This window comes from Acidovorax sp. Leaf191 (genome assembly GCF_001424425.1).
In the GTDB taxonomy this organism is placed as follows: Bacteria; Pseudomonadota; Gammaproteobacteria; order Burkholderiales; family Burkholderiaceae_C; genus Acidovorax.
On the sequence record NZ_LMPT01000005.1, the window covers coordinates 115,343 to 171,006 of the forward strand.

Annotated in this window: 53 protein-coding genes (2 of these 53 running past the window's edge); 22 read left to right on the forward strand and 31 right to left on the reverse strand. The window is 67.6% G+C overall.

Annotation, left to right across the window (positions count from 1 at the left end):
* Positions 1-4, reverse strand: partial view of a hypothetical protein gene (locus tag ASG27_RS06130; protein WP_156371470.1) — the 5' end (the start) only. Its footprint begins 2,498 nt before the window's first position; 4 of the gene's 2,502 nt are visible here — the first part of the coding sequence; the start codon lies at positions 2-4; its stop codon lies off the left edge, out of view.
* Positions 5-75: 71 nt separating this feature from the next.
* Here ASG27_RS06130 and ASG27_RS26530 point away from each other — a divergent pair, with 71 nt between their 5' ends.
* Positions 76-432 (forward strand): hypothetical protein, encoded by a 357-nt coding sequence (locus tag ASG27_RS26530; protein WP_156371471.1) that lies wholly within the window; start codon positions 76-78, stop codon positions 430-432.
* Here ASG27_RS26530 and ASG27_RS26535 read toward each other — a convergent pair.
* From ASG27_RS26535 to ASG27_RS06145, 3 genes are all read right to left on the reverse strand, one after another.
* A complete protein-coding gene (locus tag ASG27_RS26535) occupies positions 393-1,277 on the reverse strand; it encodes a rhodanese-like domain-containing protein (RefSeq protein WP_156370520.1) in 885 nt (294 codons plus the stop codon). The two genes, ASG27_RS26530 and ASG27_RS26535, sit on opposite strands and share 40 nt — an antisense overlap.
* Positions 1,274-5,794, reverse strand: a complete 4,521-nt coding sequence (locus ASG27_RS06140) for a choice-of-anchor U domain-containing protein (RefSeq protein ID WP_162240430.1) — start codon at positions 5,792-5,794, stop codon at positions 1,274-1,276. The genes ASG27_RS26535 and ASG27_RS06140 overlap by 4 nt, the downstream gene beginning before the upstream one ends.
* Positions 5,795-6,411: 617 nt before the next feature.
* Positions 6,412-7,359: an EamA family transporter gene (locus ASG27_RS06145; RefSeq protein ID WP_056409879.1), complete on the reverse strand. Its 948-nt coding sequence runs from the start codon at positions 7,357-7,359 to the stop codon at positions 6,412-6,414.
* Positions 7,360-7,429: 70 nt separating this feature from the next.
* Between ASG27_RS06145 and ASG27_RS06150 the strand changes: the two genes are divergently transcribed.
* The 3 genes from ASG27_RS06150 to arsC all read left to right on the forward strand — a co-directional run bounded on the left by ASG27_RS06150 (position 7,430) and on the right by arsC (position 9,225).
* Entirely contained in the window at positions 7,430-7,921 is a 492-nt protein-coding gene (locus ASG27_RS06150) for an Lrp/AsnC family transcriptional regulator (RefSeq protein WP_235503837.1), read from the forward strand.
* 160 nt (positions 7,922-8,081) lie between these two features.
* On the forward strand, positions 8,082-8,699 hold the full coding sequence (locus tag ASG27_RS06155; RefSeq protein WP_235503838.1) for a DUF1045 domain-containing protein: 618 nt from the start codon (positions 8,082-8,084) through the stop codon (positions 8,697-8,699).
* Between the two features lie 103 nt (positions 8,700-8,802).
* Positions 8,803-9,225, forward strand: a complete 423-nt coding sequence (gene arsC / locus ASG27_RS06160; protein ID WP_056411496.1) for an arsenate reductase (glutaredoxin) — start codon at positions 8,803-8,805, stop codon at positions 9,223-9,225.
* Between the two features lie 79 nt (positions 9,226-9,304).
* Here the strand turns inward: arsC and ASG27_RS06165 are convergent, their stop codons facing one another.
* On the reverse strand, positions 9,305-9,661 hold the full coding sequence (locus ASG27_RS06165; RefSeq protein WP_156370522.1) for a hypothetical protein: 357 nt from the start codon (positions 9,659-9,661) through the stop codon (positions 9,305-9,307).
* 70 nt (positions 9,662-9,731) lie between these two features.
* Positions 9,732-10,379 carry a DNA-3-methyladenine glycosylase I gene (locus tag ASG27_RS06170; RefSeq protein ID WP_056409885.1) on the reverse strand — a complete coding sequence of 216 codons (648 nt, stop codon included), beginning with the start codon at positions 10,377-10,379 and terminating at the stop codon, positions 9,732-9,734.
* A gap of 150 nt (positions 10,380-10,529) precedes the next feature.
* Between ASG27_RS06170 and ASG27_RS06175 the strand changes: the two genes are divergently transcribed.
* Genes ASG27_RS06175 through ASG27_RS06185 form a run of 3 tightly spaced genes read left to right on the forward strand, consistent with a single transcriptional unit; the run spans position 10,530 to position 12,861 of the window.
* Positions 10,530-11,687 (forward strand): aminopeptidase, encoded by a 1,158-nt coding sequence (locus ASG27_RS06175; RefSeq protein WP_056409887.1) that lies wholly within the window; start codon positions 10,530-10,532, stop codon positions 11,685-11,687.
* Entirely contained in the window at positions 11,680-12,117 is a 438-nt protein-coding gene (locus ASG27_RS06180) for a polyhydroxyalkanoic acid system family protein (RefSeq protein ID WP_056409890.1), read from the forward strand. The genes ASG27_RS06175 and ASG27_RS06180 overlap by 8 nt, the downstream gene beginning before the upstream one ends.
* A gap of 15 nt (positions 12,118-12,132) precedes the next feature.
* Positions 12,133-12,861, forward strand: a complete 729-nt coding sequence (locus tag ASG27_RS06185; protein ID WP_056409894.1) for a nitroreductase — start codon at positions 12,133-12,135, stop codon at positions 12,859-12,861.
* Between the two features lie 12 nt (positions 12,862-12,873).
* Here the strand turns inward: ASG27_RS06185 and ASG27_RS06190 are convergent, their stop codons facing one another.
* Both ASG27_RS06190 and ASG27_RS06195 read right to left on the reverse strand, forming a co-directional pair.
* A complete protein-coding gene (locus ASG27_RS06190) occupies positions 12,874-13,971 on the reverse strand; it encodes an ornithine cyclodeaminase (protein WP_056409897.1) in 1,098 nt (365 codons plus the stop codon).
* 148 nt (positions 13,972-14,119) lie between these two features.
* Positions 14,120-14,860: an IclR family transcriptional regulator gene (locus ASG27_RS06195; RefSeq protein ID WP_056165157.1), complete on the reverse strand. Its 741-nt coding sequence runs from the start codon at positions 14,858-14,860 to the stop codon at positions 14,120-14,122.
* Positions 14,861-15,021: 161 nt separating this feature from the next.
* On the opposite strand from ASG27_RS06195, the gene ASG27_RS06200 reads away from it, so the two are divergent.
* Both ASG27_RS06200 and ASG27_RS06205 read left to right on the forward strand, forming a co-directional pair.
* Entirely contained in the window at positions 15,022-15,954 is a 933-nt protein-coding gene (locus ASG27_RS06200; protein WP_056409905.1) for a hydroxymethylglutaryl-CoA lyase, read from the forward strand.
* Entirely contained in the window at positions 15,947-17,176 is a 1,230-nt protein-coding gene (locus tag ASG27_RS06205; protein ID WP_056409907.1) for a CaiB/BaiF CoA transferase family protein, read from the forward strand. Before ASG27_RS06200 ends, ASG27_RS06205 begins: the two co-directional genes overlap by 8 nt.
* A gap of 279 nt (positions 17,177-17,455) precedes the next feature.
* Here ASG27_RS06205 and ASG27_RS06210 read toward each other — a convergent pair whose 3' ends face one another.
* Complete coding sequence (locus ASG27_RS06210; RefSeq protein WP_056409910.1) at positions 17,456-17,710, reverse strand: acyl-CoA-binding protein; 255 nt, start codon at positions 17,708-17,710, stop codon at positions 17,456-17,458.
* A 150-nt stretch (positions 17,711-17,860) separates the two neighbouring features.
* Here ASG27_RS06210 and ASG27_RS06215 point away from each other — a divergent pair, with 150 nt between their 5' ends.
* Together ASG27_RS06215 and ASG27_RS06220 are read left to right on the forward strand one after the other, a co-directional pair.
* Entirely contained in the window at positions 17,861-19,498 is a 1,638-nt protein-coding gene (locus ASG27_RS06215; RefSeq protein ID WP_056409913.1) for a wax ester/triacylglycerol synthase family O-acyltransferase, read from the forward strand.
* A 14-nt stretch (positions 19,499-19,512) separates the two neighbouring features.
* Positions 19,513-20,079: a DUF922 domain-containing Zn-dependent protease gene (locus ASG27_RS06220; protein ID WP_056411498.1), complete on the forward strand. Its 567-nt coding sequence runs from the start codon at positions 19,513-19,515 to the stop codon at positions 20,077-20,079.
* A gap of 36 nt (positions 20,080-20,115) precedes the next feature.
* On the opposite strand, the gene ASG27_RS06225 is transcribed toward ASG27_RS06220, so the two are convergent.
* On the reverse strand, positions 20,116-21,075 hold the full coding sequence (locus ASG27_RS06225) for a LysR family transcriptional regulator (protein WP_056409916.1): 960 nt from the start codon (positions 21,073-21,075) through the stop codon (positions 20,116-20,118).
* A 116-nt stretch (positions 21,076-21,191) separates the two neighbouring features.
* Between ASG27_RS06225 and ASG27_RS06230 the strand changes: the two genes are divergently transcribed.
* The 4 genes from ASG27_RS06230 to ASG27_RS06245 all read left to right on the forward strand — a co-directional run bounded on the left by ASG27_RS06230 (position 21,192) and on the right by ASG27_RS06245 (position 25,098).
* A complete protein-coding gene (locus tag ASG27_RS06230; RefSeq protein ID WP_056409918.1) occupies positions 21,192-22,139 on the forward strand; it encodes a dihydrodipicolinate synthase family protein in 948 nt (315 codons plus the stop codon).
* Positions 22,140-22,216: 77 nt separating this feature from the next.
* Positions 22,217-23,191, forward strand: a complete 975-nt coding sequence (locus tag ASG27_RS06235; RefSeq protein ID WP_056409921.1) for a Bug family tripartite tricarboxylate transporter substrate binding protein — start codon at positions 22,217-22,219, stop codon at positions 23,189-23,191.
* A complete protein-coding gene (locus tag ASG27_RS06240) occupies positions 23,181-23,879 on the forward strand; it encodes an SDR family NAD(P)-dependent oxidoreductase (RefSeq protein ID WP_056409924.1) in 699 nt (232 codons plus the stop codon). The genes ASG27_RS06235 and ASG27_RS06240 overlap by 11 nt, the downstream gene beginning before the upstream one ends.
* A 52-nt stretch (positions 23,880-23,931) precedes the next feature.
* Positions 23,932-25,098 (forward strand): mandelate racemase/muconate lactonizing enzyme family protein, encoded by a 1,167-nt coding sequence (locus ASG27_RS06245; RefSeq protein WP_056165140.1) that lies wholly within the window; start codon positions 23,932-23,934, stop codon positions 25,096-25,098.
* A 140-nt stretch (positions 25,099-25,238) separates the two neighbouring features.
* Here the strand turns inward: ASG27_RS06245 and ASG27_RS06250 are convergent, their stop codons facing one another.
* From ASG27_RS06250 to msuE, 3 genes are all read right to left on the reverse strand, one after another.
* Positions 25,239-26,264: a methionine synthase gene (locus tag ASG27_RS06250; RefSeq protein ID WP_056165138.1), complete on the reverse strand. Its 1,026-nt coding sequence runs from the start codon at positions 26,262-26,264 to the stop codon at positions 25,239-25,241.
* 77 nt (positions 26,265-26,341) lie between these two features.
* Positions 26,342-27,343 (reverse strand): DUF1852 domain-containing protein, encoded by a 1,002-nt coding sequence (locus ASG27_RS06255; protein WP_056409927.1) that lies wholly within the window; start codon positions 27,341-27,343, stop codon positions 26,342-26,344.
* Positions 27,344-27,391: 48 nt separating this feature from the next.
* Entirely contained in the window at positions 27,392-27,985 is a 594-nt protein-coding gene (gene msuE / locus ASG27_RS06260) for an FMN reductase (RefSeq protein ID WP_056409930.1), read from the reverse strand.
* A gap of 78 nt (positions 27,986-28,063) precedes the next feature.
* Between msuE and ASG27_RS06265 the strand changes: the two genes are divergently transcribed.
* On the forward strand, positions 28,064-28,966 hold the full coding sequence (locus ASG27_RS06265; protein ID WP_056409933.1) for a LysR family transcriptional regulator: 903 nt from the start codon (positions 28,064-28,066) through the stop codon (positions 28,964-28,966).
* Here the strand turns inward: ASG27_RS06265 and ASG27_RS06270 are convergent.
* From ASG27_RS06270 to ASG27_RS06285, 4 genes are all read right to left on the reverse strand, one after another.
* Positions 28,947-30,584, reverse strand: a complete 1,638-nt coding sequence (locus ASG27_RS06270) for a tannase/feruloyl esterase family alpha/beta hydrolase (RefSeq protein ID WP_235503839.1) — start codon at positions 30,582-30,584, stop codon at positions 28,947-28,949. The genes ASG27_RS06265 and ASG27_RS06270 overlap by 20 nt on opposite strands.
* Before the next feature lie 225 nt (positions 30,585-30,809).
* The gene (locus ASG27_RS06275) at positions 30,810-31,817 is read right to left on the reverse strand and encodes a helix-turn-helix transcriptional regulator (RefSeq protein WP_056409937.1); all 1,008 of its coding nucleotides are present in this window, start codon (positions 31,815-31,817) and stop codon (positions 30,810-30,812) included.
* Between the two features lie 235 nt (positions 31,818-32,052).
* On the reverse strand, positions 32,053-33,150 hold the full coding sequence (locus ASG27_RS06280; protein WP_056409940.1) for a M14 family metallopeptidase: 1,098 nt from the start codon (positions 33,148-33,150) through the stop codon (positions 32,053-32,055).
* A gap of 114 nt (positions 33,151-33,264) precedes the next feature.
* Entirely contained in the window at positions 33,265-34,476 is a 1,212-nt protein-coding gene (locus ASG27_RS06285) for a M20 aminoacylase family protein (protein ID WP_056165124.1), read from the reverse strand.
* Between the two features lie 78 nt (positions 34,477-34,554).
* Here ASG27_RS06285 and argE point away from each other — a divergent pair, with 78 nt between their 5' ends.
* Positions 34,555-35,724, forward strand: a complete 1,170-nt coding sequence (gene argE / locus ASG27_RS06290; protein ID WP_056409944.1) for an acetylornithine deacetylase — start codon at positions 34,555-34,557, stop codon at positions 35,722-35,724.
* A 142-nt stretch (positions 35,725-35,866) separates the two neighbouring features.
* On the opposite strand, the gene ASG27_RS06295 is transcribed toward argE, so the two are convergent.
* The gene (locus tag ASG27_RS06295) at positions 35,867-37,018 is read right to left on the reverse strand and encodes an ABC transporter substrate-binding protein (RefSeq protein WP_056409946.1); all 1,152 of its coding nucleotides are present in this window, start codon (positions 37,016-37,018) and stop codon (positions 35,867-35,869) included.
* A 166-nt stretch (positions 37,019-37,184) separates the two neighbouring features.
* Here ASG27_RS06295 and ASG27_RS06300 point away from each other — a divergent pair, with 166 nt between their 5' ends.
* Positions 37,185-39,305 carry a molybdopterin-containing oxidoreductase family protein gene (locus tag ASG27_RS06300; protein ID WP_056409948.1) on the forward strand — a complete coding sequence of 707 codons (2,121 nt, stop codon included), beginning with the start codon at positions 37,185-37,187 and terminating at the stop codon, positions 39,303-39,305.
* Between the two features lie 226 nt (positions 39,306-39,531).
* Here ASG27_RS06300 and ASG27_RS06305 read toward each other — a convergent pair whose 3' ends face one another.
* The 6 genes from ASG27_RS06305 to ASG27_RS06330 all read right to left on the reverse strand — a co-directional run bounded on the left by ASG27_RS06305 (position 39,532) and on the right by ASG27_RS06330 (position 45,989).
* Positions 39,532-40,062, reverse strand: coding sequence for a zeta toxin family protein (locus tag ASG27_RS06305; protein WP_056409951.1), 531 nt, complete (start codon positions 40,060-40,062; stop codon positions 39,532-39,534).
* A 195-nt stretch (positions 40,063-40,257) separates the two neighbouring features.
* A complete protein-coding gene (locus tag ASG27_RS06310) occupies positions 40,258-41,949 on the reverse strand; it encodes an MFS transporter (protein ID WP_235503840.1) in 1,692 nt (563 codons plus the stop codon).
* Positions 41,939-42,337: a DoxX family protein gene (locus ASG27_RS06315; RefSeq protein WP_442854060.1), complete on the reverse strand. Its 399-nt coding sequence runs from the start codon at positions 42,335-42,337 to the stop codon at positions 41,939-41,941. The genes ASG27_RS06310 and ASG27_RS06315 overlap by 11 nt, the downstream gene beginning before the upstream one ends.
* Before the next feature lie 14 nt (positions 42,338-42,351).
* A complete protein-coding gene (locus ASG27_RS06320; protein ID WP_056409954.1) occupies positions 42,352-44,262 on the reverse strand; it encodes an amidohydrolase in 1,911 nt (636 codons plus the stop codon).
* Positions 44,263-44,421: 159 nt separating this feature from the next.
* Positions 44,422-45,123, reverse strand: coding sequence for a hydrolase (locus ASG27_RS06325; RefSeq protein ID WP_056409957.1), 702 nt, complete (start codon positions 45,121-45,123; stop codon positions 44,422-44,424).
* 137 nt (positions 45,124-45,260) lie between these two features.
* Positions 45,261-45,989, reverse strand: coding sequence for a pirin family protein (locus ASG27_RS06330; RefSeq protein WP_056409962.1), 729 nt, complete (start codon positions 45,987-45,989; stop codon positions 45,261-45,263).
* A gap of 185 nt (positions 45,990-46,174) precedes the next feature.
* On the opposite strand from ASG27_RS06330, the gene ASG27_RS06335 reads away from it, so the two are divergent.
* Positions 46,175-47,077 carry a LysR family transcriptional regulator gene (locus tag ASG27_RS06335; RefSeq protein WP_010462967.1) on the forward strand — a complete coding sequence of 301 codons (903 nt, stop codon included), beginning with the start codon at positions 46,175-46,177 and terminating at the stop codon, positions 47,075-47,077.
* 257 nt (positions 47,078-47,334) lie between these two features.
* Here ASG27_RS06335 and ASG27_RS06340 read toward each other — a convergent pair whose 3' ends face one another.
* The 6 genes from ASG27_RS06340 to ASG27_RS06365 form a co-directional block, all read right to left on the reverse strand.
* On the reverse strand, positions 47,335-48,408 hold the full coding sequence (locus ASG27_RS06340; protein ID WP_235503841.1) for an alpha/beta hydrolase family protein: 1,074 nt from the start codon (positions 48,406-48,408) through the stop codon (positions 47,335-47,337).
* Positions 48,409-48,647: 239 nt separating this feature from the next.
* Complete coding sequence (locus tag ASG27_RS06345; RefSeq protein ID WP_056409969.1) at positions 48,648-49,328, reverse strand: type 1 glutamine amidotransferase domain-containing protein; 681 nt, start codon at positions 49,326-49,328, stop codon at positions 48,648-48,650.
* A gap of 99 nt (positions 49,329-49,427) precedes the next feature.
* A complete protein-coding gene (locus ASG27_RS06350) occupies positions 49,428-50,591 on the reverse strand; it encodes an iron-containing alcohol dehydrogenase (RefSeq protein ID WP_056409971.1) in 1,164 nt (387 codons plus the stop codon).
* 205 nt (positions 50,592-50,796) lie between these two features.
* Positions 50,797-51,150, reverse strand: a complete 354-nt coding sequence (locus tag ASG27_RS06355) for a hypothetical protein (RefSeq protein WP_156371472.1) — start codon at positions 51,148-51,150, stop codon at positions 50,797-50,799.
* Between the two features lie 4 nt (positions 51,151-51,154).
* Positions 51,155-51,484: a hypothetical protein gene (locus ASG27_RS06360; RefSeq protein WP_156371473.1), complete on the reverse strand. Its 330-nt coding sequence runs from the start codon at positions 51,482-51,484 to the stop codon at positions 51,155-51,157.
* 200 nt (positions 51,485-51,684) lie between these two features.
* On the reverse strand, positions 51,685-52,617 hold the full coding sequence (locus ASG27_RS06365) for a LysR family transcriptional regulator (protein ID WP_056409980.1): 933 nt from the start codon (positions 52,615-52,617) through the stop codon (positions 51,685-51,687).
* A gap of 160 nt (positions 52,618-52,777) precedes the next feature.
* Between ASG27_RS06365 and ASG27_RS06370 the strand changes: the two genes are divergently transcribed.
* From ASG27_RS06370 to ASG27_RS06380, 3 genes are all read left to right on the forward strand, one after another.
* Complete coding sequence (locus ASG27_RS06370) at positions 52,778-53,800, forward strand: zinc-binding alcohol dehydrogenase family protein (protein ID WP_056409982.1); 1,023 nt, start codon at positions 52,778-52,780, stop codon at positions 53,798-53,800.
* A gap of 145 nt (positions 53,801-53,945) precedes the next feature.
* On the forward strand, positions 53,946-54,359 hold the full coding sequence (locus ASG27_RS06375) for a VOC family protein (RefSeq protein ID WP_056409985.1): 414 nt from the start codon (positions 53,946-53,948) through the stop codon (positions 54,357-54,359).
* Positions 54,360-54,416: 57 nt separating this feature from the next.
* The gene (locus ASG27_RS06380) at positions 54,417-54,974 is read left to right on the forward strand and encodes a hypothetical protein (RefSeq protein ID WP_200912355.1); all 558 of its coding nucleotides are present in this window, start codon (positions 54,417-54,419) and stop codon (positions 54,972-54,974) included.
* Between the two features lie 99 nt (positions 54,975-55,073).
* Here ASG27_RS06380 and ASG27_RS06385 read toward each other — a convergent pair whose 3' ends face one another.
* Positions 55,074-55,664: the 3' portion of a Bug family tripartite tricarboxylate transporter substrate binding protein gene (locus ASG27_RS06385; RefSeq protein WP_056165091.1), read on the reverse strand. The gene runs 390 nt beyond the window's last position; only the last 591 of its 981 coding nucleotides appear in the window; its start codon lies off the right edge, out of view — the gene reads right to left on this strand; it ends in the stop codon at positions 55,074-55,076.

The window sequence follows — 55,664 nt, forward strand, 5'->3', positions numbered from 1 at the left end:
TCACGATGGGTTTTTCCAACCGTGCCCACTGCCACTACCGCACCGCGATTCAGGGTGAAACTCGCATTGGCTGCCATGCGCACTTCAACCCCCGGCTCCACGGTCAACGTTGCGTCCTGGTCCACCGTCACGTCGCCCTGCACAGTCACCGGTGACTGTGCCGCACTCCATACCGTATCGGCGGATATCACACCACTCACCATCATCGCAGCCGCCGCATCGCTCAAGCCACCCATCGACAAGCCGAGGACTACACCGGCCATGGCCATGGATGAGCGCATGGTGCTCATGATCCGTCGACAACGCGCTGTACGCAGCCATGGAACTTCGGCCAAAGAAAAATTGCCGGGCACGGTGGGGGTTTGCATGAAAAACTTCTTCGTCTTCAAAGGTCACGAGCCGCAGTTGCGCGGCAATGGGCGGCCGGCGTGAGCAGCCAAGATCTTTTGCTGCGCGATGTAGGCTTCGTACGCGCTCCAGCCTCCTGCCAGCCATTTCACGGAGTTGCCTGTTTGCGCAGAAAAACCACTGGCATCTGACGCGAACCAATCGGCAAACAGCGCTTGTGCTGCGGCAGGATCCGCACCCACAACCAACCACTGCGTGGGCCTCTGGAGCGGATTGGCTGCGGCATTCGCGGACATGGCCCGCCGCAAGTCAAAGGCATTGGCTTCTGCAGGCAACTGCACAGCAGCAGGTTGTGGCAAAGACCGCAGTTGCCGGGCTGAAAAGCCCACGGCGGCAATCCTCCACAGCCCCTCGCCACTCCCTAGCCATGCGTGTTGCGCCGAAGTCCAGGATGCTTGCGGCTCTTTGCTCCAGGTGCTGGCACCACCGAGCAGCACATGCACATCGCCAAATCCCTTGCTGCGCAACGCTACGCATGTCTGCGTCAGGCTCCGCAGATCGACGCCCGTTCCGACCAGCAGCAGCCGCTGTGGCTTGAGATAGCTTTTGTCCGCTACCGCTGACAGCGCCATGGGCGTCGCGCCACCGATTACCGAAGTCGCGGCGGCGTCCTGTTCGCGAACATCGAGAACCATCAGGGAAGCATCCTTCAAGGCTTCCACTCCCGCCCAACAGGAAGCTTGCTCGCTGCTGTATGCCGGCAGCGGTAGGTGTTCGAACGACACCGGGTCTGGTTCCTCGCGATGGTCCGTGCGCAGGCAGGCAGCAGCAGCTTCGTCCGACTCTTGCGCCTGCGCAATCGTCAGGGACACCAGCAGCACGCAGGTCAGCGCACTGCATGCGCTGTCCACCCATGTCCTGGATTTCATGGTTCACCCACCCGCGGCCGGCGAGCTTGCGTGAAACGACCCAGCGCGCCCGCGAGCACGGACAGCAAGGCGCTCAACAAGATCAGGGCACGCCAGTCCAGCGAAGGAATCGCCTGAGCGCTCGCTGGCGCCGCCATGATCACGGGTCCTCCGGGATCACGAATGACACCATTGGCCTGCAAATCATCGTCACCCAGCGCGCCGTCCCGGATGGTGTAAGTCACGGTATTGCCGCTGATGCGCAGGTTGCTGGGTGGGTACCAGGCCTTGCGCCCGCCGGAGCCCGGTGTAACGCCGTACTTGAGGTATCCGGTGATCCCGCGCAGGTCAGGCCATGTGGTGACGATCGTCACCTCACCCCCCGGCGCGCAACCCGTGAGTTCAAAGTCGAAGACCCCATGGGGAAGCAGGGTGCTGCCGAGCGCCACGCCCAGGCCCTGTGCTGGAAGAAGGCGGGTGGCATGGGGGTTGAAGGTGCACGAAGCCCCCCCGCCCGAAACCGTCGCCGTGAACAGCCCTGTTCCGGTGGGGGTCGTGGCTTCGAAACGGGACGCTGGGCCGATGCCTGCCACATTGGTCAGTTCGAAAGACTGCGTGCCAGCGGCAGCCGATCCCGGCAACGACGCAGCGGCCACGAATGCACCTGTCTGGGCATTGGCACGGAACGCCGGGCTGACCGCCACACCGTTTTGAGCGGTCATGACGTCGACGCTGAAGCTCGCAGCGGACGCTCCCGGCTCAAATTGTGCCGACGCGCCCATCTGCGGCAGTTCGAAACGAACGGCAATGCCCGACTGAGGCTGGTTCTGGGCATTCACGACCCGGACACTGAGCGGTTTGCCGTACAGCGCATTCACGCGGGCCGTCTGGTTGTTCCCGTCCACCCGTTGCAACATCAAGGGCGCCGAGACCGCAGGCAAGTTCTCCAATGCGAAGCTCACCGGGCTCACGTTGCCACCCACGGTTGCACTGGCGGAATATCTGCCCACGAACAAGTTGGCCACCAAGGCTGGTGAAGTCGCCAAGCCGTCGGCGTCGGTCAATACACTGGCGCTGGTGCCACCACCCAAGGTAGCTGCAGGCCCAGAGACCGGGACCTCGAAGCGAACGGTCACGCCGCCCACGGGGCGGCCGAATCGATCAAGAACCCGAGCCCGCAGTGGCTGTGCGAATGCTTGACCGACGATGGCTGCCTGGGCGCCGCTGCCCACTGCGATCAGTCGCGCAGACGGCTCGGTGATTTCTGGCGTCCACCGCATTTGCGCCAAGCCCATCCATCGAGCGACGTCCAGCTGAAGCTCCACCAGTACAAGCGAGTGCGGAGCCCGGGCAAGTGCATCCACGTGCGCCTGCAGCACGGCCAACGCGTCAATGACCTGGCTCCACCGGCCTTGTGCCTGCTCGTCACGCGCCAACGTGTGGGCGTTGACTGCGGCATCGAGCAACGCGCGTGCCTCTGGTGTTGCAGCTGCGACAGCCCCCAGCGCGTTGCCAACACGCGGCACGACGGCATCAAGGCCCAGCACGGTCAACGGCAAGACCTTTTCGGCCCCGCTGCTTGGAGCAGCAGCTCCCAGCAACCGCGACACAACCTGGGACTGGCCCGAGCTTGCAGGCATGGTCAGCACGAACGATGCACTGCGATCCTGACCGGCGGGGAGCGCCCATGACCAATTCAGAGTACTGTTGCCGGCACCCGTCGTTGGCTGTGGCAACACGTGATCGTGTTGAATCCCCGCGGGTAGACGGGTCTCCAGCGTGACCGATTGATCGGCCGTGCCCGTGGCGCCCGGGTTGCGCACGACAAGACGCACGGGCACTGAAGAGCCAGCCAGCGCGGGAGCGGTGCGCACTGCCGGGGTGAGGGCTTTGATCTGCAGATGCAAATAGTCGGACCAGCCCATGTGCGTCGGACTGGTCGCGGTGTCCAGCAGGTCGAACCCGGCCAGCAGCGTTTGTCCATGCCCGAAACTGTGTCCAGCGATGGCGGGCAAGCCCGACGCTTCGTAGGACGCCAGCGTAGCCGCAGTCTGCGGTTCCAGCGCATACCCTTTTCCAACGGTTGGCTGAGCTGTTCCCGCGCCCTGCAGACGCACGCTGAGTGCGTTACCCAAGGAAGTGTCCGTTGGCAGTGCACCCAGTACATCCGAAAGATGCCCCACGCTCGAAGCTATGGCGCCGTCCACCACCAACGTCTGTCCACGCCGCACAGCGGCCCGGATTTCGGCCAGCGAGGTCGCGCCGAGCCCCACGGCGCCGCCATTGAGCCACAGCAGGTTGTATTTGCCGCTGCGCATCGCCACCCGCCATTCGTTCAAGTCGGCAGTCGCGACTCCTTCGTGGCTTTTTCCCACCAACCACGATCTTGCTGCCTGTGCCTTCGCCTTGGCACAAATCTCTTTCTCTGATGCATCCGCTAGCGGGCAGGCAGCCCAGACCAACACGCGGGCTTGGGCCTGGACGTCTTGCTCCAGCGTCACTTGTTCGTTGTCCCCTTGGACAAGCACATTCATGCGCGCCTGGTTGTTGCCCGCCATCGGGTCGGCGGTTTGCGCACCTGCGGTAGCCGTCCAGACGATGCTGCGGCTGGCACCTCCCGACGGAGCCGCTGCCAGCGCATTGAAGGTCAATGTCGCGGACTGGTCCTTCTCGAGCGCACCCACATTCCACACCCCGTTGGCGAAGCTGCCCAACGAAGCGCTCGAGCTTTGCAGCGTGAATCCCTCAGGAACCGCAGCCTGAAGAGATACCCCTTGTGCTGCGGACGGACCGGCATTCCTGACGCCGACAGTGACCGAGGCGCTTTGGCCCGGCCTGGTTTGGTAGGCACTCGACTGAATCGAGGCAGATACGTCCGCTGACGACGTACCGCCAGCGCCTGCTGCTGATTTGCGTTTGGACAGCACATAGCCCTGCCCGTCGGAACCGGCCAGCAGCAGAATGTCCGAAATGAGCCCGGGGGTGGCTTTACCGCCAGCGCTTCCAGCGATCCACACCCCATTGACCACACCATCGCGTGACGACGCTTCCAGCTGATACTTGCCTGGAGGCACCGAAGCATAGGAAAACTCACCCGACGGATCGGTGTAGGCCTGTAGAACGACACTCTTGCCCGAGGTATCAATGCCTTTGAGCGCAATGCCGAGGTTTCCTTCTGCTGGCTCCCCCGCTTCTCGAACGCCATTGCCATTGCTGTCGCGATAGACCTGCCCAGACAGTCGCGCCGTCTGCGCGCCCGACATGACAAGGGTGTATTGCCCCGTTGGGTTCGCGTCGAACACATGGATGAAGTAGCTCCAGCTCAGATCCTGGTTGCGCGAGCGTGACAGCCAGAAATTCTGCGGCAACAGCGACTGACCGTCGCTTCGAATCACCTGCACGGGCCGCTGGGTCCCTCGCCCAGGATCAGAAAGCTTTACATGTACAAAGCCCTGCGTAGGGGGAAGCCGCAGCGACAGGTTCCCACCCGCCAGGGCTGTCAAAGAAGCGGATGAAGACAGATTGAAAACAGGGCTGTCGTCGCCTTCCGAGTCGTACACGCGATAGCTGTCACCGTGTTCAGCCAGAAAGTCATCAATGCCGTCGCGACCAGGAAGATCGATGCGCACGTCGTGCACGAGCCTGTGCGTCACCACCTCCTTGATCAAAGAGGTCACAGCACCACCCAACGAATCCGCATGCACAAAGCTCGCATCGAATGCGGTGAAGCGCCCGGCCAATGTGGTCTGCATGAGCCAACGCCCCATTTTGGCCGTCAGCGGGGCAATGTCGCCAAAATCAAGCAGCAGACTTTTGCCTGCCATCTCGTTGCCAACATATCCACCAAGGATGGTGAAATCGATGAGCAAGCCCTGGCGGTTCTCGACGATCTTCGGCTGCGCGGATTCAATGCGCGTCTTGTAGGCGGCGCCAGCCCCTACATTGGCCACTCGCACTCCCAGCGTGAACGTCTCGGGCGGCTCGACTTCTGCAGTGAACGGGTCGTCCGCAAAGACATCGGTGGGAAGGAAATAGTCCAACCGCAACAGAGGTTGAGGGCGAACCACGACATAGTCGGGAGTGACGTCCACCGAGCTGGTTTGCCCATCCAGGGTGTAAGTGACGCGGGCACCGATGTAGTACAGACGCCCCTGCGAGGTGTTTCCGCCCGCACCCTGCGAAGGGATGATCAGCCAACGGACATCGGCGGTCGTCTTCGGGGCCAGGGTCGCGCTGCCGTCCAGCGCTGACATTCCCGTCAAACTATCGGTGCGAACAAAAAACGCGGCCCCTGTCGCATTGGGATCGGTGGTCGCAACCACGTCTTTCTGATCTTGGTCCTTGAAGATCAGATCGACTTTTACGTTCGAAAGAGCACTTGCATCAAGACCATTCCGCAGGACCATGTGTGCATCGAAGGCTTGCCGCTCCAGCGAGAGCTTTTGCTCGATGACGATCTTGACCTCAGCACAGACAGCCTCTTCGGCTCGCGCGGCATTCGCCCACAAACCAGCAAAAACCAGCACAGCGAGACGCACAAGCACCCACCACGTGGGGTGACCTTGAGACTCCTTGCAGTGCTGATTATTTGCCCATAGCCGGCTCCCGTGCATGCACGCCCTCCCTGCTCATTCTTTTTGTGGGGATCGTCGGCGCCCTCCAGCGCTCTTTGACGAAGCACAGCTTGTTTGAAATGTCGAACGGGGGCGATGCTAAGGGCTGACTTATTGCAAAAGTTACAAAATGTATGTTGCGCCAAAACCGTGTTGGCACGGGTGATTTTGCGCGGAGCGTTGCGCATCAAGCAGCTCCAGATGGGCACCCGCAAACCAATGCGCGTACCTGCTGAAAGTTAGAAGGTCAACGCACCAAAACCCGCCCACACAACAAGATTTTTTTGCGGAAACCACGAAAAAACGGCACGGGGCCGCAATCGTTTTGACCTTGATCGAACGATCAAAGGGAGTGCAGCCCAAGAGCACAGTCCTTGGCGCAAACAAAGAGTGGGGACCAGGCCCGCTATAGGTCAATTCTGGCGGGCGAATTTTTCCGGATCGGTGAAACCCAGGAGCACCGGGAGCAGCTTCCGCCACGACGGCCACAACGGCCACGAAGTGCCTCAACTCGACATGCCGGTTGGCTGGCAAGCCGCCCGCTACCCGGCGCGAACTCCCCACAACGCCTTCTTGCGCCCCACCGACCAGACCTTCAACGCCTTGCCATACAAAATCAACACCAGCGCCGCCCCAATCAGCGGCAACGCCGCAAACACCCACCCCGTCAGCAACTCACCCCCCAGCGCCACTCCCACCAACAACGCCACGGCCGGGTTCACAAACGAATAGCTCCCCGCCAACGCCGCCGACGTGTTCTGCAGCAGCCACAGATACGCATTGAGCGCCACCAGCGTGCCAAACACCAGCAGGTACACCCACGCAGCCCACGACTTCGCACTCACCTGCCCCAGCGCGCTCAGCGGCTCGAAGCACAGTGCCGCCACCAGTCCCATCGCCCCACCCACCAGCCACTGCGCAGCCGCCGCCATGGCCGGTGCCGGCAGAGACAACTTGCGCGATGCGTATGAGCCCACGCTCCAGCACAGCGGCGCGCCAAAGGCCAGCAATGCCCCGAGCCAGGTCGCAGAAAAGTCCCCCTCCAGCGCCAGCAGCAGCGCACCGACCACGCCCAGTGCCAGCCCGATCCAGCTGGTGACCGGCACCCGCTCGCCGCCCCAGCGCGACCACAGGGCCAGCCACATCGGCATCGTGGTCACCACCGTGGCCATCAGGCCCGAGCCGATGCCCAGCTTCTGCGCAAAGCCCACCAGGTTCATCGCCAAAAACACCATCAGCGCACCCACGATGGCCGCGTTGCGCCACTGCACTGCGGTGGGCAGCGCGTGCCCCTGCCACAGCGCCACCAGCAGCATCACGCCGCCTGCACACAGGAAACGGATCGCGCTCATCAACAGGGGCGGCATGGTCTGCAGGGCGATGCCGATGGCAAAGTACGTGGTGCCCCACACCACGTACACCAACAGCAGGGCGAGGCCCAACGCCCATGGCGCGGGGTGGCGGGCTTGCACATTGATATTTGCCGGCATATTCTTCACCTGACCGAATAATTTATGGAATTCGCAAGAATTTCGGAATTTTTACCAAATTCATGCCGCTATGCAAGCAAATATTCAGACAGATGACATAGACGCCAGAATTATTTCGGCGCTGAGCACGGATGGCCGACGTTCGTACGCCGAAGTGGGCAGCGAAGTGGGGCTGTCCACGGCGGCCGTGCACGAGCGCGTGAAGAAGCTGCTGGACAAGGGGGTGATCCGCCGGTTCTCCATCAGCGTGGAGCCGGAGCGCGTGGGGCTGTCCTTCACGGCCTTCGTGGCCATCCGCAACGACGGCGGGGCCCACTGCCGCGACATCGCACCGCGCCTGCAGGCGATGCCCGAGATCGAAGAGCTGCACAGCGTGGCGGGTGAATACGACTTCCTGGCCAAGGTGCGCACCACCCACGCGCGGGCGCTGGAAGACGTGCTCTACCAGATCAAGGCCATCGAGGGCGTGGCGCGCACCACCAGCACCGTGGTGCTCAACACCGAGTTCGAAGACCGCCCGCTCAACCTGGGGTGGATGAGCGAGGACCGCAATGCCGCCTGAGACCAAGACAACGCCGTGCCCGCACCAGGCGGCGACCGCAACCCCTCTGCCGGTAGCCTCCGGGACCGCGGCAGCCCATCGCTATGCGGTCTACTTCGCGCCCAGCCCCCGGAGCCTGGGATGGCTGGCGGGCAGCCATTGGCTGGGCCGATGCGCAGCCTTGCTGCAGCCGCTGCCACAGCTCGACATCCATGGCGTGCCTGCCGATGTGCTGGAACGCCTTACCGCAGCACCGCGCCGATACGGCTGGCACGCCACACTCAAGGCCCCGTTCTCACTGGCGCCCGGCGTGGATTGGATGACGCTGCACCACGCCGTGCAGACCGTGGCGCAGAGCCTGAGCGCATTCCAGCTGCCGCCGTTGCACGTGGAGCGCCTGGGCGACTTCCTGGCGCTGGTGCCGCCGCCTTCGCATGCGGCCAACGCAGCCCTGCGCGACGCGGCGGCGGCCTGCGTCATGCAATTGCAGCCCCTGGCAGCGCCCCTGTCCAAGGCCGATCTGGCGCGTCGCCGCGCCGTCGGTCTCAGCGCGCGGCAGGACGAGCTGATGCAACTTTGGGGCTACCCCTTCGTGCTGGAGGAGTTCCGCTTCCACATGACGATCACGGGGCGACTGTCGCAGGTGGATGCCCGCACCCAGGCGCTGGTGCTGGATGCCGCGCAGGAATACTTCTCCGACATGCCCGCGCTGAAGTTCGACAGCCTCGCGCTGTTCGCCGAGCCGGCGCCGGGGGCCGACTTCGCGCTGCTCGACCACCTGGAGCTGGGCGCCGGATGACGTGCCGACAGCAAGGCGGCCCGCCGGTGTTCCGCTCGTGGCCCGCCCGCTCGTGGCCGCGATACTCGCAACCCTTGTCCATCGATCCATGACCGACCACGCCATGTCCACCGTCACTATCTATCACAACCCGAAGTGCGGCACCTCCCGCAACACGCTCGCCATGATCCGCAACAGCGGCATCGAGCCCGAGGTCATCGAATACCTGAAGACCCCGCCGGACCGCGCCACGCTGGTCGCGCTGATCGCCGCCACGGGTGCCCCCGTGATCGACGCCGTGCGCACCAAGGAGGCGCTGTTCACCGAGCTGCACCTGAATGCGCCGGGCGTGACGGACGCGCAGCTCATCGACGCCATGCTGGCCCACCCCATCCTCATCAACCGGCCGCTGGTGGTCACCCCGCTGGGCACCCGGCTGTGCCGGCCGTCGGAGTTGGTGCTCGACATCCTGCCCGCGCCGCAGCAGGGCGCGTTCAGCAAGGAAGACGGGGAAGTGGTGGTCAACGCCCAGGGACAGCGGACCTGAGGTCTTGGCGCCCCGCCGCAGTCACCCTGCGGCGATGGCTCAATGGCTCAATGGCTCAATGGCTCGGTGGCTCGGTGGCTCAGTGGAAAAGGCACAGCATCACGCCCAGCGCCGTGGTCGTCCAGCCCACGCGGTTCGCGGTCTGCGCTGTTGTGCGGTCGATGGGGATCAGCGCGCAGCGGCGCCACATCCACACATTGCCGATGCAGGCCACCAGCACGGCGGCCACCGCCAACACCACCGAGCCGAGTACGAAGGCCAGACCCAAGCCGCCAAGCAGCGTCACCCAGGTGAACATGGCGATCGCGCCAGAGGTGCTGGCCAGCACGTGCGACAGGCCGCCGCAATAGCTGCACTGCGCGGGGTTCTCGCGCGCGGACCAGCGGACCGCCGGGTCGCGGACGCCCGGCTTCTGGCAGTGGGGACAGGCATGCATGGTGCGCAGCTCCGAAAGGGTGACCTGCACCACTATAGCCACTGATGCGGCCACCCGCCAATGGGTGGGGCTAGGGCAGCGTGAACGCCGCCCGCGCCTGCAGCGCCCGGTCGCGCGAATGGCAGCCTTCGATGTGGTCGTTCACCAGCCCCATCGCCTGCATGAAGGCGTACACGGTGGTGGGGCCCACAAAGGTCCAGCCGCGCCTCTTGAGGTCCTTGGACATGGCCACCGAGGCGGGCGATGTGGACAGCGCGCGCGCTGCCTCGCGCGTGAGGCGTGCGGGCCGGTCGGCGGCGGCGGGCTCGTAGCGCCAGGCGTAGTGGGCGAGCGAGCCGAACTCGCGGCGCAGCTCCAGCACGCGGCGCGCATTGTTGATGGTGGAGACGATCTTGCCGCGGTGGCGCACGATGGCCGCGTCCTGCACCAGGCGCTCGATGTCGGCCTCGCCATAGGCGGCGACCTTCTCGGCGTCGAAATGGTCGAACGCGGCGCGAAAGCCCTCGCGCTTGTTCAGGATGGTGAGCCAGCTCAGGCCGGACTGAAAGCCCTCCAGGCAGAGCTTTTCGAACAGGCGCCTGTCGTCATCCACCGGAAAGCCCCACTCGGTGTCGTGGTAGTGGCGGTACAGCGGCGTGGCCTGGCACCAGGTGCAGCGCGGGCAGCCGGCGTCGTCGGCGAACAGGCCTTCGGGCAGGGCGGTGGGGGCGTCGGTCATGGTGGGGCATTCTAGGCAGGCACAGCGCAGGCCCCGGGCACACAGGCGTGCCGCACCGCGGTCCACCGGTTGCCCTAAACTGACCGGCAGGCGCGCCCTGCCGCCCGCGCCCCCCGCCTTTTCACACCCTGTTCCGAGACGACTGCCTGCATGCGCCTGCTTCCCGTACGCCCCCTGCTGTGGCTCGCCCTCGCCACCCCGTTCCTGCTGGCGGGTTGCGCCAGCACCACCGACTCGCTGGGCTACTACTGGCAGTCGGTGCGCGGCCACATGCAGCTGATGCACGCGGCCGAGCCCATCGACCGCTGGATCGCGCGCAGCGACATCAAACCCGCGCTGCGCGAGCGGCTGCAGCTGGCGCAAAAAGCCCGCGCCTTTGCGGTGGCCGAGCTGGGCCTGCCGGACAACGCCAGCTACCGCCGCTATGCGGACCTCCAGCGCCCCGCCGCGGTGTGGAACGTGGTGGCCGCGCCGCCGTATGCGCTGACGCTGCACACCTGGTGCTTTCCGGTCACGGGCTGCATCGGCTACCGCGGCTACTTCGCGCAGGCCGACGCCCAGGCCGAGGCCGACCAGCTCGCGGCGCAGGGGCTGGAGGTGGAGGTGTACGGCGTGCCCGCGTACTCCACGCTGGGCTACATGAACTGGGCAGGGGGCGACCCGCTGCTGTCCACCTTCATCGGCTGGCCCGAGGGCGACTTCGTGCGCCTGCTGTTCCACGAGCTGGCGCACCAGGTGGTGTACGCCGAGGGCGACACGCTGTTCAACGAATCGTTCGCCACGGCGGTGGAACGCATCGGCGTGGCGCAGTGGCTGGCCACCCATTCCACACCTGCCGCGCGCGAGGCCTACGCCACCAGCGAGGCGCGCCGCGCCGCCTTCCGTGCGCTGACCCGTGCCACGCGCGCCCGGCTGGCGGCCACTTATGAGCAAAAAGAGGCTCCACCGCTGGATGGACAAGCGCTAGCCGCTATGAAAACAGAAGCAATGCAGGATTTCCGCAGCCGCTACGACGCCTTGCGCGCGCAGTGGCTGGGCACCGCGCCGGGCTCCACGCCCCAGGTCACCACCGCCCAGGTGGCGGGCTACGACCGCTGGGTGGCCAAGGCCAACAACGCCAGCTTTGCAGCGCAGGCCGCCTACGACGAACTGGTGCCGGGCTTCGAGGCCCTGTTCGCGCAGCAGGGCCGCGACTGGAGCCGGTTCTATGATGCCGTACGACAACTGACCCGCCAGCCACTGCAGGAGCGCCAAGACGCCCTGCGCGCATTGGCGCCCACGACCCCCAAGGAGACACCCGGTGCCTGACATCCACATCCATCGCGAACACCAACTGGGCCTGAAAGAGGCCCGCAAGATTGCTTTCTCGTGGGCCGAAAAAGCCGAGGAAAAATTCGACATGGAATGTGTCTACGAAGAGGGCGACACCGAAGACACGCTCACCTTCAGCCGCTCGGGCGTGAAGGGCACGCTGCTGGTGGACGCCACGCAGTTCGAGATGAAGGCGCAGCTGGGCTTTTTGTTCGGCGCATTCAAGGACCGCATCGAGTCCGAGATCGGCGACCAGCTCGACGCCCTGCTGAACGGCAAGCCGGCCAAGGCGGCGGGCAAGAAGGCGGCGGCGGATGCAGAAGAGCCCAAGAAGGACAAGGCCCCCGCCAAGGCAGCCCCCAAGGCAGCCCCCAAGGCCGCTGCCAAGACGCCCGCCAAAACCGCGGCCAAGCCCAAGAAGGCCTGAGGCCCACAGCCCGCCATGGCCGCCCCGGCACCCACCACCCCCACAGGCACTGCTGCAGCGCCGGCCACCGAGGCCACGGCGTTCGACACGCTGTCGGCCCTGCTGCACACCCGCTACAGCTGCCGCGCCTACCAGCCAGAGCCCCTGCCGCGCGCCACCATCGAACAGATCCTGGTGACGGCGCAGCGCACCGCGTCGTGGTGCAACGCACAGCCCTGGCAGGTGCACATCGCCAGCGGCGCCACTCTCGCGCGCCTGCGCGACGCGTTCGCCGCCGTGCTGCCGACCACGCCCGCCGCACCAGACCTGCCCTGGCCGCGCGAGTACCGCGGCGTGTACCAGGAGCGCCGCCGCGAATGCGGCTGGGGGTTGTACGAGGCCCTGGGCATTGCCAAGGGCGACCGCGAAGCCTCGGCCCGCCAGGCGGCGCAGAACTTCACGATGTTCGGCGCGCCGCACGTGGCCATCGTCACCAGCGACGAGGCGCTGGGCACCTACGGCGCGGTGGACTGCGGCGCGTACGTGGCCCACTTCATGCTGGCCGCGCACAGCCTGGGCGTGGGCTCCATTGCGCAGGCCGCGCTCGCGTCGTACCCCGCCGTGCTGCGCGATGTGCTGGGCATTGGCGATGACCGCACCATCGTCTGCGGCATCTCGTTCGGCATGGCGGACCTGGCGCACCCGGCCAACCACTTTCGCGCCACGCGGGCCGATGCGGCCGACAGCGTGGTGTGGCGCGACTGACGGGGCCTTCGGTCACGCCGCTGCGCGCAGCAAGGGGCTGCTGCGCGCCTGCAGCACGCCGAACAGATTCTTCGGGTCGGCCAGCGCGGGGATCAGCTCGATGCGCTCGCCCACACCCAGCACCTGCGCCGCATCGCGCAGAAAGCGCAGGGCCGAGAAGTCCTCCAGCGCAAAGCCCACGGAATCGAAGACGGTGACCGCGGCATCGCCGCTGCGGCCTGCGCGCCGGCCGGCCAGCACCTCCCACAGCTCGGTCACCGCGAAATCGGCGGGCAGCTGCTGTATGTCGCCTTCGATGCGGGTCTGCGGCGCGTATTCCACAAACACCTGCGCCGCACGCAGCACATCGGCATGCAGCTCGGTCTTGCCAGGGCAGTCGCCGCCCACCGCGTTGATGTGCATGCCGGGCGCCAGCATGTCGGGCGTGAGGATGGTGGCGTTGGTCTTGTCGGCCGTCACCGTGGTCACGATGTCGGCCCCGCGCACTGCGTCGGCCGTGCTGGCGCAGGCAACGGTAGCGATGCCCGTGCCCTGCAGGTTGGCCTGCAGCTTGGCGGTGGCGGCCGGGTCGGTGTCGAACAGCCGCAGCGTGGTGATGCCCAGCAGGTGGTGAAACGCCAGCGCCTGGAACTCGCTTTGCGCGCCGTTGCCGATGAGCGCCATGGTGCGGCTGCCGGGCCGCGCCAGTGCCCGCGCGGCCACGGCCGACATGGCGGCGGTGCGCAGTGCGGTGGTGAGCGTGAGCTCACTCAGCAGCACCGGCGCGCCTGTGGCCACATCGGCCAGCACGCCGAACGCCATCACCGTCGACAGGCCATGGCGCGTGTTGCGCGGGTGGCCGTTGACGTACTTGAAGGCGTAGGTTGCATCGTCGGCAATCGGCATGAGCTCGATCACGCCGTCCTGCGAATGGCTGGCCACGCGCGCCGACTTGTCGAACGACTCCCAGCGCAGGAAGTCGGCCTCGATGTTGTCGGCGATGCCGTGCAGGCAGGCTTCGATGCCTTTGCGCCGCACGAGGGCAATGACGTCCGGCGCACTGAGGTACAGGGTGGAGAAGGTGGTGGGGGTGGCTTGCGATGCGGTGGGTGTCAGGTTCTGCGTGACCATGGTCTTGTCTCCAAAGGGATGGAGACAAGTTTCCGCCGGGCAGATGGCAATGGGAATCGCCAGAACTGCCGCATATTGCGCACCGCCCTGGCGAACTGGCAGCCGAAACTGGCCTTCTGACCAGTCCGCGCAACGCTCAGTCTGCGCCTCAGACCTGCCCGCTCAACCGGCGCGCCGCCTCCAGCACGGCCTTGACGTACCGCTCTTCATAGCGGTGCGCCGGCATGGTCAGCGTGACAGCGGCGGCCAGGCTGCCGTCGGCATGGAACACGGGCGCCGAGATGCCCGCCACCTCGTGCAGCCGGTCGCCCGCGCCGGCCATGTAGCCGTCCGCGCGGATGCGGGCGTAGAGCGCACGGTCCTTCTGGCCCAGCGTGCGGCTGAGCGCCGGGTCGAACGCCACCAGCACCCGCCCGCCAGTGCCGCGCCCGAGCGGCAGCACATCGCCCGCGCGGATGTGGTCGCGCACGGGGTGCGGCGAATCCACACGGAACTGGCACAGCCGCACCGCGTCAGCGCCCTGCCCCTGGCGCACGTGGTAGGCCGCGCTCTCGCCCGTGGCGGCCACCAGGTCGCGCAGCACGGGCAGCACCACCCGGTCGAGCGAGAACGATGCCGCGTACAGCGCATGCAGCCGCGCCACTTCAGCGCCCAGTGCGTAACGCCCGTCCGCCAGGCGCTGCACCCAGCGCGCATGCTCCAGCGACGCCAGCAGGCGCAGCGCGGTGCTCTTGTGCAGTTGTGTGCGGGCGGCCAGTTCGGCCAGTGTGAGAGCGCCTTCCCCCGCGCGAAAGGCGGCCACCAGCGTGAGGGCGCGGTCCACGGCCGCCACACCGCCGGGCGCTGCGTGGGCGTCGGCCAGGGATTCGTGCGCGGATTTGCGGGGCATGACAGGGACCGTTGGCGAACGAAGGGCTTGGCTGCGGGGGTTGACGTGATGGCGCAAAAAGCCAATCATTCCATAAGAAAGAATACCGTTCTATCTATTAGAACAACGCACCGCGGCAGCGTCAAGCCTTTGCAGCCGCCCTGCACTGCACCAAGGACCCCATGGCAACCCCCGATATCCTCATCAGCGAAGTAGGCCCGCGCGATGGCCTGCAGTCCGTGAAGGCCACCATGCCCACGGCGCACAAGCTGCGCTGGATCGACGCGCTCGTCGCCGCAGGCCTGCGCGAGATCGAAGTCGGCTCGTTCGTGCCCGCACGCCTGCTGCCCCAGATGGCCGACGTGGCCGAGGTGGTGCGCCACGCGCTCACCCACCCCGGCATCACCGTGATGGCCCTGGTGCCCAACCTGCGCGGCGCCGAGTCCGCGCTGGCCAGCGGCGTGCACAAGATCACGCTGCCCGTGTCGGCCAGCGCGGCGCATTCACAGGCCAATGTGCGCAAGACCCCCGACGAGATGGTGCAGGAGCTGCGCGCCATCACCCGCCTGCGCGCCGAGACCGGGCCCCGGGTGCTGGTGGAGGTGGGCATCTCCACCGCCTTTGGCTGCACGCTGCAGGGCGAGGTGCCCGAGGACGACGTGATCCGCCTGGCCGCCGCCTGCGTGGCGGCGGGCGTGGACGAGGTGGGCCTGTCGGACACCACCGGCATGGCCAACCCCGCCCAGGTGCGCCGCCTGTTCACCCGGCTGCGCAGCGAGATCGGCCCGCACGCGGGCGCGGCCCACATGCACAACACCCGCGGCCTGGGCCTGGCCAACTGCCTGGCCGCGTACGACGTGGGCGTGCGCACCTTCGACGCATCGCTGGGCGGCCTGGGCGGCTGCCCCTATGCACCGGGTGCGTCGGGCAATGTGGTCACCGAAGACCTGGTGTTCATGTTCGAAGCCATGGGCCTGACCACCGGCGTGGACCTGGCCCGGCTGTTCGCCGCGCGCATCCCCCTGCAGGCCGGGCTGCCCGACGAACCGGTGTACGGCATGACGCCCGAGGCGGGGCTGCCCAAGGGCTGGACCCAGGAGACCACACATGCTTGAGAAGGACGAGGGGGCCCCGGGCCAGGGCCGCACCAACCTGCCCTACGCCGGCATCCGCGTGGTGGAGTTCACCCACATGGTCATGGGCCCCACCTGCGGCCTGGTGCTGGCCGACCTGGGGGCCGAGGTCATCAAGGTCGAGCCCATCGGCCACGGCCGCGAGGGCGATGCCACGCGCAAGCTGCGCGGGTCGGGGGCGGGCTTCTTCCCGCTGTTCAACCGCAACAAGAAAAGCCTGGCGCTGGACCTGGAAACCCCCGAGGGCAAGGAGGCCGTCCTGCGCCTGATCGCCACGGCCGACATCGTGAGCGAGAACTTCAAGCCCGGCACCATGCACAAGCTGGGCCTGGACTACGCCAGCCTGAAGGCCCTGAACCCGCGCCTCATCTACGTGAGCCACAAGGGCTTTCTGCCCGGCCCGTACGACCACCGCACTGCGCTCGACGAGGTGGTGCAGATGATGGGCGGCCTGGCCTACATGACCGGCCGGCCCGGCGACCCGCTGCGCGCGGGCACCAGCGTGAACGACATCATGGGCGGCATGTTCGGCGCCATCGGCGCGATGGCCGCGCTGGCCCAGCGCGAGAAGACGGGGCGCGGGCAAGAGGTGCAGAGCGCACTGTTCGAGAACAACGTGTTCCTCGTCGCGCAGCACATCATGCAGTTCGCCGTCACGGGCCAGCCCGCGGCGCCCATGCCTGCGCGCATCTCGGCCTGGGCGATCTACGACGTGTTCCAGGTGAAGGATGGCGAGCAGATCTTCCTGGCCGTGGTGAGCGACGGCGCCTGGGCGGTGTTCTGCGACGCCTTCGGCTTTGCGGACCTGAAGGCCGACCCGCGCCTGGCCAGCAACAACGACCGCGTGCGCGAACGCGCGTGGATGATGCCGCTGCTGCGCGAGCGGCTTGCGCCCTTCAGCGCCGCGCACCTGGCCGACGTGTTCGAGCGCCACGCCCTGCCCTTTGCGCCCATCACGCGGCCCGAGGACCTGCTGACCGACCCGCACCTGAACGCCACCGGCGCCCTCGCCCCCATGACCCTGCCCGACGGCCGCGCCACCCAGACGGTGCTGCTGCCCCTGGCCATGGACGGCCAGCGCCCCGGCGTGCGGCTGTCGCCACCCCGTGTGGGTGAGCACAATGCAGAGCTCCTGGCCGAGCTGGGTTACGATGCTATGAAAATTGAAGCGCTTGGCGCTTATCCAGCCAGCGGTAGGGCCTGATTTTTCTCAGATGGTGTTTGATGGCCAATGACCTCGGTCTTCACATGCCCTCATCTCCACCTCTCCAGCCCTCCGCCACCGTTCGGGCTGAGCCCGTCGAAGCCAAGGCGTGCCCCGCGCGCGCAAGGCTTCGACAAGCTCAGCCCGAACGGATGGAGGATCGGATTGGGGTCTCCGAGGCGAGTGGCCCACCAGGCTGATTGATCTCCAGCGCAGAGTGACGCCCCCCAGAAAAAGCAAAAGCGGCCTGGGCCGCTTTTGCTGTAGGGGACCGACTGCTTACTGCAGCGATGTGATCAGGTCGACGTACTGCTGCTTGGCGGCATCGGCCTCGGTGCCCTTGAGCTTTTCCCACGCGTCCCACTTGGCACGGCCCACCATGTCGGAGAAGCTGGGCTTCTTCTCGGCGTTGTCGCCGGCCGTGGCCTGCTTGTACAGCGCGTAGATCTTGAGCAGCGTGGCGTTGTCGGGGCGCTCGCTGAGGTTCTTGGAATTGGCGACGGCGGCTTCGAAAGTCTCGTTCAGATCGGCCATGGGAGTTGCTCCTGGGTGAATTCTTGAGGGGGAGGGAAAGAACGGTATTGGCAAGAGATTGCTGCGTTGTATCTTACGGGCTGCGCATGGTGAGAGGCCGTGCCATCCATAGAGGCAAGCCCCCAAAAACGAACAACAGGTGTACATCCGATGGTGACCCGCATTTCTGCCCCCAGCGCCACGGCCACCGAAGGCGCCGCCAGTCCCTTGCGCAAGGCCCGCGCCCAGGCCCCCGCCGTGGCCCGCCGTGCGGCCCAGGCGCTGCCGCCTGCGGCGCGCAAGGCCGCGGGCGTGGTGCAAAAGAACGTGCGCCGCGCAGCCACCGGCATGCTGGGGCTGTCCGGCGAGCGCATGAGCAAGGTCGACACCGCCTGGCTGCGCATGGACTCGGCCAGCAACCTGATGATGATCAACGGCGTGTGGACGCTGTCGCCCGGCATCGGGTGGGAGGCCCTGTGCGAGCGCGTGCAGCAGCGCCTGCTGCAGTACCCGCGCTTTCGCCAGCGGGTGGTGGAAGACGCGGCGGGTGCCACCTGGGTGGAAGACCGGCAGTTCGACATCGCGGCCCACGTGCTGCGTGAAAAGCTCACAGCCCCGAAAGGCGAGAAAAGCATGCAGCGCGCGCTGCAGGACCGCGTGGGCGAGCTGGCCATGCAGCCGCTGGACCCGCGCCGCCCGCTGTGGCAGATGCACCTGATCGAGGACTTCGTGGGTGACGACGGCCAACCCGGCAGCGCGCTCATCGTGCGCATCCACCACTGCATCGCCGACGGCATCGCTCTGATCTCGGTCACGATGTCCATCGTGGACGGCGGCGCCGAGCCACCCAAGCGCACCCGCAAAGAGCGCGAGCAGGCCGCCACGGCCGAGGACTGGATCGCAGAGACGCTGATCAAGCCCTTCACCGGCATGACGGTGAAGGCGCTGGACCTGGCGGGCGACGGCGCCGCCAAGTCGCTGCAGATGCTGGGCGACCCCGAAAAGACCATGCACAGCGGCCTGTCGGGCACGATGGACATGGCGCGCGTGGCCTACCAGCTGGTGAGCGACGCCGCCGCCCTGGCGCTGATGCCCGACGACTCGCCCACGCGCCTGAAGGGCCAGCCCGGCAGCGCCAAGCGCGTGGCCTGGTGCCCGCCGATCCCGCTGGAGGAAGTCAAGGCCATCGGCAAAGCGCTCAACTGCTCCATCAACGACGTGCTGCTGTCGTGCGTGGCCGGCGCCATCGGCGGCTACCTGCGCAGCGAGGGCGACGACCCCACGGGCCATGAGATCCGCGCGATGATCCCCGTCAACCTGCGCCCCATGGAAGACGCCTGGAAGCTGGGCAACCGCTTCGGCCTGGTGCCGCTGGTGCTGCCCATCGGCATGGCCAACCCGGTCGAGCGGGTGTACGAGGTGCGCCGGCGCATGAATGCCCTGAAGGGCAGCACCCAACCCATCCTGGCGTTTGCGATGCTGGCCGTGGCGGGCCTGATGATCAAGCCCGCGCAGGACGCGCTGCTCAACCTCTTTGGCCGCAAGACCACGGCCGTGATGACCAACGTGCCCGGCCCCAAGGAGCAGCTCACGCTGTGCGGGGCGCGCGTCACGCAGTGCATGTTCTGGGTGCCGCAGTCGGGCGACATTGGCCTGGGGGTCTCCATCCTGAGCTACGGCGGCGGCGTGCAGTTCGGCGTGATCACCGACACCGCGCTGTGCCCCGAGCCGCAGCGCATCATCGACGCGTTCGCGCCGGAGTTCGCGCAGCTGTCGCTGCTCACGCTTATGCTGCCCTGGGGCGAATGAGGCAGCCCCCTGCGGTGAAAGCCGTCGCCCTGTTCCTGGCACCGTGGGCCGCTGCGGCGGCCAGCTGCGCGCAGGCCGCGGTGATCGAGGAGCATGCCGAGCGCCCGTACGCGGTGTACGCGCAGCCGGCCGACACGCTGCGCCAGGCGCTCAATGCGGCCACGCCCATCACCGTGGACGGCCAGCGCTTTCACGGCCATGCGCACTGGGACGTGCGCTGGACCTTCCGCTGGTCGCGCGACGCCTCGGGCCGCTGCCGCATCACCGAAGTCACCACGCGGCTGCGCAGCGAGGTGCAACTGCCCGAACTGCGGCGCGCCACGCCCGACCAGCGCGCGCTGTTCGACCGCTACCTGCCCGCCCTGTCCCGGCACGAACAAGGCCACGTGCAGTTCGGCCGCGATGCGGCGCGCGCCATCGACCAAGGCATTGCGCAGTTGCCCGCCGCGCCCGACTGCGCCACGCTGGAGCGCCAAGCCAACGCCCTGGGCCACCGCCTGCTGCGCGAGCACACCGAGCGCGAACGGCAGTACGACCGCGACACGCGCCACGGCGCGTCGCAGGGCGCCAAGCTCGATTGAAGCCACCTGCCTACCTGCCGAAACGCAGCGCGCTGTTCAGCCGCCTCCGTCCGCCGCCAGCGACGCGGACAGCTCCCACACCGCCTCGGCCATGGGCGACATCTCGGCGCGCTGGCGGTACAGGCGGATCTGCACCGGCAGGCTCCAGTCGCTGCCGCCCGCGGCGACCAACGTGCCGGCCTTGAGCTCATCGGCGATCAAACTCTCGGGCAGCCAGGCCACGCCACGGCCTTCGAGCGCCATGGTCTTGAGCAGCACCGCATGGTGCGCGGTGAACACCACCGCTACGCCCTGCGGCATCGCGGCGTCCGGCCCTTCGCTGAACAGGTGGCGCATGCGCGACCGCATGATGCGGCCCAGCCCCGACGCCTCGCTGTAGGCCAGCACGGGCACCGCGTCCTGCTGCACGATGGCGTGCAGCGGCTGGCCGGGCGATGCCGGGGCGGGCGCGCTCACCGGCAGCAGCACATCGCCGGACAGGCGCAGCACCGGGTACTGCGCCTCGTCCAGCCGGCCGGGCACGTCCGGGTGGCCGTGGCACAGCACGAACTGCACGCGCCGCTGCAGCATCAGGTCCTCACAGGCGTGCGAGCTGTCGGACATGGTCTGGATGGGGCCCATCTGCAGCCGGGTTTCGACGCCCACCAGCCAGCGCGGAAAGAACGTGAGCGACAGCACGTGCGTGGCCGCAAAGCGCAGGCTGGCCGCGGCCACGTCGTGCGCGGCGCGGGCCTTGATGCGGGCGGCCTCCAGGTTGGCCAGGATGGCTTCGAGCAACGGCAGGAACCGCTGGCCGGCCGGCGTGAGCGCAGCCGGGTGCGCGCTGCGGTCGAACAGCTCGACCCCCACCCAGTCCTCCAGCGCCCGGATGTGGCGGCTGAACGCGGGCTGGGCAATCGAGCGCGCCTCGGCCGCGCGCGAGAAATTGCCGGTCTCGGCCAGGGCCAGGAAGTCCTCCAGCCACTCCAGATCCAGCGGTCGGTTGCCAGGGCCCATGGGTGCGTTCCTGCCTTGCGATAGTTGTATGCGATTGAAGTATTGGACCGCTGGCGCGCCACGGGAAATGATCCACCCCGTCGTTCACCCGCTTTCCCCTACGGAGACAAAAAAGCATGCCTGCCATCTCGAATTATCGCGGGATCATTCCCGCCATCTCGTGCCCCTTCACCCCGGACCACCGCATCGACGAGCCCGCGCTGCGCAAGCTCGCCGCCTGGCTGGCGGGCCACGAAGGCGTGGTCGCCATCATGACCAACGGGCACACGGGCGAGGTGTTTTCGCTGACACCGGCCGAGCGCGCCCAGGTCACCCGCATCGTGGCCGACGAGCTCAAGGGCCTGGCACGGCCCGTGCCCGTGATCTCCTCCATCGTCTGCGAAGGCCTGAAGGATGCGGCCGACCATGCCCGCGCCGCCGTCGAGGCCGGCGCCGTGGCGCTCGACGTGATGCCCCCGCACCACTGGCTGCGCTTCGGCTTCACGCCCGGCCACGCGCTGCAGTACTTCGAGGCCATCCACCAGGCCGCACCCAGTGCCGACCTGGTCTGCCACGTCTACCCCGCCTGGACGCGCGCCTCGTACTCGTCGCAGCTGCTGGCCGACCTGGCCCGGCTGCCCTATCTGCAGGCCTTCAAGGTGGGCCAGCGCGACATGAACAAGTACGCCCGCGACATCCAGGCGATCCGCGAGGCCGACGCCTCCAAGGCCATCCTGACCTGCCACGATGAGTACCTGCTGGCCTCGATGGTGCAGGGCGTGGACGGCGCGCTGGTGGGCTTTGCCACCTTCATCCCGCAGCTCATCATCGATTTGTGGAACGCAGTGAAGGCCGGTGATTTGAAGAAGGCCATGGCCGTGCAGGCCGTCATCACGCCGCTGAAGGATGCCGTGTACGGCGGCGGCGAACCCACCGGCGAGGCCCACGCCCGCATGAAGGGCGGCATGTACCTGGCCGGCGTGCTGGACGACGCCACCGTGCGCCCACCGACCGAGGCGCCCAACGCGCAGGAAGTCGAAGCCCTGCGCGCGGCGGTGAAGCAGGCGGGTCTGCTCAAGCGCTGAGTGAGGAGATGTGGGCGGGGGATTTTGAGTCCCCCGCGTTGGTAGTTCTCGAACAAAAAGACCGGAGACAAGACACCATGCAACGCAATCGATTCCTTCGAACACTCCTGCGCACCGCTTTGGGCGCCGCCACGCTCGCAGTGGCGGCCAGCAGCTTTGCGCAGGCCTACCCCACCAAGCCGGTGCGGGTGGTCATCCCCTTCCCGCCGGGCGGCACGCTCGACACCGTGGGCCGCCAGCTGGCGCAAAAGCTCGGCGAGCAGATGGGCCAGAACTTCATCGTGGAGAACAAGCCCGGCGGCAACGGCGTGATCGGCGGCGACGTGGTGGCCAAGGCCCCGGCCGACGGCTACACGCTGCTGTTCAACGCGTCCACCTTCACCACCGCGCCCATGACTATGAAGTCCGTGCCCTACGGCGTGGTCAAGGACTTCACGCCCGTGGCGCTGGTGGCCAAGGCGCCGCTGTCGGTGGCCATCAACAAGAACCTGCCGGTCACCGACATCAAGTCGCTGATGGCGTACGCCAAGGCCAACCCCGGCAAGATGACCTTTGCCGTGGGCTCCATCGGATCGGCCGGGCACCTGTCGACCGAGCTGCTCAAGCGCGCCGGCCAGCTCGACTACCTGATCGTGCCGTACAAGGGCACGGCGCCTGCGTTCCAGGACCTGATCGGCGGGCAGATCGACGGCTTCATCGACCCCATCCTCGGATCGCTGCAGTACCACAAGAGCGGCATGCTGCGCGTGGTGGCCGTCACCTCCGCGCAGCGCGCAGCCAGCCTGCCCGACGTGCCCACGGTGGGCGAGACGATTCCGGGCTACGAGTTCTACAGCTGGTACGGCCTGTGGGGCCCGGCCAGGCTGCCGGCCGACATCACCCAGCGGCTGAACACCGAGGTGAACAAGGCCCTGGCCGAGATGACGCCCAAGCTGCGCGAGCAGGGTTTGCTGACCACGCCGGGCAGCGTGGAGGACTTCGCCAAGTTCCAGCGCAGCGACATGGAGCGGTCCCAGAAGATCGTCACCGAAGGGAACATCCGTGTCGAGTAACGCCCGCCACGCCGTCGTCACCGGCGCCAGCAGCGGCATAGGCCGCAGCATCGCCGAGTCGCTGCTGGCAAACGGCTGGCGCGTGACAGGCCTTGACGTGGCCCAGGCGACGGTCGTCCATCCCTCGTTCACCCACACGCCCGTCAACCTGGCCGATGGCGCCGCCATCGCCCGCGTGGCCGCTGCGATGCCGGGCGTGGACGCGCTGGTCCATGCGGCCGGCGTGCTGCGCGTGGGGCCGCTGGGCCAGCTCGACCATGCCGGCGGCGAGCTGATGTGGCGCCTGCATGTGGACGCCGCCACCCGCCTGGCCGACGCCATCGTGCCCGGCATGGCGCAGCGCGGCCGGGGGCGCGTGGTGTTCATCGGCAGCCGTGTGGCACAGGGCATGGCCGGGCGCGGGCAGTACGCCGCGACCAAGGCTGCGCTGATCGCGCTGGCGCGCAGCTGGGCGGCCGAGGTGGCCGCGCAGGGCGTGACGGTGAACGTCGTCTCGCCCGCGGCCACGGCCACCGGCATGTTGAACGACCCGGCGCGTGCCGGGAGCGCGCCGCGCCTGCCGCCCATCGGCCGGCTGATCGAGCCGGCCGAGATCGCCGCGCTGGTGGGATTTCTGCTCTCCGACCCTGCCGCCGCCATCACGGGGCAGGACATCGCGATCTGCGGAGGCTCGTCGCTCGCCCGCTGATCGCTTGTTTCGTCACCCTTCCTTTTTTGTTTCATCCACCACCACGACCACCATGAAGATCGTCAACATCCTCGAATCGACCCGTCCCATCAAGTCGGACATCCGCAACGCCTACATCGACTTCTCGAAGATGACGCTCAGCCTCGTGGCCGTGGTCACCGATGTGATCCGCGACGGCAAGCCGGTGATCGGCTACGGCTTCAACTCCAACGGCCGCTACGGCCAGGGCGCGCTGATGCGTGACCGCTTCATCCCGCGCGTGCTGGAGGCCGAGCCCGCCAGCCTGCTCGACGCCACCGGCGAGAACATCGACCCGCACAAGGTCTGGGCCCGCATGATGATCAACGAGAAGCCCGGCGGCCACGGCGAGCGCTCGGTGGCCGTGGGCACCATCGACATGGCGGTGTGGGACGCCACGGCAAAAATAGCGGGCAAGCCGCTGTTCCAGCTGCTGGCCGAGCGCTACGGCAACGGCACGCCCAACCCGCGCGTGTTCGTCTACGCGGCGGGCGGCTACTACTACCCCGGCAAGGGGCTCGAAGCGCTGCAGCGTGAAATGGAAAGCTACCTGGCGCGCGGCTACTCGGTGGTCAAGATGAAGATCGGCGGCGCCACGCTGGCCGAGGACTGCGAGCGCATCGAGTCGGTGCTCAAGATCCTGGGCCCGGGCCAGCAGCTGGCGGTGGACGCCAACGGCCGGTTCGACCTGGCCACCGCCATCGACTACGGCAAGGCCCTGTCGCAGTACCCGCTGTTCTGGTACGAGGAAGCCGGCGACCCGCTGGACTACGAGCTGCAAGCCAAGCTGGGCGAGGTCTACCAGGGCCCGATGGCCACGGGCGAGAACCTGTTCTCCATGCAGGACGCGCGCAACCTGATCCGCCACGGCGGCATGCACAAGGACCGCGACTGGCTGCAGTTCGACTGCGCACTGAGCTACGGCCTGGTGGAGTACCTGCGCACGCTGGACATGCTCAAGGAGCACGGCTGGTCCCCCAGCCGCTGCATCCCGCACGGCGGCCACCAGATGTCGCTGGCCATTGCCGCGGGCCTGGGCCTGGGCGGCAACGAGAGCTATCCGGACCTGTTCCAGCCCTACGGCGGCTTCCCGGACGGCGTGAAGGTCGAGAACGGCTACGTCACGCTGCCGCCGCTGCCGGGCATCGGCTTCGAGGGCAAGTCGGACCTGATCGCGGAGATGCGCGCGCTGGCGTCTTGACAGTGCAATGAGGCCCTAGCGCTCGTCCAGCAAGCGCTGGCAGCTATGAAATTTGAAGTGGCCGCGTGGGCGGCCACTTCAGTTCCCGACCTCTGGCGGCGTCACCCAGCGGGCGCAGCACCAAGCCAGCCCGGCTGGCGTTACGCCGCGGCGAGCCGTTCCTTGGCCAGCTTTGTGCCTTCTGCCAGCGCTTTCAGCTTGCGCCAGGCGACGTCCCGCCCCATGGGCGCCAGGCCGCAATTCGTGCAAGGGAACAGCCGCTCCTTGGGCACGAACTCCAGTGCCCGGGCGATGGTGTCCGCCACTTCCTCGGGGGTCTCGACCACGTCGCTCGCCACATCGATCACGCCGACCATCACGTCCTTGCCGGCCAGCAGCTTCATCAGGTCGGGCGGCACATGGGAATGGATGCATTCCAGGCTCACCTGGTCGATGCTGCTCTTGGCCAGCGCGGGGAACACTGCCTCGTACTGGCGCCATTCGTCGCCCAGGGTGCTCTTCCAGTCGGTGTTGGCCTTGATGCCGTAGCCGTAGCAGATGTGCACCGCCGTCGTGCAGGTCAGGCCCTGCGCTGCGCGCTCCAGCGCCTGCACGCCCCAGTCGGCGGCGTCTTTCATGTAGACGTTGAAGGCGGGTTCGTCGAACTGGATGATGTCCACGCCATCGGCCTGCAGCGCCAGCGCTTCCTGGTTGAGCAGCTCCGCAAACGCGAAGGCCATCTTGACCTTGTCACCGTAGAAGCGGTCTGCCACGGTGTCGACGATGGTCATCGGGCCGGGCAGGGTGAACTTCAGTTTTTTGCTGGTGTGCGCGCGGGCGAGCTGTGCCTCGAAGGCATGCACACGGCCCTTCAGGCGCAGGGCCGAGACCACCTGAGGCACCATCGCGTCGTAGCGGTTGTCGCGGATGCCCATCTTCACCTTGTGCTCGAAGTCGATGCCTTCGACCTGCTCGAGGAAGCCGTGAACGAAGTGCTGGCGCGATTGCTCGCCGTCGCCCACGATGTCCAGGCCCGCGTCTTCCTGGGCCTTGATCCACAGCAAGGTGGCGTCGGCCTTGGCCTGGCGCAGCGCATCGCCCTCGGCCATCCACTGGGGCCAGAGCTTGTTGGTTTCAGCCAGCCAGGCGGGTTTGGGCAGGCTGCCTGCGATGGAGGTTTCAAACATCTGACAATTCCTTTGAAGCAAAAGAGGGGTGGGTGAGCATATTCCGGGACTTTGGCCCAGTGAGGGAAGCCGAGTATTCAGTGGGCGTGGGCTTGGGCAACTGCAGCAGCACCAGTCCATTGCTCCAGGACCTTCTTGTACGGCCGGATGAAGTGCTCCTGCGCAAACTTGCCCTGCTTGACCGCCAGTTGGCTGCGCTCTTCCCGGTCATACACGATCTGCGTCAACGAATAGTCCTCGTTCTTCAGGCTCGGTTGGTAGAGTTGCCCTGCCGCTGAATTGGCGTTGTAGATCTCGGGGCGGTAGATCTTCTGAAAGGTTTCCATCGTGCTGATGGTGCCGATCAACTCCAGGCTCGTGTAGTCGCCCAGCAGGTCTCCCTGAAAGTAGAAAGCCAGCGGCGCAACGCCATTCGCGGGCATGAAGAAGCGGACCTGCATCCCCATTTTTGCGAAGTATTGGTCGGTTGAGGACAGCCCACTCTGTTGGTATTCGATGCCCAGTACCGGGTGCTGATTGCCGGTGCGTCGATAGGTCTTGCTGGTCGAAGCGCTGATGCAGATGACGGGCGGCTTGCCGAAGCGCTCCTTGTAGATGCGCGAGTTGGCGAACTGCTGGAACAGCTTTCCATGCAGGTCGCCAAAATCATCGGGCGTGCTGAATTGCGCGCGGTGGGCGTTGTACTCAGGAAGCAGCACGCTGAAGTCGTAGTCGCGCACGTAGGAGGAGAAATTGTTCCCTGCAATGCCAGGGATGCGTTGGTTCGACTTCTTGTCGAGGATGCAGGTTTTCAGTATCTCGATCAGCGGAAAGGCAGCATTTCCACCCTTGGCATTCATGCTCATCTCGACCGAGATGATCTCGAGTTCGACGCAGTAGCGGTCCCCCGTCGGGTTGTCCCAATGCGCCAGGTCGTTGAAGCGGTTGTCAATCATCTTCAGCGTGTTGCGCAGGTTCTGTTGCCGACTGGCTCCCCGGGCCAGGTTGGCAAAGTTGGTGGTCATGCGTGTGCTGTCCGATGGCTCATAGTTTTCATCGAAACATATGCTTTTGAGGCTGAAGCTGAGTTCGTCGTTCATGGCGGTCCGGTGGCTTGAATGGATGGAGGGGAAGGGCCGGTGCTTGCCTCAGGCCAGCGCCACTTCGTCGGCCGGCGAGGGCTGGGCGTGGCGCGCCAACGGCATGAGCGGCAGTGCCCGCTGGACGGCCAGTCTGGCCCGGTCGATCAGGGCCTGGCTTTGCAACTGGTAGTCCACGAAATCCTTGTCGGTCGCATACACGCCCAGCGGCAACGTGCGCGCCTGGAAGAAGCTGAACAGCGGCCGCAGCTGGTGGTCGATCACCAGCGCATGGCGCTCGCTGCCGCCGGTGGCGGCCAGCAGCACCGGCGTGTCGATCAAGGCGTCCTGGTGAACGAAGTCGAAGAAGTGCTTGAACAGCCCCGCATAAGAGCCGCGGTACACCGGTGTCGCCACCACCAGGATGTCGGCCTGCTCGACCGCCGCCAATTCCCGCTCTACAGCGCTGGGCAGTTGATCGCGCCTGACCGCGCCAGCGAACATCGGTGCGAGCTGACCCAGGTCGACCAGGCGCTGTTCGCAGGGACGCTCATCGGCGATGAGCTCCAGCAGGTGCTCTGCCAGGGCCGCGGACCTGGAGGGGCGCTGCAGCCCGCCGGAGACTGCGACGATGCGCAGGGGATGTGCTGTAGGTGCGTTCATGGGAAGGGATGCTAGTGGCTGTGAACCATGAAGTAAAATGGTCTTATTTCATCACTCCATGAAATCGGTTCATTAAAAATGCTCGAACGCATTCACCTCAGCATCGTTCAGCAGGTTGAGAAGCAAGGGTCGTTGACGGCCGCGGCGGGCGTGTTGAACCTCACCCAGTCGGCCCTGAGCCACAGCATGAAGAAGCTGGAGCAGCAACTGGGCACCGACGTGTGGTTGCGCGAAGGTCGAAGCCTGCGCCTCACGCAGGCCGGCCAGTACCTGCTGGCAGTGGCCAACCGCGTGCTGCCGCAGCTGGACCTGGCCGAAGAGCGCCTGGGCCAGTTTGCACAGGGCGAACGCGGTGCACTGCGCATCGGCATGGAATGCCACCCTTGCTACCAGTGGCTGCTCAAGGTGGTGTCCCCTTATCTGGCCGCATGGCCCGACGTGGACGTGGACGTCAAGCAGAAGTTTCAGTTCGGCGGGATCGGCGCGCTCTTCGGCTTCGAGATCGACCTGCTGGTCACGCCCGACCCGTTGTTCAAGCCAGGGCTGAAGTTCGAACCGGTGTTCGACTACGAGCAGGTGCTCGTCGTGGCCAAGGGCCATGCCCTGGCTTCGGCGGCCTATGTGAAGCCCCAGCAGCTGACACAGGAAGTGCTCATCAGCTACCCCGTCGACATCGAGCGCCTGGACATCTACAGCCAGTTCCTGCTACCGGCCGGTGTCACGCCCAAGCGCCACAAGGCCATCGAGACCACCGACATCATGCTGCAGATGGTGGCCAGCGGCCGGGGGGTGGCCGCCCTGCCGCGCTGGCTGGTGCAAGAGTACGCGGCCAAGATGGATGTGGTGCCTGTCCGGCTGGGCGCGCGCGGCATCGCCAAGCAGATCTTCCTCGGGGCACGCGAGACGGATACCGCCATTGACTACGTGCGGGCCTTCATCGAACTGGCCCGCACTGCAGTGCCTACGTCGCAGAGCAGGTGAAGCTCTCGGCCTTGGCCGGGTCGCCCGTGCCGTTGTAGCGCGGGAATTTCGGGTACTCGCACACCGGGCGCTGCGCCACGGGGGTGCTGGTGCCCGGTGCGAACTTGGTGGCCACCAGCTTGTCGGGCGCCGTGCTCTTTTCCACCCAGGCATCCATGGCCGCCAGCAGGTCGATGGAGCGCGGCTCGGTGCCCGCGCCGTCCAGGTCATGCCCGTTGGAGGGCGAGATGACCATGCGCGCAAAGCCCTGCACCTTGCTGGCGCCCAGGCGCTGCTTGACCGACTCGAAGTAGTCCGCCGTGCGGTACACCGACACGCAGGTGTCGCCCAGGCCATACCAGATCAGCAGCTTGCCGCCGTTGTCGGCAAAGGCGGAGATGTCGGGGTCCGTGCCATCGATCATCCCGGCCAGCCGCGCGTACTGCGCCTGGTACTGCGTGGGGTCGTGCGTCAGGATGTTGGCGTTGGGGTTGCCCTCCACCAGCCGCGCGGCTTCCGTCACGGCCATGTGGTTGAACGAATCGGGCGCGTCGAAGCTGGTGCCGAACATGTAGGACTGCCAGTCCGAGGTGGACGCCCCGCCCCGGCCGTAGCGCGGATAGCCCACCGCGCCGCGCGACAGGGTCACGGGCGTCTTGTGGTCGCTGTAGATGAGGCGGATCGATTCGATCTGCCCGGCCGTCAGGCAGGTGTCGCTGTCGGCCCCCTTGCACAGCAGGTCGGTGGGCACATAGCTGCAGGCTTCGACGTTGCCGATGATGCCGTCCTTCAGGCCGTCCAGGCCGTCGCAGGCGGCGGTTTCGGCCTTGGCGTAGAGCGCGATCTTGGCGGCGCTGAGCCAGTTGTCGCGGCTCTTGAAGATGTGCCGCAGCACCGTGGGGCCCAGGTTGACCTGGTGCGCCTGCTGGCTGATGGCCGGCTCCATGGCGACCACGCCGTCGTAGTCCTTGGGGTACTTCTGCGTGGCGATGAGGCCCGAACGCCCGCCGTTGGAATGGCCCATGTGGTAGCGCCGCGCGGGGCGCTTGCCGTAGAACTCGGTGGCGATCGCCGTGCCGACCTCGAGCACGAAATGGTTGGCGTCGAACGCATGGTTGCGCAGCGCGACATCGCTCTTGCCCCAGGCGAAGCCGCGAATCTGGTGGCCCGAGTCGGAGCTGATCTTCACGTAGGCGTGGGCGGACGGCCCCACGAGTTGCTGGTACCACGGGTCGTCGGTGGGGATGAACCCGTCGAAGCCCCCGCCGCCGATGGTCAGCGTCTTGCCGTTCCACTGCGCGAGCGTGGGCAGCTCCACCGCCCAGTTGATGGTGGACTCGGGCGACGAGACGATCTCGCCGCGCACGATGCAGGCGTCGGGCAGCGTGCTGTCGGCCTTGCGCAGCTCGGTGCGTGTGACCTTGGCACCATGGGGCAGCGCGGCCGAGGTGTAGGCGGCGCAGGCTTCGGCCAGGGGCTTGGCGGCCAGGGATGGGGCGTCGCTGCCGCCACCGCCGCAGGCCGCCAGCGCCAGGGCCGCGCTGGCGCCCAGGGTTCGGGCGGCCCATCGCCCTGCGTGTACAGGGCCGGGGATGCTGCGGCGGTGCGCCTCGGTGGCGCGGGATGTGCTCGGGAACATGGGATGCGTCTCCTGTGATGATGTTTCTTCAGGAACCGCAAGGGCTGTGCGCGGCAGCACCGCCACCGCAGCCCTTGCGGCTCCGGTGCGGACGATAGGAAAAGAAGGCGCTGCTGCAGCCTCTGCAAATGCAGAGGGCCCGGGAAACTACCGAGCGCCGGGATCGACCCGCACGGCCACCAACACCCGGCAGGAAGACCGAGGTACCACGTGTGCTGAACGCCCTCAGGCGGTGCGCAGCGCCGCCACCAGCTCCAGCTTGTTGCTCACCCCCAGCGCCGCATAGGCGGTGCGCAGGTACGTGCGCACGGTGGCGGGCGTGAGCCCGAGCGTGGCGGCGATGTCCTTGTGCGAGCGCCCCTGCGCATAGAGCATGGCCGCGCTCAGTTCGCGCGGCGCCAGCGGCGACTTCGGGTGGCGCGATGCGATGCTGATGGCCACCAGCGAACCGCAGGGCTCCATCCGCAGGCGGCAGGCCTTACCCACGGCCACGGTGCACGGCGCGCGCGCGAGGCCTTGCACCACCGCCGTCGGCAGCCGCGTGCCGGCCCAGCCGGGGTGGGCCTCGCCCAGCGCCAGGCTGATGCGCAGCCCCGCGAACAGCAGATCGCCCGAAGGCCCTGCGAGCGCAAAGCTGTCCCACGGGCGGCTGGGCGAATCGCTTTGCAGCGCCTGCAGCCGGTGGTGCCAGTGCTGCAGCAGGTGCACGACAAACTCGCCGAACAGCACGGTCTCCTGGTCGGTGAATTCGGTGCGGGTCTGCGGGCGGTACACCGAGACGAAGAACAGCAGGCCGCTGTGCGGCAGCTCGGCCGTGAGCGCCATGCAGTGGTACAGGCCATGGCGCTCGCTGAACGCCAGCACCTCGGCGTGTTCGGCGATGTCGCCGGTCACGTCGCGTTCGCGGATCACCACGCCGAGCCGGCTCATGGACTGGCGCGCGAACTCGTCCACCGCAGACAGTTCATTCCATTCCTGCGCAAAGCTCTGGCTCAGGCCCATGCTGCCATGCAGCCAGTTGCGGGGGCTGCTGTGCACATCGCCTGCCGACATTTCGCCCCACCAGGCCGAGTCGAACGGCACCAGCGCCTGCAGCGTCTGCAGGGCCTGGTGCAGCATGTCCTGGGGTTGCGTGTGCCGCGCCAGCTGCCCCAGCGCGAGCAGGCTGCGGCTGAGCGCCCGCACGGCATCGGGGTGCGGGCCTGCGCCGGGCTGGGGGGCCGGAACGCTCATCGGAGCGGGCGCTGCGCCGCGCGCAGCGAGGTAGGGGCAAAGGCCATGGCGCGGTCTCCTGGGTTTGGCGCGATGGTAGCCGCCGCGCGCACGACGCCAGCGCCCCCGGCCCGCCCAGAGCGTGCACCCGCACCGCCCTGCGCCACGGCGCACAGGGCCTCAAGCCCCAAAATGACTATGTTTTTTGTAGCACCTTGCGTTTGCCAGGCAAGCGCTGGAGGCCGATGAAACCCAACTACCGGGCCAGGCCGTCGACCGCCTGGAACATCGACTGGCGCGCCTGGCTCACGATCTGGCCCTTCCACACATCGGTGTCGGTGTAGAACGCTGCCAGCATCTGCGCCTTGATCTGGGCATGCTGCTCGGCCGGTGCCTCGGGGTGCAGGTTGAGCCACTGCTCGGCGCGGATCGCGTCCATCACCTCCAGCACCGGCACGGTGCCGTATTCCATCGCGATGCCCGTGGTTTCCGCATGGGGGCACTCGTCGTACACGGAGTTCCACATCAGCCCGGTGAGGAAAGCCGACGTCGAGGAGCCGTCGTAGATGGACGTGACCGGCGTGGCGCCGCCACCGTCCCACCAGGCCCGGGCGCGCGCCACGGAGTCGGCATCGTCTTTGCCGGCGTAGATGCGCTCACCATGGCCGCTGGGGCCCAGGCCCGTGTGCAGGTCGATCCAGGCGATGCGCGATGCGTTGGCGCCGTGCTGGCGCAGCACCTGGCGCAGCGTGCGGTTGCTCCAGGTGGGCTCGGTGCCGCCGAAGAACACGCCCTGCGGAAACTCATGCTGGCCCTGCGAGATGGCGGCCTGCCAGGCGGCTTCGCCGTGCGTGTCGATGTACTGCTGCCGGGCGGCGGCATTCTCGGCCGAGGGCGGCCACTGCTCGGGCAGCAACAGGGGCTGCACCTCGCGGTAGGCCTTGTTCACCGGCAGGGGCTGGGAGAAGTCCTGGAAGTTGCGGTTCAGGTCCACGTTCTCGTGCGTGAAGCGGCGCACGTGCGAGAAGCCATACGGGTTGAGCGCATGGATGTACAGCGTGGCCACGCCGGCGGCGCGTGCCTTGTCGCGCCACTCTTGGTCGTGCAGCGCGAACACCTGCACGCCGCTGCCGCAGTAGCCCTCCACGCCGTGGCAGGCGCTGCTCACGATGAGCAGCTTTTTCGCATCGGCCGGGCCGTCCAGCACCACGTCCATCGCCAGGTCCTCGCCGTCACGGCCTTTGAGCGGGTGGGCGTGCGACTCGATGGGCAGGCCGGCCGCGGCGGCGGCTTCGAGGAGCTTGGTGCGGGCCTCTGCGTAGCTGGAGGAAAAGGCGCTGGGGATGCCGATCATGGGCGGGGCTTTCAGGGGTCGGGGGGGGAGGGGGACAAAAGAAAACCCGGGGCACACGGGGCGCCCAGGGTTTCAAGGCAGAACGAGAAATCAGCGGCGGCGGAGCGGTGGCGTTCAGGCCGTCGCCGTGGGCTGGGCCAGCCACTGCTCGGCCAGCTTGACCCAGTAGGTGGCGCCCAGCGGGATCAGGTCGTCGTTGAAGTCGTAGCTCGGGTTGTGCAGCATGCAGGGGCCGCCGCCATGGCCCATCTCCCGGTGCGCGCCGTCGCCATTGGCGATGAAGCAGTACGCGCCGGGCTTGGCCTGCAACATGTAGGCAAAGTCTTCGGCGCCCATGGTGGGCTCCTGGGGCAGCACATGTTCAGCGCCGACGATCTCGGTCATGACCTTGCGCGCGAACTCGGCCTCGGCGGGCGAGTTGACGGTGGGCGGGTAGTTGCGCACGAACGCGAATTCGCAGGTGGCGTCGTGCGCCGCGCAGGTGTGTTCGGCGATCTGGCGCATGCGCTTTTCGATCAGCTCCAGCACCTCGACGGTGAAGGTGCGCACGGTGCCCTGCAGCTCGACGCTGTCGGGCACCACGTTGGTGGCCTCGCCCGCGTTGATCATGGTGACCGAGATCACGCCCGCATCCACCGGCTTCTTGTTGCGGCTGATGATGGTCTGGAAGGTCTGCACCATCTGGCAGGCGATCGGCACCGGGTCGATGCCGGTGTGCGGCAGCGCTGCATGGCCGCCCTTGCCGCGGATCACGATCTTGAATTCGCTGGTCGACGCCATCACCGGGCCGGGGCTCACGGCAAACGTGCCCACCGGCATGCCGGGCCAGTTGTGCATGCCGTACACGGCCTGCATGGGGAACTGCTCGAACAGGCCGTCCTCGATCATCACGCGGGCACCACCGCCGCCCTCTTCCGCGGGCTGGAAGATCAGGTACACGGTGCCGTCGAAATTGCGGTGCTTGGCAAAGTGCTGCGCCGCGGCCAGCAGCATGGCCACGTGGCCGTCGTGGCCGCAGGCGTGCATCTTGCCCTGGTGCTTGCTGGCGTGGGCGAAGGTGTTGAACTCCTGCATGGGCAGGGCGTCCATGTCGGCACGCAGGCCGATGGCCCGGCCGCTGGCGCCGCCGTCGCGGCCCTTGACGATGCCCACCACGCCCGTCTTGCCCAGGCCGCGGTGGATCGGAATCCCCCATTCGGTGAGCTTTTGGGCCACCACGTCAGCGGTGCGCACCTCTTCGAAGCACAGCTCGGGATGCGCGTGAATGTCCTTGCGCACCGCGGCAATGCTGGCCGCCTGCGTGACGATGGAATCAATTACGTTCATGATATGTATCCTTACGATCTCACAGTCTAGCCCGTCAGCAAGCCACGTGCCAACCCGGGTTTATCACCAGTCCACACCATGATTTCGCCCCACGCCCTCGAACTTGCGCAAACCCTGGTGCGCATGAACACCGTCAGCCACAACTCCAATCTGGAGCTGATCCACTTCATCCGCGACCACCTGGCCAGGCTGGGAGTGAAGAGCCGCCTGACCTTCAACGACGACAAGACCAAGGCCAACCTGTTCGCCACGCTGGGCGAGGGCAAACCGGCCGGTATCATCCTGTCGGGCCACACCGACACCGTGCCGTGGGACGGCCAGGACTGGACCATGGACCCGCTGAGCGCGCTGATCAAGGACGGTCCCGAAGGCCCGAGCCTGTATGGCCGTGGCAGCGCCGACATGAAGGCGTTCATCGGCATCGCCGTGTCGCAGGCCGAGCAGTTCTTGAACAGCAACGCACCCTTTGCCGTGCACCTGGCCTTCAGCTACGAGGAAGAGATCGGCTGCTTTGGCGTGAAGGAGCTCATCGCCGACCTGCGCGACGCGAACATCCGGCCCCTGGCCTGCATCGTGGGCGAGCCCACCAGCATGGTGCCCGCCATCGCCCACAAGGGCGTGTACCGCTACAAGTGCTGCGTGCGCGGTAAGGAGGCGCACTCATCGCTCACGCCCCACTCGGTGAACGCCATCGAGATGGCGGCCCGCGTGGTCAGCCGCCTGCGCGACATGGGTGAGGGCTTCGAGCGCGAGGAGCCCCGCTTCGAAGGCTTCGATGTGCCGTTCTCGACCACCAGCGTGGGGCAGTTCCACGGCGGCATCGCCGACAACGTGGTGCCGCGCGACGCCGAGTTCCGCTACGAATTCCGCGACCTGCCTACGGCCAATGCCGCGCAGATGCAGTCCGAGGTGGTGGCCTATGCCAAGTCGCTGGAGCCGCGCATGAAACAGGTGGCGCCCGCGGCCGGCTTCTCGTTTGAAACCATCTGCGAGATCCCGAGCTTCCTGGGCAGCAAGGACGACCCCGTCACGCGCCTGGCGCAGACCCTGTCGGGCGAGAAGAGCACCACCCTCGTGGCCTTCGGCACCGAGGCCGGCCTGTTCAAGAACGCCGGCATCTCCACCGTGGTCTGCGGCCCCGGCAGCATCCAGCAGGCGCACCAGCCCGACGAGTACGTGAGCCTCGAACAGCTCGGCCGCTGCGAGGCCTTCATGCAAGGGCTGGCGCGCACCACGTCGATCGACTAATTAAATCCCGTGAAGCCTTACTTTCAAAAATACACAACCGTTCACGCTGAGCCTGTCGAAGCGCCGCGCAAGGCTTCGACAGGCTCAGCCCGAACGGTTCTGGGTATTGAATGATGGGGCGCGAACCCGCGTCCATCCGGGCTCAAGTCCTCACACGTCCGTCGCCGGTCAGCATCGACATCTCCACGAACTTCGACGCCGCATGGCTGGTGGCGCTGAAGGCCACCGGAAAGCCCGAGATCGTCTGGTTGCCGATGGCTTCGGTGCCGGTGATGAAGCTCTCGCGCGTGAGGCCCTTGCCGCCGGCCTGCGCCTGGCGCAGGCCTTCGGAGAACACGCGGGCCGCCAGGTAGCCCTCCATGCTGGAGTAGTTGGCCTGCACCTTGTCGCCGCCCTTCTTGATCGCCTCCAGGAACTCGCGCGTGATCTGGCGCGAGGGCTGGTAGGGCGAAGGCACGACCTGCGAGACGACCACGCCAGCGCCGTCCTTGCCCAGCTCGTCGGCCAGGGCCTGCGTGCCCACGAACGACACGTTGTAGAACGTGCCGCCGAACCCCGCCTTGCGCGCCGAGCGCACGAAGGCCGCGCTGCCCGCATAGGCCGCGATCTGCACCACGGCGTCGGGCTTGGCGGCCATGAGCTTGTCGGTGGCGGCTTTGACCTCCACCGAGTTGCGCTCCACCGTGGCCGTGGCGACGGGGGCCAGCTTCAGATCAGCCAGCGCGCGGGTCACGCCGTCGAGCCCCGCCTTGCCGTAGGCATCGTTCTGGTAGAACACCGCGATCTTCTTGAGGCCCAGGTTGGTGAGCTGGCGCACGATGAGCGCGGTCTCGTCGTAGTACGAGGCGCGCACATGGAAGATGAGCCGGTTGAACGGCTGGCGCAGCGCCTCGGCCCCGGTGAACGGGCCGAAGAACGGCAGCCTGGCCTGCGTGAACAGCGGCAGCGCGGCCAGGCTGGTGGGCGTGCCGATGTAGCCGAACAGCGCGAACACGTCGTCGGCGATGAACTTCTTCGTGTTCTCCGCGCAGCGCTCGGGCTCATAGCCGTCGTCCAGCGTGCGAATCTCGACCAGCCGCTTGCCCACCCCACCCTGGGCATTGAACTGGTCGAAAAAGAGCTTGGCGCCCTGGTTGAACTGCACGCCCAGCTGCGCGGCCGGGCCGGTGAATGCGGCCGACTGACCCAGTACGATGCGGGCTTCGCCCTGGGCCTGCGCGGTGTGGAAACCGCCGAGCGCGACCGCGCCCAGACCGATGGAAAACTGTCTGCGCCCCAATGCCTTTGGCTTCATGGTGAAATCCCTCTTCCTGTCAACACAACGAGGTTGACACCTCGGCGCTGCCGGCAAGAACCTGCGCACAGGTCCCCGGCAGTCTGCGGTGAAGCGGCGGGCTTTTTGTTGGATATTGGTTCGATATGCACGCCGCTTCCTACGAAGTTTAACGATCGCCCCACCCATGTCCACGCCTTCTGCCGCCATTTCCCTCCCTTCTGGCCCGATCCAGGTGCGCGGTGCCTGCCCGCACGACTGTCCGGATACCTGCGCCCTGATCACCACCGTGGACGACAACGGCGTGGCCACCCGCGTGCAGGGCAACCCCGACCACCCGCACACCGACGGCGTGCTCTGCGCCAAGGTGAGCAAGTACACCGAACGCAGCTACCACCCCGAGCGCGTGCTCACACCGCTCAAGCGCACGGGCCCCAAAGGCCCGGGCGGCAGCGGCCAGTTCGCACCCGTCAGCTGGGACGAGGCCCTGGACGACATCGCGCAGCGCCTGCAGTCCATCGCCGCCCGCGCGCCCGAGGCCATCCTGCCCTACAGCTACGCCGGCACCATGGGCATGGTGCAGGGCGAGAGCATGGACCGGCGCTTCTTCCACCAGCTGGGGGCATCGCTGCTGGACCGCACCATCTGCGCATCGGCGGGCGCTGAGGCGCTGACGCAGACCCTGGGCGGCAAGGTGGGCATGAAGGTGGAGTTCTTCGCCGAATCACAGCTCATCCTGATCTGGGGCAGCAACTCCATCGGCAGCAACCTGCATTTTTGGCGCTACGCGCAGCAGGCCAAGAGGAATGGCGCCCGGCTGGTGTGCATCGACCCGCGCAAGAGCGAGACGGCCGACAAGTGCCACGAGCACATCGCCCTGCGCCCGGGCACCGATGCCGCGCTGGCCCTGGCGCTGATGCACGAGCTGATCGCCCACGACTGGCTGGACCACGACTACATCGCGCGCCACACGCTGGGCTGGGACCCGCTGCGCGAGCGCGCCCTGCAGTGGCCGCCCGAGCGCGCGGCCGAAGTCTGCGGCATTCCGGTCGAGCAGATCCGCCAGCTGGCCCGCGACTACGGCACCACCCAGCCCGCCGCCATCCGCCTGAACTACGGCATGCAGCGCGTGCGCGGCGGCGGCAACGCCGTGCGCGCCGTGGCCTGCCTGCCCGCCCTCACCGGCGCCTGGCGCCACCGCGCTGGCGGCTTGCTGCTGTCGAGCTCGGGCCAGTTCCCGGCGCAGCGCGCGGTGCTGCAGCGGCCCGACCTGATGCCCCAGGCGGCCGCAGGGCGCGTGCCGCGCACCATCAACATGACGACCATCGGCGACGACCTGCTGCGCGAGGCATCGCCCGCCTTCGGCCCGAAGGTCGAGGCCGTGGTGGTCTACAACAGCAACCCCGTGGCCGTGGCCCCGGACTCGGGCAAGGTGGTGCGCGGGTTTGCGCGCGAAGACCTTTTCACCGTGGTGCTGGAGCACTTCCAGACCGACACCGCCGACTACGCGGACTACATCCTGCCCGCCACCACGCAGCTCGAACACTGGGACGTGCACCTGTCCTACGGCCACACCGACGTGGTGCTCAACCGCCCCGCGATTGCGCCGCTGGGCGAAGCCCGCAGCAACGCCCAGATCTTCCGCGACCTGGCCGCGCGCATGGGCTTTGCCGACCCCTGCTTTGCCGACACCGACGAGGCGCTGTGCCGCCAGGCCTTCGGCGATGCGGTGGACTACGCGCTGCTCGAATCCCAGGGCTTTGCCACGGTGGCCATTCCCGATGCGCTGTTTGCCGAAGGCAACTTCCCGTCACCGTCAGGCAAGTGCGAGTTCTACAGCGCCCGCCTGGCCGCGCAGGGCCTGGACGGCCTGCCCGACCACCTGCCCAACTACGAGCTGCAGGGCACCGACGCACGCTACCCCCTGGCCATGATCTCGCCGCCCGCGCGCAACTTCTTGAATTCCACCTTCGTGAACGTGACGAGCCTGCGCAACATCGAAGGCCGCCCGATCCTGGAGATCCACCCCGACGACGCCGAAGCCCGCGGCATCGCCAACGACGCCGTGGTGCGCGTGTTCAACGACCGCGGCAGCTACCAGTGCCACGCCACCGTCTCGCGCCGCGCCCGCCCCGGCGTGGTCAACGGCCTGGGCATCTGGTGGCGCAAGCTGGGGCTCGATGGGACGAACGTGAACGAGGTGACGAGCCAGGCGCTGACGGACCTGGGGCGGGCGCCGACGTTTTATGACTGCCTGGTGGAGGTGGAGGCTTGCGCTGCAGCAGCGGCAGCCGAATCAGTTGCGTGATCGACTGAACTCCCCAGCTACTGCTCCGATCCGTCGCGTGAAGGCGGCAAACGCACAATTTGCCCTCCACGGGCCACGATCAAATCCGTGCCCGTTTGCTGGGCCACTTGGCGGGCCCGCTGCGCCGCCCGGCGAATAGCCACCTGAGCGCCTTTGAAGTCCGCCTGCACATCACGCCCGTTTGTGGTATAGGCCGGGACGGGCTCATTCACAGCATGTGGCTTCGTCATGGCTTTCCACTCCAATCCATCAATTGGGGCTCATCCCCCGAGTTGTCATACACCGACCACTGGTCCACCAGCGGCTGGTACACGGTGCGCAGCAAAAGAAGTCCTGCCGCAAACCGACGGTGAACCGTCGCTTCAGGAATGTGATGGCCACCCTGGCGCACCCGTTCTGCCACACGTTGTACCGCCATGCCCGCGTGGGGCAGACTCAAAAAAAATAATTCCACAAAATAACCTGCCCGCCGCCACTGCGGAATCTGCCTGGCATACGCCCGACCCGACAGCGTTTCAAACGCGAAACTTTCTCGCCGGTCCACATGTTGGGCAATCGCTTGCAGCATCAGGCGCCCCGCTTGAAGAGCAGCCAGCTCTGGCGCGAAGGGCGACAAGCCCGCAGCGATCAAATCTGCATTCACAAACACTGGACAGGCCGCCTCATTGGGCAAAAACTCCCGCGCGAATGTGGTCTTGCCCGCTCCATTCGGTCCGGCAATGATGATGATCCTGGGCACGGTCTCGGGTGCTGTCATGGCACATTGCACCCCCACAAGCCATATCCCGCAAGCTCTGAGTGCAGAAGGGTGAGGCGGGCTTGGTATGGGTCAGTGGGGTGGGCAGGCAAAGCAGTCTCGTCACAGGTAGCACTGCATTATGAAACTCCTGGGCGAATAGCTGCGTGCGCTTGTCCACCAGGCTCTGGCAGTAAATTTTGTTTAGCGCCTGCCTCAGTGCGCCGGTGCGGAATGTGCAGGATCTGCATCCGCACTCTCCCCCGGCACTAACGCCAGAAAGTGATGCACCACCGGCCGCCCAGGCCCCTGGTGAAACCGCAGCGCCTCCGCCTGCAGGTCCGCATCCGCCTTGGACACGCGGTGGTGCTGGCGCAAATGCTCGGCCCAGGACTCGACCAGGAACCACTCGATCACGCGGCCCGGCTCGCCGGTGTGTTCGGCCACGCCCCAGGCGTAGGCGCCGTCGCGGCGGCGCTCCTGGGACAGGTGCTGCATGGCCTGCAGGAAGGCGGGCAGGTCGGGCTTGGCGATGCGGTACTCGATCTGCACCATCACCGGGCCCCGGTCGTGCGCGACGGGCTGGGCCATCAGGGGCTCGGGCCAGTGGTTGGAGGGCTGCAGGTCGGCCTCGCCGGTGGGCAGCTTCACGCGGTGAAAGATGAGCGACGCCACCACCAGCCCGGCCGCGCCCAGCAGCAGCGTGACCGGCAAGCCGGCCTGCCCCGCGATGAGGCCCCAGCCCAGGCTGCCGGCGGCCATCGCGCCGTTGAAGACCATGAGGTAGATGGCCAGGCCGCGGCCGCGCACCCAGTTGGGCAGCACGGCCTGGGCCACGCCGTTGAGGGTGGTCAGCGCGATGATCCAGCCCAGGCCCAGCACCAGCATCAGCGCCACGGCGGCCCACTGGGGCGGGGCCACGGTCAGCACGCCCATGACGGCGGCGGTGAGCAGGGATGCCAGCAACACCAGGCCGTCGGTGTCGAGCCGCTGGCGCAAGCGGGGCAGCAGCACGGCGCCCAGGATGGCGCCTGCGCCCACGGCGCCCAGCATCACGCCGTAAAAGCCTGCCGAGCCGCCCAGCATGCGGCGCGCCACCAGCGGCAGCAGCGCCCAGACGGAGCTGGCAAACAGGAAGAACACGGCGGCGCGCAGCAGCACCACATGCAGCTCGCGGCTGGCGCGGGCGTAGCGCACGCCGGCGCGGAAGGCGCCGAAGAACTGCTCGTTCAGGCCTGACGCCTCGGCCTTCGGGCGCTTCCACCACAGCAGCGCGGCGATCACGAACACATAGCTCAGCACGTCCAGGCCGTAGGCCATGGCCGCGCCGAAGCTCGCCAGCAGCAGGCCACCCGCCGCAGGGCCGATGGCGCGTGCGATGTTGATGCCCAGCGAGTTGAGCGCCACAGCGCTCTTGAGCTCGCTGCGCGGCACCAGCTCGGGCACGATGGACTGCCAGGTGGGACCCATGAGCGCGGCACCGATGCCGCCCACGAAGGTCAGCGCCACCAGCCACTCCACCGTCAGCATGTGGGTGTTGGCCAGGATGAGCAGCGTGCCGCTGACGGCCGCCAGCAACACCTGCACGCCGATGAGGAAGCGGCGGCGGTCCAGGATGTCCGACAGCACGCCCGCAGGGATGGCGAGCAGAAAGACGGGCAGCGTGGCGGCGGTCTGGATCAGCGCGACCGCGGTGGGGCTGGACGAGAGCTCGGTCACCATCCAGGCGCTGGCGACGTCGCGCATGAAGCTGCCGATGTTGCCCAGCACGGTGGCGGCCCAGAGCACCGCGAAGACGGGGATGGCCAGGGGAGCGAAGCTGCCGGATGCCGCGGGCGCTGTGGATGCCGTGGGCGCTGCAGCAGCGGGGGTGTGGTGGTGGTGATGATCGTGTTGGTTATTCGGCATGGCGGCCTCCGAGGTCGTGCCAGGCGACGAGCAGCATGCCGCCCACCAGGCCCCAGTGTTCAAAAAATGCGTTGGCGCTGCGCTGCCGATCGGCGGGCGGCGCGGCCCAGAAGCGGTCTGCCAGCAAGGCGGCCAGCACGGTAAAGCCCGCCAGGGCCAGCGCCCCGATCCAGCGGTACCAGCCCGACAGGATGAGCGCCGAGGCCGAAAGCTGCAGCACCAGCGTGGCAGCAGCGATGGGCGCGGCGGGCGCCAGACCGAGCGAGCGCACCTCGGCCACGGCGCCGGCAAAGTTGCGGGCCTTGCCGATGCCGCCCTGCAGGTAGGCGGCGCACAGGCACAGCAGCGCCAGCGTCTGCACCCAGGGCGCGGTGGCGGCAGTTTGCAATGCGTGCTGCACCGTCACACCGCCCAGCAGGCGCAGCCCAGCGCACCCCAAAAGCCCTGCAGGTCGGACACCGGCAGCTTGCTGCTCCAGGCCGTGGCGTGGGCGTGGCCGTGCAGGTTGCAGTTGCTGGCGCAACCGCAGTTCGCGGCCGCGTTGCGCAGCACGGCCTGCAGTGGCGCGCCGTCCGGCCCTCCCTGGGCGCCCCAGGCGCCCCAGGCGCCGTAGCCGCCGAAGGTGCGCACGGGCGACCAGTCGGGCATGGCGGGCGGCGGGGCCGCGTCGTCGAAGCGCGCGAAGTCGCCCACTCCATAGACCACCTTGCCGCCCACCACGGTGAGCAGGGCCGTGGTGTCGGCGATGTCGGACTCGGGGCAGGCAAAGAAGTCGCGGTCGGGCACGACCAAGTCGGCCAGCTGGCCCGCTTCGATGCGGCCCTTCTTGCCCTGCTCGTTGCTGAACCAGGTGACGTTCTCGGTCCACATGCGCAGGGCCTGGTCGCGGGTGAGGCAGTTGCGCTGCGGGGTGAGCTGCAGGCCGCCCACCGTCTTGCCGGTCACGAGCCAGGACAGCGACACCCAGGGGTTGTAGCTGGCCACGCGGGTGGCGTCGGTGCCGGCGGACACGTGGACGCCCTTCTCCAGCATGCGCTTGACCGGGGGCGTGGCCTCGGCCGCCGCGGCGCCGTAGCGCTCCACGAAGTATTCGCCCTGGTAGGCCATGCGGTGCTGCACGGCCACCCCGCCGCCCAGGGCGGCGATGCGGTCGATGGACTTTTCCGAGATGGTCTCGGCGTGGTCGAAGAACCAGTTCAGGCCGGCCAGCGGTGTGTCCTGGTTGACCTTTTCGAACACGTTGAGCGCGCGCTCGATGGTCTCGTCATACGTGGCGTGCATGCGCCAGGGCCAGCGGTTCTGCGCGAGGATGCGCACCACCTCTTCCAGCTCGCCTTCCATGCCGGGCGCGAGCTCGGGCTGGGGCTGGCGGAAGTCCTCGAAGTCGGCGGCGGAGAACACGAGCATCTCGCCCGCGCCGTTGTGGCGGAAGTAGTCCGTGCCCTGCTTGTACTGCGAGGTGGCCGTCCAGTTCAGGAAGTCTTCCTTCTCGTGCTGGGGCTTTTGCGTGAACAGGTTGTAGGCCAGGCGGATGGTGAGCTGGTCGGCATCGGCCAGCTCCTGGATCACGTCGTAGTCATCCGGGTAGTTCTGCATGCCGCCGCCCGCGTCGATGGCGCCGGTCACGCCCAGGCGGTTGAGCTCGCGCATGAAGTGGCGCGTGGAGTTGACCTGGTAGTCGTGCGGCAGCTTGGGGCCCTTGGCCAGCGTGGCATACAGGATGGCCGCATTGGGCTTGGCCAGCAGCAGGCCCGTGGGGTTGCCCGCGCTGTCGCGCACGATCTCGCCACCGGGCGGTGCGGGCGTGTCCTTGCCGTAGCCCACGGCGCGCAGCGCGGCGCCGTTGAGCAGCGCGCGGTCGTACAGGTGCAGGATGAACACGGGCGTGTCGGGCGCCACGGCGTTCAGCTCGGCCAGCGTGGGCAGGCGCTTTTCCGCAAACTGGTGTTCGGTGAAGCCGCCCACCACGCGCACCCACTGCGGGGCGGGCGTCACCGCCACCTGGGCTTTGAGCATGGCCATGGCATCGGCCAGGCTCTTCACCCCGTCCCACCGCAGCTCCATGTTGAAGTTGAGGCCGCCGCGGATGATGTGCAGGTGGTTGTCGATGAGCCCCGGCAGCACGCTGCGCCCGCCCAGGTCGATGACCCGCGTGCCCGCACCGGCCAGGGCCATCACCTCGCGGTCGTCACCCACCTTGGTGAAGCGCCCTTGCGCAATGGCGACCGCGCTGGCCGTGGGGTTGGCGCGGTCCAGCGTGGTGAAGCGCCCGTTGCGCAGGATGAGGTCGGGAGCGGTGGCAGGTTGGTTCATGTCTTGGGGCTCAGAGAATTTCAGCAATGGCAGAGCGCAAAAAGGGTGCAGTGGCCGTAGCAAGCGGCCCTGGCCTGCACCGAGGACCGCAGCCGTACAAGCGTACGGCGAGAACCGCAGGTGCGGGATCGGGTCGCGCAGTAGGCTGATGCGCCCTTTTTAACCTTCGTGGGCGTTGAACATGGTCTTGGCGTAGGTGATGCCCAGGCCATAGCCCCCGCCGAACTTCTTGGCGATGCCCGTCGTCATGTCGTACGTCTCGCCCCGTGCCCAGTCGCGCTGCAGCTCCAGCAGGTACTGCAGCGCCGTAATGGGCCGCGCGCCGGCCTGCACCATGCGCTCCATGGCGCGGTTGTGGGCTTCGGCCGAGATGTCGCCGCTGGCGTCGGCGATCACATACACCTCGAAGCCCTGGTCCAACGCCGACAGCGCCGGGCCCACGATGCACACGCTGGTCCACAGGCCGGCCAGCACGATGCGCGGCTTGCCGATGGCGTTGACACGGGCGATCACGGCCTCGTCTTCCCAGGTGTTCATGGAGGTGCGGTCCAGCAGCGCCTGGTCGGGGAACGGTGCGGTCACTTCCTCGAACATGGGGCCGCTGAAGCTCTTCTCAGACACCGTGGTGAGGATGGTGTCCACCCCAAACCCGGCGGCTGCACTGGCCACCAGGCCGGCGTTGGAGCGCAGCGTGATCGCGTCGATGGAGTGCGTGGCAAAGGCCATCTGCGACTGGAAGTCGATCATGACCAGGGTGTGGTCGTCGGCGTTCAGCAGCGTGGCGCCGGGCTTGGCGTAGGCGACGGGGCGGGCGGCGTTGGCGCTGGCAGTCGTGGTCGTGGTCGTGTTGGCGTGGGTCATGGTGAACTCCCTGGAAATTGAAGATGGAGGTGCGTCGAGAAGAACAAACAAAAAAACGAGACAAGGCAATGCGGCGGCCCGGGGCGCAAGGGATGGGCGGCATCGCCCACCCCGCTCCTCAGCGGCGCCCCATCCGCTCAGTGCGGCATCGTGGGCAGCTCGTTGGGCCGCAGGTCGAACACCAGCACCTCGGCGCCTTCGCCGTTAGCGAAGCGCAGGGCCCCGGCGTCGCGGATGCGGGCGCCGTCGCCTTCGGACAGCCGCTCGCCGTTCACCTCCAGGCTGCCCCGGGCCACGTGCACATACACGTTGCGGCCTGGGCCCACGTCCAGATCGGCCGACTCATCGCTGCCGTCGAACAAGCCAGCATAGACCCGGGCGTCCTGGTGCACGGCCAGCGATCCGTCGGCCCCTTCGGGCGAGATGATCTGGCGCAGGCGGCCGCGCTTGTCGTCTTCGCTGAAGTGCACCTGCTGGTAGCGGGGTGCGGCGCCGCGGGCACCGGGCACGATCCAGATCTGCAGGAAGTGCACGGGCTCAACGCCCGAGTGGTTGAACTCGCTGTGGCGCACGCCGGTGCCAGCGCTCATCATCTGCACGTCGCCGGGGCGGATGACCGAGCCGGTGCCCATGGAGTCCTTGTGCTCCAGCGCGCCTTCCAGCACGTACGAGAAGATTTCCATGTCGCGGTGCGGGTGGGTGCCGAAGCCCTTGCCGGGAGCCACGCGGTCGTCGTTGATGACCAGCAGGTCGGAGAAGCCTTGCTGATTGGCGTCGTGGTAGTGGCCGAACGAGAAGGTGTGGCGCGAATGGAGCCAGCCGTGGTTGGCGTTGCCGCGGTGTTGGGCTTTGCGGATGTCGAGCATGGTGTCTTCCTTTCAATGTCTGTCGATGAATTTCACACTGGGTGTCCGGTTTGAAATCTGCTGGCTTTCATTGGGCATCAGTGCTGCGATGGATGAAGTATCCGGCGCATGGCAGGGCATCAGGTTGAAAGGTTTGGCCATCCATCATCGATAATTTCGATGATTGAAATTCCGGGCCTGTTGCCATGCTGAAACTCTCCCTCGAAGCCATCGAACTGGTGGATGCGATTGCCCGCTACGGCTCGTTCGCGGGCGCCTCGGAGCGGCTGCACAAGGTGCCGTCCACCATCTCCTACGCAGTGGGCAAGCTCGAGGAGCAACTGGGCCTGGCCCTGTTCACCCGCAACGGCCCGCGCGTGACGCTCACGCCCGCGGGGCACGAGCTGCTCAAGGAGGGCCGCTGGCTGCTGGCCTCGGCGCGGCAGCTCGAATCGCGCCTGCGGCAGATAGCCACCGGGTTCGAGTCCGAGCTGCGGCTGGTGCACGACTCGCTGATACCCACCAGCGCATTCAACGACGACATCGCGGCCTTTGAGGGGCTGAACTGCGGCACGCGCCTGCGCATCGGCTGCGAGGCGCTCACAGGCACCTGGGAGGCGCTGCGCGACGGGCGCGCCGACATCATCGTGGCGGCGGGCGAAGGCCCGGCCGGCGGCGGCTACAAGGCCGTGGCGGTGGGCAGCCTGGACTTCGTGTTCTGCGTGACCGCGTCGCACCCGCTGGCGCGCCTGGGCCGGCCGCTCACGCGCAGCGACCTGCTGGAGCACACGGCCGTGGTGGTGGGCGACGGGGCGCGCACGCTGTCGGACCGCACGGTGGGCCTGCTGTCGGGCCAGCGGCGCATCACCGTGCCGTCGATGCAGGCCAAGATCGCCTGCCAGGCCGCCGGGCTGGGCCACGGCTTCGTGCCGCGCGCCTGCGTGCGGGTGGAGCTGGAAAACGGCATCCTGGTGGAGGTGCCGGTGGAGGAGCCCCGGGCCGATGAGACCTTCTGGCTGGCCTGGAAGCCCGAGCACCGGGGCGAGGCGCTCAAGTGGTGGTGCGAGCGGCTGGCCCGGCCGCTGCTGCCCGGAATCCTGCCGTACTAGGGATCCGCTGCACGAATCGAGCTGCCAAGTGTGCGCTGCGGATCGGGATGGAGTGCAAGGCGCAAAACGCAGCAATAGCCGTAGCTATTGCGAGTATTTGCAACGTCGCAGGCCGCCCGAGACCGCAGATGCACACGGCGCGATGATTCGTGCAGAGGATCCCTAGGGGCCCGGCGGAAGTATTCACTACACTTTTGATAGCTGCTTGCGCTTACCAGGCAAGCGGTAGGCAGCTTTTCTATCTCAAAACATCAGGCTCAGCGCCACTGCTGCGCGAAGAACTGCACCACCTGCGCCTCCAGCACCGCGTGGTAGGCCACGCGGTCGAAGCCCGCCGGGTTGGCGGCGGCGTCGCCCGCGTCGGACGGCAGGCTCTGGCTGGGCTGGGCCATGAAGGCGAAGTGGCCGGCACCCGGCACGGTGTCCGCCCGCGCGGTGGCCAGATTCGCGGCCACCAGCCCGCCGTGGTACTTGCCCGTCAGCACGGCATCCTGCTCGGCCACCCGCAGCAGCACCGGCACGGTCACGGCTTTGAGGCTCTCGGGGGTGAACACCACGGCCATGGGCGCCAGGGCGACGACGGCGCGGATGCGTGGGTCGGGCACGGAGACCAGGGCGCCGTCCGGCACCACGTTGGCGGGCGTGGCCGTGTTGGCAGCGACGACCGGCTGCGGCGTCTTGGGGCCCTGGGCCAGGCCGCAGAAGCCGGGGTCGTCCTGCACGCTGCGGCAGTGCTGGGCGGCGCGGGCGGGCTCGGCCTGCGCGCCGGCCAGGGCCAGCACGGTGTAGCCGCCGGCCGAGTGGCCCAGTGCGCCGATGCGGCCGGCGGGGATGCGGGGCCCCCACTCGGGGCTGGCCAGCAGCGCGTCGAGCACGCGGCTGACCTGGCGCGGGCGCTCGCCGAAGTAGCGGCCCGAGGTGATCATGGAGCGGTCCTGCCAGTTGTCGCCCGGGTGGCGCACGGCGGCCACGAGGTAGCCCTCGGCCGCCAGGCGCGTGGCCAGGTTGTGGTGCGCGAGTTCATTGCCGCCCGTGCCGTGCGACACCAGGATCAGCCCCTTGAGCGGCTCGGCCGACACGGGCGCGCCCAGGCCGACCACCGGGCGCCAGGGGCCCAGCTGCACCACGCCCGCGCTGCGCACGGTGGGGTAGAACAGCGCGACGTTGATCGGCTCGTCACCGGGCACGACCAGGGTGCGCAGGCCGGCGTGCTGGGCCGATGCGGGAGCTGCCAGTGCGGCCAGCGCCACGAACGCGGTGGCCGCCACCGGCCGGATGTGCCGCGCTGCCCACCGCAGGGCGAGGGAAAGAAGAACAAGGAGGAGGATCACGGTGCGCCTTTCGTCTTGGAGTGCCAGGGGCCGCGACCGTGGAGTGACGGTCGGTGCGGCATGGCGGCACTGTAGGCACCGCGGGCCGGCAGCGGCAGCGGCATGCGACGAAATGCAAGGGCGCTGCGCGAAACGGCAGGCGAGGGGCGCGAGCCGTGCGCGAACCGGGCGTTAACGCGCGCTGGGTGGGCGGGTGGTGGCCCGTGCGGGTGGCCGGCCTGCCAGCCGCCCGGTGGGCATCAACCCAGCGCTTTGAGCAGCGCCTGCGCCGCCGGCTCCGACGACGCCGGGTTCTGCCCGGTGATCAGCAGCCCGTCGGTGACGACGTGCGGCTGCCAGTCGGCCTGCTTGGTGTACAGGCCGCCGTGCGACATGAGCATGTTCTCCACCAGGAAGGGCACGACGTCCGTCAGGCCCGCAGCGGCCTCCTCGCCGTTGGTGAAGCCCGTCACGTTCTTGCCGCGCACCAGGGGCGTGCCGTCTGCCGCCTTGACGCCGCGCAGCACGCCGGGCGCGTGGCACACGGCCGCCAGGGGCTTGCCGGCGGCCAGGGTGGCCTCGATGAGAGCGATGGACTGCGTGTCGTACGCCAGGTCCCACAGCGGGCCGTGGCCGCCGGGGTAGAACACGGCGTCGAACCGGGCCGCGTTCACTTCGGACAGCTTCAGGGTGCTGGCCAGGTGCGCCTGGGCGGCGGCATCGCCCTTGAAGCGGCGCGTGGCATCGGTCTGCGCATCGGGGGCATCGCTCTTGGGGTCCAGCGGGGGCTGGCCGCCCTGGGGCGATGCCAGGGTCACCTCGGCCCCCGCATCCTTGAAAACGTAGTACGGGGCGGCGAACTCTTCCAGCCAGAAGCCGGTTTTCTTGCCGGTGTCGCCCAACTCGCTGTGGGACGTGAGAACCATGAGGATGTGGGCCATTGCGATCCCTTTCTGGGGGTGAGGTGAAACGTCAAGCCGCCCACCGTACCCGCAATCCGCGCAGATACGCCCTGGCGCGGCGCAGGTTGCGGCGTTGGCTTACAGCGCCGCTTCGAGAATGCGCCGGCTCACGGCGGGCGTGATCTCGCGCTGCTCGCCCAGCGTGAGCATGCCGTGCGCCTCCAGCTGCGCCACCACGGCGCCCACGGTGTCGGCGCCCAGGCCGTAGCCCGACAGGCGCGTGGCGATGCCCATGCTTTCAAAGAAGCCGCGCGTGCGGTCGATGGCGGCGGTGATGCGCTCGTCGTCGGTGCCGGTGGTGATGCCCCACACGCGCTCGCCGTACTGCAGCAGTTTGGCGCGCTTAGCACCCCGGCGCTCGTGCAGCAGCGCGGGCAGCACGATGGCCAGCGTGCGCGCGTGGTCGATGCCATGCAGCGCGGTGAGCTCGTGGCCGATCATGTGCGTGGCCCAGTCCTGCGGCACGCCCGCGCCGATCAGGCCGTTGAGCGCCATGGTGGCCGCCCACATGAGGTTGGCGCGGTCGTCGTACACGGGCTCGGGGGCAGCCAGCAGGCGCGGGCCGATCTCGATCAGCGTCTGCAAAATGCCCTCGGCAAAACGGTCCTGCACGGGCGCGTTGACCGGGTAGGTGAGGTACTGCTCCACCGTGTGCACAAACGCATCGACCACGCCGTTGGCCAACTGCTGGGGCGGCAGGGTGTAGGTCTTGGTGGGGTCGAGCACCGAGAACACGGGGTAGGTGTGATTGCTGCCAAAGGCCAGCTTGGCGCCTTTGGCACGGTGGGAGATGACGCCGCCGTTGTTCATCTCGGAGCCCGTGGCGGGCAGCGTGAGCACGGCGCCGAAGGGCAGCGCGGCGGTGACGTTGCGGCCGTGCTTTTCCAGAATGGCCCAGGGGTCGCCGCCTTCGAACTTGACGGCCGCGGCGATGAACTTCACGGCATCGATCACCGAGCCTCCGCCCACCGCAAGCAGAAAGTCGAACCCGCCGCCCTGGATCTGCGCCACGGCCTTCATCGAGGTTTCGTAGCTGGGGTTGGGTTCGATGCCGCTGAAGGTGGCGTGCTGGCGGCTGGCCAGCGCCGTGCGCACCTCGGCCAACGTGCCGGTCTTCTCGGCACTGGCGCCGCCCACGAGGATGAGCACCTTGGCCGCGGCGGGCACGAGCTTGTCCAGGTCGGCGATGCGGCCCTGGCCGAAGGCGATGTGGGTGGGGTTGTGGAAGTCGAAGTTCAGCATGGCAATCCTGGCAGTCCTTGGGTGGGGGGTGCATTGTGTCGCTGGCGTGCCCGGCTTGCCGGTCGCCTTGGCAACAACACGGACAGGCCCGGGGGCACTTCGGGACGGGCCTGCGATGGTGCGCGCGCTGTGGTTACCGCCACAAACCACCAACCGCCAACCACCCAGCGCTCAAGCCCCGCCCTGCCCCGCCCACCCTGACGACCTATCGCACCACCACCAGCACCACGAACCCCACCAGCAACAAGATCGCCAGGGCCACCACGCCTGCGGTGCCTGCCGTCAGCACCTTGACGAGCCAGGCCCAACCGCCGCCCTGCGCGCCATGGCGGCGCAGGGCGCTCCAGCCCCGCAGCAGCAGGACCAGCGTGACGCACAGGGTGCACAGCAGCATGCCGAAAGCCATCGCCACGCAGCCCAGGCCGAACGTGCCGCAGGCCATGGACTGCCCAAAACCGCTGGCCATGGCCACCGAGGCACCCAGCCCTACGGCCAGCACGCCCCACCCGGCCCAGACCGCGCCGGGTACGCGAAACGCTGAAGGGGTGACAGGTGCCATGGGGTCAGTCCCTGGCCGGCTGCCAGGGCAGCGCAGGGTCGGTGAAGGCGGGCTGCCACAGGTCGGCATAGACCGGGAACGCCTGCCTGCGGGTCTCGTCGGACTCCAGCTCGACCGATGCATCGTCGAGCCCGCGCAGGCTCCAGTCGGCCAGCACCGCGTAGCGGCGCTGCGCGGTGTCGATCAGCACCGTGTGCAGGGCGTGGGTCGTGCAGCCCACATAACGCCCGCCGGGGCTCACCAGGAAGTAGTCCACATCGCCGGGCTGCAGGGCGGCCAGCGGCAGGGCGCGGCGCAATGCGTCGGTCCATTCGGGTGGGACGGGTACGGACATGAAAGCGGCGGGTTCCTGGTGGGCGGTGGACTTGTCGCGCGGCACAGGGGGCCCGGCGGTGACCGACTGTAGCGGCAAGCGTACGAACATTGCACAAACACCGCACGGCCACCGCACGGAAGGCGCCGGATGCGGCCTTGTGCGCTGGGCACCGGCGCTGCCATGGCACCTGCGGCCAGGGTGGGGGCAGCCGTCTGTACTTACCCTACCCGTGCAGGGCCCGGCGCCGCACTGGCCAGCGACTGCAGCCGCTCGGCCATGAAGTCCCGCAGCGCACGCACCAGCGGCGTGATCTGGTGGCGGCTGGGCGCCACCAGGTACAGCGGCACGGCTTCGGTCTCAAAGCCCGGGCACAGCGGCACCAGGCGTCCGGCGGCCAGGTCGTCGGCCACGTCGAAGTACGACTTGTAGGCAATGCCCCGGCCCAGCACGGCCCAGCGGCGCACGGCGTCGCCGTCGTTGGCCACGTTGCGGCTGCGCACGCGCACCAGCACCTCCTGGCCCGCCGCGTCCCAGAAGCGCCAGCGGTCGTGCACGTCGCTGCCGAGCATGAAGCACAGGCAGGCGTGGTCGGCCAGCGCCTGCGGCGCGTCCGGCGCGCCGTGGGCCTGCACATAGGCCGGCGCGGCGCACAGCACGCGCCGGTGGTCGGGCGCCAGGGGCAGCGCCACCAGGCCGGAGTCCTGCGGCTTGCCGTAGCGAAAGGCTGCGTCCACGGGCTCGCTGTAGACATTGGCCACGCGGTCGGACAGCTGCAGACGGATGTCGACGCCCGGGTGCTCCGCCTGGAATGCGTCCAGCCAGGGCAGCAGCACGTTGCGCCCCAGGTCGGACGGCGCCGCCAGTTGCAGCGTGCCTTCGAATGCACTGGCGCGCCCACCCTGCAGTTGGCCGCGCACCTGGTGCAGCGCGGCCAGTGCGGGGCGGCAGTGCTCGAGGAACAGCGCGCCCTGCTGCGTGAGCCGCAGGCTGCGGGTGGACCGCACGAAGAGCGCCACGCCCAGCTCCGCCTCCAGGCGCTTGAGGGCGGCGCTGGCCGCTGCGGGCGTGAGGTCGAGCGCCCGCGCGGTGGCCGACAGGCTGCCGCTGTCCACGGTGCGCACGAAGATGTCGAGGTCTTGCAGGCTTTTCATGGGGTCTTGTCTGAGAGGTGGCGGGAGCGACGGCAACCGGTATTTTCAAATTTTCATTGAATATGAATTCAATTGCCTGCCTATTTGCAAACATGCCCACAAACCCGACCATTGCTTCACTCGCTTCACCCCATTGTTTGACCACCCCGGAGTCCTCCCCATGAAAGCCATCGGCTACACCCACCCAGGCCCCATCGACCGCCCCGACGCCCTGCTCGACATCACCCTGCCCGACCCCGTGGCCACCGGCCGCGACCTGCTGGTGGAGGTGCATGCGGTGTCGGTCAACCCCGTGGACACCAAGGTGCGCAACAGCAGCGCACGCAGCGGCGACGGCCCCGACCACAAGGTGCTGGGCTGGGACGCCAGCGGCATCGTGCGCGCGGTGGGCCCGGACGTGACGCTCTTTGCGCCCGGCGACCGCGTCTGGTACGCCGGCTCCATTGCCCGCCCCGGCACCAACAGCCAACTGCACCTGGTGGACGAGCGCATCGTCGGCCACGCCCCGAAGTCGCTGGACTTTGCCGAGGCCGCCGCACTGCCGCTAACCACCATCACCGCGTGGGAGCTGCTGTTCGACCGCCTGGGCGTGGCGCCTGGCAAGCAGCCCACCCACAAGACCCTGCTCATCATCGGCGCAAGCGGCGGCGTGGGCTCCATCCTCACGCAGCTGGCGGCGCGGCTGACGAGCCTCACGGTGATCGGCACCGCATCGCGCCCCGAGACGCAGGCCTGGGTGCGCGACCTGGGCGCCCACCACGTCATCGACCACAGCAAGCCCCTGACGCAGGAGCTGGCGCGCATCGGCCACCCCGCGGTGGACATCATCGTGAGCCTCACGCAGACCGACGCGCATTTCGACCAGATCGTGGAGGCCATCGCGCCGCAGGGCCAGTTCGCGCTGATCGACGACCCGGTGTCGCTCGACGTGACGAAATTCAAACGCAAGTCGGTGTCGGTGCACTGGGAGCTGATGTTCACGCGCGCGCTGTTCGGCACCGACGACATGGTCGGCCAGCACCGGCTGCTGACCGAGGTGGCGCAGCTGGTGGACGCAGGCTTGATCCGCACGACGCTGGACCAGCGCTTCGGCACCATCAACGCCGAGAACCTCCAGCGCGCGCACGCGCTGATCGAAAGCGGCAAGGCCCGCGGCAAGCTGGTGCTGGAGGGGTGGAACTGACGGGACCTGGCCCGGCAGCGACGGGAGGCTGCGCCACCGGACGGGGCGTTTTGATGCTTGCCACCGACACTGTATTTAAATACAGTGTCGGTGATGCATGAAGAGAACCGAGACATGCACGCCCTACCCCCAAAGGAGCACTCCCATGATCGACCATATGACCTTCCGCGTGACCGACATCGCGCGCGCCAAACAGTTCTACAGCGCCGCCATGGCACCCCTGGGCTACAGCCTGTCCTTTGAGGGCAACTACGGCTCGAACATGCTGGGCTTTGCCTACCCCGATGCGTCCGAGCCCGACGGCAAGAAGGCCGACGTGTGGTTCATCGACGGCCCCTCGCCCTACGGCGGCGCACCGGCCACGACGGGCTGCCACCTGGCGTGGCGCGCGCCCAACCGGGCGCAGGTGGACGCCTTCTACGCCGCGGCCATCGCCGCGGGCGGCAAAGACAACGGAGCCCCTGGCTTGCGCACCGACTACCACGAGCACTACTACGGCGCTTTCGTCATCGACCCCGAAGGCAACAACGTGGAAGCGGTGTGCCACCTGCCGGAGTAGGCAGGCACAGGGCAAAATCGCGGCGCGAACGGCACCCGCCGCCAGAAGCATCCGCCCATGAACCCCGACGAGAGAACCGCAGCAAGGCGCCCGCGCAGGAAGGAGCCGCTCTACCGCAAGGTGAACACCACCGCGCACCGCGTGCACCACGGCCGGGGCGGGGACTTCAGCGATGACCGGAATGCGCGCGCCACCCAGGGCGATGAGCCGGTGCGCAGCCCCATGCACGGGCGGCGCCAGCTAGGGCTCGACTACACCCCGCTGTTCAGGTTTTTGATCTCGAAGGTGGGCGCACCGTGGGACGGCGTGTACAGCGAGGCCCTGGCGCGGCTGGACCGCCCCGACCCGATCTTCTGGCTGGTGGCGCGCCGCCCGAACGAGCGGCGCCGGTATGTGCTGGTCGGTGAATCGAGTTACTACAACGGCCTGTACGTGGATGATGCAGGGACGCTGCAGTTGGTCGACCAGGTGGTCGGCCCGTCCAGCCTGGTGCCCCGGTGCCGGTGCTGCACCCACACCTTCAATGGCACGCCGTTCACCCGACCCTTCGCGGGCTTTTATGCACCGCTGGACCCGGATGCGGAAGCAAGCGAAGCGCCCGAGACGGAAGGTTGAAGGCACATGGCGTGGCAGCCCCCGCCACGCGCTGTCTTGCCCCTGGGGCGATGGCACGCAGACCGGGGGCGGCCCCCCCGGTCTGCGCGACCAGTCCGGTCAGTCCAGCTTCACCCCGGCGGCCTTGATGATCTCGCCCCAGCGCTTGGACTCGGCACGTGCCATGGCGCGGAACTGCTCGGGCGTGCCGGGCAGGGCTTCCATGCCGAAGTCGTTCATGCGCTTGACCACGGCGGGGTTGAGCAGGGCCTTGTTCAGGTCGCCGTTGAGGCGCGCCGTGATGGCCGCGGGCAAACCGGCGGGCGCCAGGATGCCCTGGAAGGCGAATACCTCGGTGTTGGGCACACCGGCTTCGGCCAGCGTGGGCACGTCTGGCAGCGCAGCCACGCGCTTGGCCGAGCCGATGGCCAGCGCACGCACCTTGCCCGAGGTGATCACGGGCAGGCCGGCGGCCAGGTCCAGGAACATGCAGGGCACCTGCCCGCCCATCACGTCCTGCAGCGCAGGCGCGGCGCCCCGGTAGGGGATGTGGGTGAGGAAGGTCTTGGTGCGGTTCTTGAACATCTCCATCGCCAGGTGGTGCGGCGAGCCGTTGCCGGGCGATGCGTAGTTGAGCTTGCCGGGGTTGGCGCGCGCGTAGGCCAGGAATTCCTTCACCGTCTTGGCTTCGAACGCGGGGTTGACCACGAG

Excerpts from the sequence above, each read along its gene's own strand:
- ASG27_RS06200 (WP_056409905.1), top strand. The coding sequence starts at position 15,022 with ATGGCAACCCCCGATATCCTCATCAGCGAAGTAGGCCCGCGCGATGGC.
- ASG27_RS06190 (WP_056409897.1), bottom strand. The coding sequence starts at position 13,971 with ATGGTCACGCAGAACCTGACACCCACCGCATCGCAAGCCACCCCCACC.
- ASG27_RS06285 (WP_056165124.1), bottom strand. The coding sequence starts at position 34,476 with ATGAACGTAATTGATTCCATCGTCACGCAGGCGGCCAGCATTGCCGCG.
- ASG27_RS06225 (WP_056409916.1), bottom strand. The coding sequence starts at position 21,075 with ATGGGCCCTGGCAACCGACCGCTGGATCTGGAGTGGCTGGAGGACTTC.
- ASG27_RS06210 (WP_056409910.1), bottom strand. The coding sequence starts at position 17,710 with ATGGCCGATCTGAACGAGACTTTCGAAGCCGCCGTCGCCAATTCCAAG.
- ASG27_RS06250 (WP_056165138.1), bottom strand. The coding sequence starts at position 26,264 with ATGTTTGAAACCTCCATCGCAGGCAGCCTGCCCAAACCCGCCTGGCTG.
- ASG27_RS06300 (WP_056409948.1), top strand. The coding sequence starts at position 37,185 with ATGTCCACGCCTTCTGCCGCCATTTCCCTCCCTTCTGGCCCGATCCAG.
- ASG27_RS06360 (WP_156371473.1), bottom strand. The coding sequence starts at position 51,484 with ATGTCCGTACCCGTCCCACCCGAATGGACCGACGCATTGCGCCGCGCC.
- ASG27_RS06245 (WP_056165140.1), top strand. The coding sequence starts at position 23,932 with ATGAAGATCGTCAACATCCTCGAATCGACCCGTCCCATCAAGTCGGAC.
- ASG27_RS06170 (WP_056409885.1), bottom strand. The coding sequence starts at position 10,379 with ATGACCGACGCCCCCACCGCCCTGCCCGAAGGCCTGTTCGCCGACGAC.
- ASG27_RS06215 (WP_056409913.1), top strand. The coding sequence starts at position 17,861 with ATGGTGACCCGCATTTCTGCCCCCAGCGCCACGGCCACCGAAGGCGCC.
- ASG27_RS06335 (WP_010462967.1), top strand. The coding sequence starts at position 46,175 with ATGCTGAAACTCTCCCTCGAAGCCATCGAACTGGTGGATGCGATTGCC.
- ASG27_RS06355 (WP_156371472.1), bottom strand. The coding sequence starts at position 51,150 with ATGGCACCTGTCACCCCTTCAGCGTTTCGCGTACCCGGCGCGGTCTGG.
- ASG27_RS06280 (WP_056409940.1), bottom strand. The coding sequence starts at position 33,150 with ATGATCGGCATCCCCAGCGCCTTTTCCTCCAGCTACGCAGAGGCCCGC.
- ASG27_RS06295 (WP_056409946.1), bottom strand. The coding sequence starts at position 37,018 with ATGAAGCCAAAGGCATTGGGGCGCAGACAGTTTTCCATCGGTCTGGGC.
- ASG27_RS06375 (WP_056409985.1), top strand. The coding sequence starts at position 53,946 with ATGATCGACCATATGACCTTCCGCGTGACCGACATCGCGCGCGCCAAA.
- ASG27_RS06185 (WP_056409894.1), top strand. The coding sequence starts at position 12,133 with ATGGCCGCCCCGGCACCCACCACCCCCACAGGCACTGCTGCAGCGCCG.
- ASG27_RS06175 (WP_056409887.1), top strand. The coding sequence starts at position 10,530 with ATGCGCCTGCTTCCCGTACGCCCCCTGCTGTGGCTCGCCCTCGCCACC.
- ASG27_RS06380 (WP_200912355.1), top strand. The coding sequence starts at position 54,417 with ATGAACCCCGACGAGAGAACCGCAGCAAGGCGCCCGCGCAGGAAGGAG.
- ASG27_RS06275 (WP_056409937.1), bottom strand. The coding sequence starts at position 31,817 with ATGAGCGTTCCGGCCCCCCAGCCCGGCGCAGGCCCGCACCCCGATGCC.
- ASG27_RS06320 (WP_056409954.1), bottom strand. The coding sequence starts at position 44,262 with ATGAACCAACCTGCCACCGCTCCCGACCTCATCCTGCGCAACGGGCGC.
- ASG27_RS06305 (WP_056409951.1), bottom strand. The coding sequence starts at position 40,062 with ATGACAGCACCCGAGACCGTGCCCAGGATCATCATCATTGCCGGACCG.
- ASG27_RS06255 (WP_056409927.1), bottom strand. The coding sequence starts at position 27,343 with ATGAACGACGAACTCAGCTTCAGCCTCAAAAGCATATGTTTCGATGAA.
- ASG27_RS26535 (WP_156370520.1), bottom strand. The coding sequence starts at position 1,277 with ATGAAATCCAGGACATGGGTGGACAGCGCATGCAGTGCGCTGACCTGC.
- ASG27_RS06370 (WP_056409982.1), top strand. The coding sequence starts at position 52,778 with ATGAAAGCCATCGGCTACACCCACCCAGGCCCCATCGACCGCCCCGAC.
- arsC (WP_056411496.1), top strand. The coding sequence starts at position 8,803 with ATGTCCACCGTCACTATCTATCACAACCCGAAGTGCGGCACCTCCCGC.
- ASG27_RS06345 (WP_056409969.1), bottom strand. The coding sequence starts at position 49,328 with ATGGCCCACATCCTCATGGTTCTCACGTCCCACAGCGAGTTGGGCGAC.
- ASG27_RS26530 (WP_156371471.1), top strand. The coding sequence starts at position 76 with ATGCGCACTTCAACCCCCGGCTCCACGGTCAACGTTGCGTCCTGGTCC.
- msuE (WP_056409930.1), bottom strand. The coding sequence starts at position 27,985 with ATGAACGCACCTACAGCACATCCCCTGCGCATCGTCGCAGTCTCCGGC.
- ASG27_RS06265 (WP_056409933.1), top strand. The coding sequence starts at position 28,064 with ATGCTCGAACGCATTCACCTCAGCATCGTTCAGCAGGTTGAGAAGCAA.
- ASG27_RS06310 (WP_235503840.1), bottom strand. The coding sequence starts at position 41,949 with ATGCCGAATAACCAACACGATCATCACCACCACCACACCCCCGCTGCT.
- ASG27_RS06270 (WP_235503839.1), bottom strand. The coding sequence starts at position 30,584 with ATGTTCCCGAGCACATCCCGCGCCACCGAGGCGCACCGCCGCAGCATC.
- ASG27_RS06325 (WP_056409957.1), bottom strand. The coding sequence starts at position 45,123 with ATGACCCACGCCAACACGACCACGACCACGACTGCCAGCGCCAACGCC.
- ASG27_RS06150 (WP_235503837.1), top strand. The coding sequence starts at position 7,430 with ATGCAAGCAAATATTCAGACAGATGACATAGACGCCAGAATTATTTCG.
- ASG27_RS06145 (WP_056409879.1), bottom strand. The coding sequence starts at position 7,359 with ATGCCGGCAAATATCAATGTGCAAGCCCGCCACCCCGCGCCATGGGCG.
- ASG27_RS06195 (WP_056165157.1), bottom strand. The coding sequence starts at position 14,860 with ATGCCCCGCAAATCCGCGCACGAATCCCTGGCCGACGCCCACGCAGCG.
- ASG27_RS06330 (WP_056409962.1), bottom strand. The coding sequence starts at position 45,989 with ATGCTCGACATCCGCAAAGCCCAACACCGCGGCAACGCCAACCACGGC.
- argE (WP_056409944.1), top strand. The coding sequence starts at position 34,555 with ATGATTTCGCCCCACGCCCTCGAACTTGCGCAAACCCTGGTGCGCATG.
- ASG27_RS06350 (WP_056409971.1), bottom strand. The coding sequence starts at position 50,591 with ATGCTGAACTTCGACTTCCACAACCCCACCCACATCGCCTTCGGCCAG.
- ASG27_RS06235 (WP_056409921.1), top strand. The coding sequence starts at position 22,217 with ATGCAACGCAATCGATTCCTTCGAACACTCCTGCGCACCGCTTTGGGC.
- ASG27_RS06165 (WP_156370522.1), bottom strand. The coding sequence starts at position 9,661 with ATGCATGCCTGTCCCCACTGCCAGAAGCCGGGCGTCCGCGACCCGGCG.
- ASG27_RS06230 (WP_056409918.1), top strand. The coding sequence starts at position 21,192 with ATGCCTGCCATCTCGAATTATCGCGGGATCATTCCCGCCATCTCGTGC.
- ASG27_RS06365 (WP_056409980.1), bottom strand. The coding sequence starts at position 52,617 with ATGAAAAGCCTGCAAGACCTCGACATCTTCGTGCGCACCGTGGACAGC.
- ASG27_RS06205 (WP_056409907.1), top strand. The coding sequence starts at position 15,947 with ATGCTTGAGAAGGACGAGGGGGCCCCGGGCCAGGGCCGCACCAACCTG.